Source organism: Escherichia sp. MR, from assembly GCF_005280595.1.
GTDB lineage: Bacteria > Pseudomonadota > Gammaproteobacteria > Enterobacterales > Enterobacteriaceae > Escherichia > Escherichia ruysiae.
Window position 1 is genome coordinate 1 of sequence record NZ_SZVK01000036.1, and the last position, 47,055, is coordinate 47,055.

General features: G+C 49.3%; 37 protein-coding genes and 2 pseudogenes. 14 read left to right on the forward strand and 25 right to left on the reverse strand.

What is annotated here, in order from left to right; all coding sequences use genetic code 11:
* On the forward strand, positions 1 to 61 hold a 61-nt coding region (locus FC814_RS23555; RefSeq protein WP_071528444.1), incomplete at its 5' end, for an IS1 family transposase.
* Between the two features lie 290 nt (positions 62 to 351).
* Here the strand turns inward: FC814_RS23555 and tehB are convergent.
* Together tehB and tehA are read right to left on the reverse strand one after the other, a co-directional pair.
* Positions 352 to 945 carry a tellurite resistance methyltransferase TehB gene (gene tehB / locus FC814_RS15200; RefSeq protein WP_000586748.1) on the reverse strand — a complete coding sequence of 198 codons (594 nt, stop codon included), beginning with the start codon at positions 943 to 945 and terminating at the stop codon, positions 352 to 354.
* Positions 942 to 1,934, reverse strand: coding sequence for a dicarboxylate transporter/tellurite-resistance protein TehA (tehA, locus tag FC814_RS15205; RefSeq protein ID WP_105280927.1), 993 nt, complete (start codon positions 1,932 to 1,934; stop codon positions 942 to 944). The genes tehB and tehA overlap by 4 nt, the downstream gene beginning before the upstream one ends.
* Positions 1,935 to 2,057: 123 nt before the next feature.
* On the opposite strand from tehA, the gene ydcK reads away from it, so the two are divergent.
* A complete protein-coding gene (gene ydcK, locus FC814_RS15210; RefSeq protein WP_085460739.1) occupies positions 2,058 to 3,038 on the forward strand; it encodes a YdcK family protein in 981 nt (326 codons plus the stop codon).
* On the opposite strand, the gene rimL is transcribed toward ydcK, so the two are convergent.
* The 4 genes from rimL to FC814_RS15230 form a co-directional block, all read right to left on the reverse strand.
* On the reverse strand, positions 3,030 to 3,569 hold the full coding sequence (gene rimL, locus FC814_RS15215; RefSeq protein ID WP_000140870.1) for a 50S ribosomal protein L7/L12-serine acetyltransferase: 540 nt from the start codon (positions 3,567 to 3,569) through the stop codon (positions 3,030 to 3,032). The genes ydcK and rimL overlap by 9 nt on opposite strands.
* A 61-nt stretch (positions 3,570 to 3,630) precedes the next feature.
* A complete protein-coding gene (locus FC814_RS15220) occupies positions 3,631 to 3,855 on the reverse strand; it encodes a YdcH family protein (protein WP_010351400.1) in 225 nt (74 codons plus the stop codon).
* Between the two features lie 141 nt (positions 3,856 to 3,996).
* Positions 3,997 to 5,652, reverse strand: coding sequence for a glucan biosynthesis protein OpgD (gene opgD, locus FC814_RS15225; RefSeq protein WP_000375980.1), 1,656 nt, complete (start codon positions 5,650 to 5,652; stop codon positions 3,997 to 3,999).
* Positions 5,653 to 5,876: 224 nt separating this feature from the next.
* Entirely contained in the window at positions 5,877 to 7,220 is a 1,344-nt protein-coding gene (locus tag FC814_RS15230) for a VOC family protein (RefSeq protein WP_137326143.1), read from the reverse strand.
* A gap of 216 nt (positions 7,221 to 7,436) precedes the next feature.
* Here FC814_RS15230 and FC814_RS15235 point away from each other — a divergent pair, with 216 nt between their 5' ends.
* The gene (locus FC814_RS15235; protein ID WP_000414570.1) at positions 7,437 to 8,360 is read left to right on the forward strand and encodes a LysR substrate-binding domain-containing protein; all 924 of its coding nucleotides are present in this window, start codon (positions 7,437 to 7,439) and stop codon (positions 8,358 to 8,360) included.
* Between the two features lie 37 nt (positions 8,361 to 8,397).
* Here the strand turns inward: FC814_RS15235 and FC814_RS15240 are convergent, their stop codons facing one another.
* A complete protein-coding gene (locus FC814_RS15240) occupies positions 8,398 to 10,038 on the reverse strand; it encodes a methyl-accepting chemotaxis protein (RefSeq protein WP_000557617.1) in 1,641 nt (546 codons plus the stop codon).
* A gap of 400 nt (positions 10,039 to 10,438) precedes the next feature.
* Here FC814_RS15240 and FC814_RS15245 point away from each other — a divergent pair, with 400 nt between their 5' ends.
* Both FC814_RS15245 and FC814_RS15250 read left to right on the forward strand, forming a co-directional pair.
* Positions 10,439 to 10,588, forward strand: coding sequence for a type I toxin-antitoxin system Hok family toxin (locus tag FC814_RS15245; protein ID WP_024165206.1), 150 nt, complete (start codon positions 10,439 to 10,441; stop codon positions 10,586 to 10,588).
* A 346-nt stretch (positions 10,589 to 10,934) separates the two neighbouring features.
* The gene (locus FC814_RS15250) at positions 10,935 to 11,084 is read left to right on the forward strand and encodes a type I toxin-antitoxin system Hok family toxin (protein WP_024165206.1); all 150 of its coding nucleotides are present in this window, start codon (positions 10,935 to 10,937) and stop codon (positions 11,082 to 11,084) included.
* Positions 11,085 to 11,157: 73 nt separating this feature from the next.
* On the opposite strand, the gene FC814_RS15255 is transcribed toward FC814_RS15250, so the two are convergent.
* Both FC814_RS15255 and cybB read right to left on the reverse strand, forming a co-directional pair.
* Positions 11,158 to 11,331 carry a hypothetical protein gene (locus FC814_RS15255; protein WP_000717309.1) on the reverse strand — a complete coding sequence of 58 codons (174 nt, stop codon included), beginning with the start codon at positions 11,329 to 11,331 and terminating at the stop codon, positions 11,158 to 11,160.
* 273 nt (positions 11,332 to 11,604) lie between these two features.
* The gene (gene cybB / locus FC814_RS15260; RefSeq protein ID WP_010347364.1) at positions 11,605 to 12,135 is read right to left on the reverse strand and encodes a cytochrome b561; all 531 of its coding nucleotides are present in this window, start codon (positions 12,133 to 12,135) and stop codon (positions 11,605 to 11,607) included.
* A 188-nt stretch (positions 12,136 to 12,323) separates the two neighbouring features.
* Between cybB and gap the strand changes: the two genes are divergently transcribed.
* Positions 12,324 to 13,325: a type I glyceraldehyde-3-phosphate dehydrogenase gene (gap, locus tag FC814_RS15265; protein WP_000048677.1), complete on the forward strand. Its 1,002-nt coding sequence runs from the start codon at positions 12,324 to 12,326 to the stop codon at positions 13,323 to 13,325.
* Between the two features lie 95 nt (positions 13,326 to 13,420).
* Here the strand turns inward: gap and FC814_RS15270 are convergent.
* The 5 genes and pseudogenes from FC814_RS15270 to hrpA form a co-directional block, all read right to left on the reverse strand.
* Positions 13,421 to 13,642, reverse strand: a pseudogene (locus FC814_RS15270) (aldehyde dehydrogenase family protein); the annotation flags it as partial.
* An 87-nt stretch (positions 13,643 to 13,729) separates the two neighbouring features.
* Positions 13,730 to 14,416, reverse strand: a complete 687-nt coding sequence (locus tag FC814_RS15275; RefSeq protein WP_001253647.1) for a DUF2931 family protein — start codon at positions 14,414 to 14,416, stop codon at positions 13,730 to 13,732.
* A 10-nt stretch (positions 14,417 to 14,426) separates the two neighbouring features.
* Positions 14,427 to 16,121 carry a DUF2235 domain-containing protein gene (locus FC814_RS15280; RefSeq protein WP_137326144.1) on the reverse strand — a complete coding sequence of 565 codons (1,695 nt, stop codon included), beginning with the start codon at positions 16,119 to 16,121 and terminating at the stop codon, positions 14,427 to 14,429.
* A gap of 526 nt (positions 16,122 to 16,647) precedes the next feature.
* Entirely contained in the window at positions 16,648 to 17,448 is an 801-nt protein-coding gene (gene ydcF, locus FC814_RS15285; RefSeq protein WP_137326145.1) for a DUF218 domain-containing protein YdcF, read from the reverse strand.
* 271 nt (positions 17,449 to 17,719) lie between these two features.
* Positions 17,720 to 21,622 carry an ATP-dependent RNA helicase HrpA gene (gene hrpA, locus FC814_RS15290; protein WP_137326146.1) on the reverse strand — a complete coding sequence of 1,301 codons (3,903 nt, stop codon included), beginning with the start codon at positions 21,620 to 21,622 and terminating at the stop codon, positions 17,720 to 17,722.
* 200 nt (positions 21,623 to 21,822) lie between these two features.
* Between hrpA and azoR the strand changes: the two genes are divergently transcribed.
* Positions 21,823 to 22,428, forward strand: a complete 606-nt coding sequence (gene azoR / locus FC814_RS15295; protein WP_032225131.1) for an FMN-dependent NADH-azoreductase — start codon at positions 21,823 to 21,825, stop codon at positions 22,426 to 22,428.
* A gap of 139 nt (positions 22,429 to 22,567) precedes the next feature.
* On the opposite strand, the gene FC814_RS22965 is transcribed toward azoR, so the two are convergent.
* The 4 genes from FC814_RS22965 to FC814_RS15315 all read right to left on the reverse strand — a co-directional run bounded on the left by FC814_RS22965 (position 22,568) and on the right by FC814_RS15315 (position 32,011).
* Positions 22,568 to 28,453, reverse strand: coding sequence for an autotransporter outer membrane beta-barrel domain-containing protein (locus FC814_RS22965; RefSeq protein ID WP_205713603.1), 5,886 nt, complete (start codon positions 28,451 to 28,453; stop codon positions 22,568 to 22,570).
* Positions 28,454 to 28,858: 405 nt separating this feature from the next.
* The gene (locus tag FC814_RS15305) at positions 28,859 to 29,182 is read right to left on the reverse strand and encodes a YdbL family protein (protein ID WP_000831643.1); all 324 of its coding nucleotides are present in this window, start codon (positions 29,180 to 29,182) and stop codon (positions 28,859 to 28,861) included.
* A gap of 7 nt (positions 29,183 to 29,189) precedes the next feature.
* Positions 29,190 to 29,375, reverse strand: coding sequence for a YnbE family lipoprotein (locus FC814_RS15310; protein WP_000706311.1), 186 nt, complete (start codon positions 29,373 to 29,375; stop codon positions 29,190 to 29,192).
* Positions 29,372 to 32,011: a YdbH family protein gene (locus tag FC814_RS15315; RefSeq protein ID WP_137326147.1), complete on the reverse strand. Its 2,640-nt coding sequence runs from the start codon at positions 32,009 to 32,011 to the stop codon at positions 29,372 to 29,374. The genes FC814_RS15310 and FC814_RS15315 overlap by 4 nt, the downstream gene beginning before the upstream one ends.
* 207 nt (positions 32,012 to 32,218) lie before the next feature.
* On the opposite strand from FC814_RS15315, the gene ldhA reads away from it, so the two are divergent.
* Both ldhA and hslJ read left to right on the forward strand, forming a co-directional pair.
* Positions 32,219 to 33,208: a D-lactate dehydrogenase gene (gene ldhA / locus FC814_RS15320; protein WP_000762235.1), complete on the forward strand. Its 990-nt coding sequence runs from the start codon at positions 32,219 to 32,221 to the stop codon at positions 33,206 to 33,208.
* A gap of 156 nt (positions 33,209 to 33,364) precedes the next feature.
* The gene (gene hslJ / locus FC814_RS15325; RefSeq protein ID WP_010348254.1) at positions 33,365 to 33,787 is read left to right on the forward strand and encodes a heat shock protein HslJ; all 423 of its coding nucleotides are present in this window, start codon (positions 33,365 to 33,367) and stop codon (positions 33,785 to 33,787) included.
* Here the strand turns inward: hslJ and FC814_RS15330 are convergent.
* Positions 33,784 to 34,050, reverse strand: a complete 267-nt coding sequence (locus FC814_RS15330) for a DUF333 domain-containing protein (RefSeq protein ID WP_001203005.1) — start codon at positions 34,048 to 34,050, stop codon at positions 33,784 to 33,786. The genes hslJ and FC814_RS15330 overlap by 4 nt on opposite strands.
* 273 nt (positions 34,051 to 34,323) lie before the next feature.
* Here FC814_RS15330 and nifJ point away from each other — a divergent pair, with 273 nt between their 5' ends.
* From nifJ to ttcA, 4 genes are all read left to right on the forward strand, one after another.
* A complete protein-coding gene (gene nifJ / locus FC814_RS15335) occupies positions 34,324 to 37,848 on the forward strand; it encodes a pyruvate:ferredoxin (flavodoxin) oxidoreductase (RefSeq protein ID WP_137326148.1) in 3,525 nt (1,174 codons plus the stop codon).
* Between the two features lie 366 nt (positions 37,849 to 38,214).
* Entirely contained in the window at positions 38,215 to 39,348 is a 1,134-nt protein-coding gene (gene ompN / locus FC814_RS15340) for a porin OmpN (RefSeq protein WP_000836969.1), read from the forward strand.
* A 140-nt stretch (positions 39,349 to 39,488) separates the two neighbouring features.
* Positions 39,489 to 39,923: a universal stress protein UspF gene (uspF, locus tag FC814_RS15345; protein ID WP_001082294.1), complete on the forward strand. Its 435-nt coding sequence runs from the start codon at positions 39,489 to 39,491 to the stop codon at positions 39,921 to 39,923.
* A gap of 176 nt (positions 39,924 to 40,099) precedes the next feature.
* Positions 40,100 to 41,035, forward strand: coding sequence for a tRNA 2-thiocytidine(32) synthetase TtcA (gene ttcA / locus FC814_RS15350; RefSeq protein ID WP_032225108.1), 936 nt, complete (start codon positions 40,100 to 40,102; stop codon positions 41,033 to 41,035).
* Positions 41,036 to 41,129: 94 nt separating this feature from the next.
* Here ttcA and dbpA read toward each other — a convergent pair whose 3' ends face one another.
* The 4 genes from dbpA to FC814_RS23225 form a co-directional block, all read right to left on the reverse strand.
* Complete coding sequence (gene dbpA, locus FC814_RS15355; RefSeq protein ID WP_000123765.1) at positions 41,130 to 42,503, reverse strand: ATP-dependent RNA helicase DbpA; 1,374 nt, start codon at positions 42,501 to 42,503, stop codon at positions 41,130 to 41,132.
* A 29-nt stretch (positions 42,504 to 42,532) separates the two neighbouring features.
* A complete protein-coding gene (ynaL, locus tag FC814_RS23220) occupies positions 42,533 to 42,706 on the reverse strand; it encodes a protein YnaL (RefSeq protein WP_032225105.1) in 174 nt (57 codons plus the stop codon).
* A gap of 274 nt (positions 42,707 to 42,980) precedes the next feature.
* Positions 42,981 to 43,964 (reverse strand): zinc transporter ZntB, encoded by a 984-nt coding sequence (gene zntB, locus FC814_RS15360; protein ID WP_016158374.1) that lies wholly within the window; start codon positions 43,962 to 43,964, stop codon positions 42,981 to 42,983.
* A gap of 14 nt (positions 43,965 to 43,978) precedes the next feature.
* The gene (locus tag FC814_RS23225) at positions 43,979 to 44,026 is read right to left on the reverse strand and encodes a hypothetical protein (protein WP_212741833.1); all 48 of its coding nucleotides are present in this window, start codon (positions 44,024 to 44,026) and stop codon (positions 43,979 to 43,981) included.
* 195 nt (positions 44,027 to 44,221) lie between these two features.
* Here FC814_RS23225 and FC814_RS15365 point away from each other — a divergent pair, with 195 nt between their 5' ends.
* On the forward strand, positions 44,222 to 45,454 hold the full coding sequence (locus tag FC814_RS15365; RefSeq protein ID WP_137326149.1) for a sensor domain-containing diguanylate cyclase: 1,233 nt from the start codon (positions 44,222 to 44,224) through the stop codon (positions 45,452 to 45,454).
* Positions 45,455 to 45,474: 20 nt separating this feature from the next.
* On the opposite strand, the gene smrA is transcribed toward FC814_RS15365, so the two are convergent.
* Both smrA and FC814_RS15375 read right to left on the reverse strand, forming a co-directional pair.
* A complete protein-coding gene (gene smrA, locus FC814_RS15370) occupies positions 45,475 to 46,038 on the reverse strand; it encodes a DNA endonuclease SmrA (protein ID WP_001046841.1) in 564 nt (187 codons plus the stop codon).
* 173 nt (positions 46,039 to 46,211) lie between these two features.
* Positions 46,212 to 46,982: pseudogene (locus tag FC814_RS15375) on the reverse strand (MFS transporter); the annotation flags it as partial.
* Between the last annotated feature and the right edge of the window lie 73 nt (positions 46,983 to 47,055).

A 47,055-nucleotide genomic window follows, 5' to 3' on the forward strand; every position in this document is an offset into this window, starting at 1 on the left:
ATCGGTGGAGCTGCATGACAAAGTCATCGGGCATTATCTGAACATAAAACACTATCAATAAGTTAGAGTCATTACCTCCTGAGATGATTATATTACTTTTTAAGTTATAGCAAAAAGCACCGCTTCGTGTTGTGGCAAAAAAAGTGTTGGCAGAAATAAATTTATCGGCCCCTTTTTCGACAATATAGTCAATGCTGAAAAAGGAGCTGAGTCAATCATCATTGATTTATTTTCAGAGACTTGAGGCGATAAAAAAGCACATCCGCTGTGACTTATTTCACATCATCCTGCTAAAAAATATGCTTACCGAATAGATCAACAGGCAAACTTCTTACGTTGATCCTTTTCAGGTCATTTTTTACGTGCCAGCATAGTAGCGAAACGCAGTTTAATACGATTACCGTTGGCATCGGTGCGGTGTAATTCACCGACATCTTCATTGTATTTCAATAAATCCCAGCCTTCATAATAACGACGTAGCTCTCCCTCTTTGAAGGCAAACGGAAAGCCGACGGTACATGGAAAATCAGTAGTATCCATCGCAGCCACAATCAGGTTGTAACCGCCAGGTTTAGTGCAACGTTGCATATTGCCAATCAGCCCTGGGATGGTTTTCGCCTCCAGGAACATCAGCACCACAGTAGAAAGAATAAAATCGTACTGTCCATCAAACGTGAGGCTATTCAGATCGACAACCTGAGTACGTAAATTTTCCAGATTTTCAATGGCTTTAATGCGCTCAACGTTGGCAATACTCATGGCATTTTTATCCCATGCGTCAACATCATAACCATTGGCTGCAAGGTAAAGACTGTTACGACCATTGCCACAGCCCAAGTCCAGCGTTTTCCCCGGTTTAACGATTTTCACCGCTTCCAGAACTTCGGAGTGTGTGCGGGTGAGTTCGTATTTGTTAGTAAAGTAGTTTTCGTCACGAATGATCATTCTTTGTCCTCGGATTTCATTAAAACGGCGCGCTCAGTTCTGATTAACAATTTTCCCTGCATCAGAAGCGCGAAAGTACGGATGAGCAGTAATGCAATAATAAAATTGGTAAAGATAAACAACGGCACCGCCAGCGTATGGAAAAAACCATTATCGCTACCGCTTCCCAGATGCAAACCGGTGGTAGCCAGCGCGGAAACACCGAACGAAAAACTCCAGAATGAGGCATTAAACGGCTGTGAGAGATACCACGGCATCAGGCGCAGCATAAACAGTAATTGCAGCAGCCCATAGCCAAAGAGCATTTTCGCCAGCGTGTCCCCCTCGCCGCCGTTGACGCTTAACCAGGCACTACAGGCCACCAGAGCCGGAGCGAGTTGAATGCCAAGCGATGTCCGCAGCGCCGTGGGTAATTCTCCCGAGCTGCGCAGTCGTTGAAGGATCACCGGTTCAAGGCTTAACCAGGAGAAGACGCCAGCGCCTAAAAATACCAGTCCGGCATCGGTATAACCCAGCGCACCGCAGGCCATCGCGCTGATAAAGTTATTGGCAACCGTCGGCAAATAAAGCCCTGGTGTCGTCGCTTCTTCTGGGTGAGAACCACGCCATAATCCGGCAGTTTGCCAGGCAGCGTAAACCAGTTGAATCACTACCCCAACGCTGAACAGACACACCGCCAGCGTGCGAAACCACGGGACAAAACCAATCGCCACCAGCATCGTCGTTGCCGGAAACAAACTCACAAAACTGCTCATCACCGGATGGCGAACTTCCGCCAGCACGCTTTGCGGAAAGCGCATCAGTCGGGTAATGAATGCGGTGGTCAATAATCCCCAGATGATCATCGCCAGAATCACCAGCCCATCCCCCAACCAGTGACTAACCTGCCAAACCTGGCTGGCATAGCGCCAGGCAAATCCCATCCCTATCGTCCCCAACACAATGCCAAAATAACCTGCCGGTAAATTGAGCACTTTATCGCTCTGCATCTTGTTACTCATTTTGTTTAATTTATAAAGTATATTTGAAATGCATTTTATGGAAATTTCTCAAACATAGCCAGAGTCGCAGAATTTGCTACGGTTATAGTAAGTCACCTGCGGGAAAACGCTATGCGCAAATATCGTCTAAGTGAAGAGCAACGAGCCTTTAGTTATCAGGAAGATGGCTTCAAAAAAAGTGTGCTATTACGGCAGATTATTGCCATAGCCGATTTTAATGATGTGATAGCAGGGACGGCTGGTGGTTGGATCGATAGCGAAACTGTGCTGGCGCAGGAAGGTAATTGCTGGATTTACGACCAGAATGCTCTTGCGTTCGGCGGAACGGTGATTTCCGGTAATACGCGTATTACCGGCGCCAGCGTGCTATGGGGAGAGGTTTGCACGACGGATAACACCTGGATCGATAACAGTGAAATCAGCCAGGGCGTCCATGTAAGTGACAGTGTCACCATTCGTGATTCAATAGTTTGCGGTCAGTGCAGAATTTTTGGTCAGGTCTGTATCGATCAACATTCAATGATCGTCGCCACACAAGGCTTAACGCCCGACCACCATCTTCTGCTACAAATTTATGACCGCGCCAGCGTCAGCGCCTCACGCGTTGTCCATCAGGCGCAAATTTATGGCGATGCCGTCGTCCGCCATGCTTTTATTGAGCATCGTGCCGAAGTTTTTGATTTTGCGCGTATTGAAGGTAATGAAGAAAACAACGTCTGGCTGTGCGACTGTGCGAAAGTCTACGGTCACGCACGTGTGATTGCCGGAACTGAAGAAGATGCGATTCCAACAATTCATTACAGCTCACAGGTGGCGGAATATGCCATTGTAGAAGGCAATTGCGTGTTAAAACATCATGTCCTGATTGGCGGAAATGCCGTTGTGCATGGCGGTCCGGTTCTACTTGACGATCACGTTATAATACAAGGAAAGAGCCGTATTTCAGGTGCGGTAATGATTGAAAACCATGTGGAGATAACCGACCACGCCGTCGTTGAAGCCTTTGGTGGCGACACCATTCATGTCCGTGGTCCAAAAGTCATTAACAGTGAGGAACGTATTACGCGAACGCCGCTGGCTGGGTTATTGTGAATCGATAATGCGCGCGTATAAATTCACATCATCATAGACATCATTCAGGAACTCAGCCTGTTTCAGGCAACCTTCCAGGCTAAAACCATTGCGCAAGGCAACCTGGTTGCTTTGCGGGTTGTCCACCCGACATTTGATCACAAAGCGTCTAAGTTCACCAGACTGGGCGTAATGGTGAATCAATGCCTGTAGCGCCTGAGAAATGATCCCCTGTCCCTGATGGGATTCGTCCAGCCAGTAGCCGATTTCGGCGGTTTTATTTAGCGGTTCAATTCGATTAAAAGAGATAACGCCGACGAGTTCATTTTCTTTGAAGATCATGAACATTTTGGCGTAACCGCGTTGATGCAACATCATATTACCCTGCACCGTTTTTCGCGTGTCCTCTTCGCTGTGAACAAACTGCGGCCAGTTTAGCGACTGCTGTAACCAGTTTTTATTTTTGCAGGTTAACTGATAAAGAGGTGTGACGTGACTTTCTGCAACGGCATGTAATTCAAGTGAGTCGCTTACTTTTATCGTTTCAGTCATCTTATCTCCTGTTACTCTTTGCAGTCGTTAAAAAGCCGCCTGGCAGGCGGCTTAGGAAAGTTTACACCTCTTTGACGCTCTCCTGTTGCAGGATTTTAAGCATCTCATCCTTCATTTGTAATTTCTGTTTTTTCATGCGAGCGACTTCCGCATTGTATCCTCGACCGTCAGAGCCTTCCTTTCTGGCAATTTCATGATCAAGTTTATTATGTTTATCAAACAAGGACATAAAGCGAGGATTTTCGTTTTTCAGACGGGATATTAAATCTCGATATTCTGGAAACATACGCACTCCCTGTTAGTGGCTGACAACGTGTATATGGAATATACAACATCAGATTACCCATTTAACTTGAGGAAAAATGCGAGCGGGATCGTGTTTAACCAGACGGCACCCTCCCGGAAGAAGGTGCCTAAAAAATGAAGATTAGTTCATCACGCGATCGTCAACATACTGGCGCTTATCCGGTGCTGGAGGGAAATACTGATACAGCCATGTTTCACTGATGGCATCGCCCTGGCAGCGCAAATACATACGCATATCGACCGGATCAGTTGAGTCCGAAGTCGGATACCAGTCAAACTGAATACGGTAACCATCAATCGGCTCAATGTAGAGAATTTCTATTTGTTTCGCTTCACCACTGGAAAGTGTGATAACAGGCTCAATCCCTTTCGGCGCAGCCGCTTTCAGATCACCACCGACAAAATCGACGGCAAAACGACGAGCCCATTTTTCCGGATAATGTTCACCTGGCGCCCAGCCTTCCGGGAAGCCTCCCATGCCGGTACGCGTCGCCATAACTCGTGCTAATGGACAATGAACGGGAGGCTGTGCACTCCAGTAAAGACGATACTGAAACGCCAGTTCGTCGCCCGCTTTGATTGCTTTCTCTGGTTGCCAGAAACAGACAATATTATCCAGCGTTTCTCCCGTCGTCGGGATCTCCATCAAACCGATAGTGCCCTTACCCCACTTGTTACGCGGTTCCACCCACAGACTTGGGCGTTTGTTATACCAGCCCATAATGTCCTGATAATGGGAGAAATCACGATCCAGCTGCAACAAGCCAAACCCTTTTGGATTGTTATCGGTATAGGCATTGAACTGCAATTTCTGCGGATTATTCAGCGGACGGCAGATCCACTCGCCATTGCCCCGCCACATGGAAAGACGGTCGGAATCATGGATTTGCGGATGAATGGTGTCGCACATACGACGTTCGTTAGTCCCGCAACTGAACATACTGGTCATCGGCGCGATGCCCAGTTGTTTAATGTCTTTACGCGCATACAGGTGATTTTCGACATCCATAATCACCTGGTTCTTCTCACAGTGGATGGTGAACTTGTAAGCACCAGTAATGCTGGCGCTATCGAGCAACGCATAAACGGTAAAAGTGGTCGCGCCAGGTTTTACCGTATCGAACCAGAAGGCGGTAAAGTCGGGGAACTCTTCTTTGCTGTCGGTGTAAGTGTCGATCGCCAGACCACGCGCCGACAAACCGTATTGATAAGTGTCATCAACGGCACGGAAATAACTGGCACCGAGGAAAGAAACCACGTCGCGGCGCGCCAATTCCGGTGCTTTAAATACACGGAATCCCGCAAAACCGAGATCGCTTTGCCCTTCTAATTGTTTGGTATCAACACCCGCATCGTTGTATTTAAACAATTCCGGACGGAAGTGTATTTCGCGCGCCAGATGTGTTGCTGGATCAACAGAGAACATGCGAACGCGGCGGCGAAACCCCATTCCCATATGGAAGAACTGAGCGTCCAGTTGGCGGTTCTCAACGTTATGCCAGAGTGATTTTTCGGCGTCATACTGAATGCTGTTATAAGCCTGCGGCGTCATCGTCGCCAGCGTATCGGGTAACGGGCGCGGCGCACCACGCCACGCTGTTTGCGCTAAGTCGTGCGCCATTGACTGTAAAATAGAGAAGTCAAAACGCTGGGTTTGCCCGTCGGCAATATCAGATTCTGCTGCGAACGCAGCCTGAGAAAAAAGAGAAGCAATGCCGCTAGTCCCGCACACGGCGGCCATAGCCATTGAACCTTTAATAAATCGTCTACGATCCATACCTGAAAGTGAGTCCTTCTGGTGTAGTGAATGGTCCCGCGCTGGTCGTATTCAGCGGCAAGAAAATGCTTATTAATGACCGCTCACTCTAGACAATATTTATTAATAATCCAATTGTTGAACTCAGAGAATATGCATAAATCGGCAATTTTTTTCTGTCGATGGGATGAGCCTGATTCGTTTGTAAAATCAGGCAAATTTTTGCAAAGTCGGTTGGACAGAATTTAAAGCAAACCACAGCGGCGTTTACTGCGTTCTTCCGCTTCCTGGTACAACTGAAACTCATCAAATACCGGACACCCCAGCGCCAGTTCAAAAGCCTCCCGGCTGGCATTACCGTGACTGCGCATTTGCGTTTCATTACCCAGATTCGACTGGAAGATCCCCGCAGCACTAACCGGCAGGAAATCCTCATAGGTAATAGGTTGCGCCACTACCCAACCACGTTCGATCAAAGGTTGTGGATCGTCTCCGGGATGGATCGCCTGACGATGCGCCTCACCCGATGGCGTCAGGCGATAGCGAAACCATGCCAATCCCTGCTGGCGCATCAGAAATTCACTGTCCGGAAAGGCGCTGAAGGTTTCCTGCAAATGCAGTTGGTGAGTGAGATTATCCTGTCCGATTCCGGCGTTACGCAGAAGCTCATCATACAGTTGCCGTCCTTTCGGCGTTAATGCCACACCACGTTGCTCTATCTCACCAAAGCGTGCGGTATGCGTTCCCTGCTTTTGCCCTGCAAACAACACGGTCTCTTCCAGCGCCTTAAAACTGGTCTGGCGCAGTAAAATCGGCACCTCGCGGCGCGGCGGCCCTTCGATCAGAATTTTGGGTTCAATACCGCATTCGGGCATCATCGACTGCACCCGGTCAATGTCGAGCGTGCGTGGCGTCAGGTGGTTAATATGGCAGCCAGGAAAACAGACCACATCAGCAATCAGTCGATGTTCGTTGTGCAACGCGCGATAGGTTTCTTCATCTACTGTTGCTGACTGATGCCAGCGAAACGTCTCCAGGACTTCCTGCACAAACTCCCGCGCCTGAGCTTTGCTAAAGCCGCCCTCCCGATCATATACATCTAACAGTTGCCGACAACGCGGGGTAAAGATATCGCGCTGATGTAAAATCTCCGCCGCCTTCTGGCGCAAGGTTTCGTTTTCGATGAGTTCAAGGCGAAGTAATGAGGTAAAAATCCGGAAAGGATTACGCGCCAGCGAGGCATCATCGATAGGACGAAATGCTGTGGAATGTACCGGCACGCCCGCCTGCGAGAGATCGTAATAACTGACCGGATACATCCCCATAATGGCAAATATCCGCCGTAGAGTGGCAAGCTCTTGTGCGGTGCCGACGCGAATCGCCCCATGACGTTCAACGTTAAGTCGCGCCAGTTCGTCCGCATTTACCATTTTTTCATGCAATTGGGGATTGTTTTCCAGCACAGACAGATTGACGTCAGCCACCAGTTCCAGCAGCGTACCGTACTGTGGAACTTCTTGCTGATACATGGCTGACATAGCCTGCGAAAACTGTTCCCGAATCTCATCCGCCGTGATGCTGTTCGCCATAATCTCTGCCTCCAGTGGTCAGTAATCTGGAGTGTAGGTAACCACATTTACTCTGGTGGGAAGAATTTACAAACTGTGATCTCCCCACGAAATCAGTAAAACCACGCCTGAAAACGTAACAAAATTGCTTTATATGTTAATAATATTTTGCAATCAAGTTATCATAATCAAACAACTTCACTTGTCAGCGGCACCGCTTCGTTTTTAACATCGCTTATGGAAAAAAATAGTCTGTTTAGTCAGCGCATCCGTTTGCGCCACCTTCATACTTTCGTAGCTGTCGCACAACAAGGAACTTTGGGGCGCGCGGCTGAAACCCTTAATTTGAGTCAACCTGCGCTCTCTAAGACATTGAATGAACTTGAACAATTGACAGGCACCCGCTTATTTGACCGTGGACGTCAGGGCGCGCAGCTCACCTTACCTGGCGAGCAATTTTTAACCCATGCAGTCAGAGTACTTGACGCCATCAACACCGCAGGTCAGGCGCTTAATCGTAAAGAAGGGCTTAACAATGATGTTGTAAGGGTTGGTGCGTTACCCACTGCTGCACTGGGGATCTTGCCTTCCGTTATTGGTCAGTTTCATCAGCAACAAAAAGAGACCACTCTGCAAGTTGCCACCATGAGTAACACCATGATTCTGGCAGGCTTAAAAACGGGAGAAATTGATATCGGTGTTGGCCGGATGTCAGATCCTGAACTGATGACCGGGCTTAATTACGAATTGCTGTTTCTCGAATCGCTGAAACTGGTTGTCCGGCCTAACCACCCGCTTCTTCAGGAAAACGTGACGCTAAGCCGGGTACTGGAATGGCCGGTTGTCGTATCGCCGGAAGGCACTGCGCCCCGCCAACATTCAGATGCGTTAGTACAAAGCCAGGGCTGCAAAATTCCTTCGGGTTGTATTGAAACGCTTTCAGCATCGCTTTCGCGTCAGCTTACGGTTGAATATGACTATGTGTGGTTTGTCCCTTCTGGCGCAGTAAAAGACGACCTGCGTCATGCCTCGCTGGTGGCGCTGCCTGTTCCGGGACATGGCGCAGGCGAACCGATTGGAATACTGACCCGCGTAGATGCAACGCTCTCTTCCGGCTGTCAGCTAATGATTAACGCAATTCGGAAATCAATGCCATTCTGAAAGGTGAAGGGATCTTGCGATCCCTTCTTTGACATTATCACGCCGTTGCCAAACTAACCGAGTTGCCTGCCCCTCGTTGATCCACAGGTAACGATTGTTTCTTCAGGCGGAATACATCCACAGCCTCAGTTAATCGTGTCGCCTGCTCTTCAAGCGACACCGCCGCTGCAGACGCCTCCTCCACCAGAGAGGCATTCTGTTGTGTTACTTTATCCATTTCAGAAATCGCCTGGCTAACCTGCGTTATTCCCCTGCTTTGCTCATCCGAAGCAGCGGCAATTTCCTGCATGATATGTGTGACGCTCGCCACTGCATCCACAATGGCACTCATCGTTTTACCTGCTGTTGCCACTTCATCAGCCCCTTGTCCAATCAACTCAACTGATTCGCTGATTAAGCCTTCAATTTCTTTCGCTGCCTGGGCGCTGCGACTGGCAAGTGTACGCACTTCGCTGGCAACAACCGCAAATCCGCGACCTTGCTCACCAGCTCGCGCGGCTTCAACGGCGGCATTGAGCGCCAGAATATTTGTCTGGAAAGCAATACTGTTGATCACGGCGGTGATTTCGGAAATTTTTTTCGAGCTACTGGAGATATCGCCCATCGTTTTCACCACGCCGGAAACTGTCTTCCCGCCATCGCTGGCTTTAACGGAAGCCTCTTGTGCCAGACGGCTCGCGTGGTGTGCATTATCCGCATTCTGTTTCACCGTCGCGGTGAGTTGCTCCATGCTGGCAGCGGTTTGTTCAATCGCCGCCGCCTGTTCTTCAGTGCGTGAAGAAAGGTCAGCATTGCCAGCGGAAATTTCGCTGGTGCCGCGATAAATCTCCTCCGCCCCCTGGCGTACCGTCCCGACGGTCATCACCAGCGAATGCTGCATTTTCTGTAGATGGCGGCTCAAACGTCCAATTTCACTGCGCCCCGTCGGTTCGTCGTTCATTGTCAGATCGCCACTGGCGATTTGTTCAATACGGTGCGCGGCATGTTGCAGAGGTCGAATCACAATCCGACGCAAAACAATGAAGGTCATCAGCGTCATGACCAAGGCAAGCATAAACGCACCTATCATAAACATCACACCCAGTCGAGTGCGCTGATGCGCCTGCTCCGCCAGGTGGTTCGCTCTGGCGCTACGTATTTCAACGGCTTTGTTTAATATATGGGTATAAGCATTATCCAGCGTTCGGATATGCTCACTTTCATGATTAATAATCGCTTCAAACATGCCATTTTTGGCATATTTCAGCATAGGCTGGAGGCCAGTTATATAAGCCTGAAAACGTTGATTTAATTCAGCGTTCAGAGCTTCATCTGCAGCCGTTTTCACCTGGCGATTCTGGTAAGTACGATAACCTTGCTGCGATTGTTTAATCTGCAATTCCGCTTGTGCGATATTTCGCTTCATCTCTTCCATTTCTGCGATACGGCTCGCCGCCCCGGCCTGAATCATATTGATCCGGGCTGAACGCAGATAATCAGAGCTATTTGCCAGACCGGTGCGAGTCTGGATCTCCGCAGTAGCGTCACGCTGATCGCGGTCAGCCTGCCAGAGAAAATACCCAGCCAGAGCTGAACTCAGGGCAAAAAGAAGTAATATGCCGCCCAGAATACAGGCAAATAGCGGAACCAGCCTGATGTGATATAAAAAACCTAAGCGGTGTGAGGGTGTTGTATGCATGGTCGTTGTCTCTCTTCCAGATTTACTCCCGAGAGAGAATCATCGGCAATCGGTGGTAATTACTTACGACCAAAAACGTTTTCACTTCACATTTTTACAACATGTTATGCGTTAAGAGATCATCGGGCGCTGCAATGAATAAACTGGCGAATAAGAATGCTTTGTGAGGTGTATTGCGTGAAATTCTGGAAAGCGTTACGCAATTCCGTAAAGTGATTATTTCCCTGCTAAGAGAAACCACATAGGATGCTCGCGGGTGCCTGAGACTTTCTGTTTTCAGGCTAACCGGGAATCAGAAAGACGAAGGCCCCGACCGATATTTCTATCAACCGAGGCCGACGAATGAACCCAACAATTCAGATGTTAGCCTCTTACCCGCCATCCGGCAAGGAGAAAGGCTATGAAGCGCAACCCTCTGGTGGTGTGTCTGCTCATTATTTGTTTCACAATACTGGCATTCACACTTCTGACCCGACAAACGCTCTACGAACTGCGGTTCCGGGACGGTAATAAGGAGGTGGCGGCTCTCATGGCCTGTAAGTCCAGGTAAGGGCCAGCGCGGGGAGTTTTCCCCGCGCATCTGGCTGGCAGGTTCATTTTCTCATGGCACCCCTTTTCATACTGCAATCGGAACCTGGCTCGCATTTAATCCTGTCGTTTATGTTATCTGATTAAAATTTGCCGGAAATCGTCACGCAATTCCGTAAAGTGATTATTTCTCTGCTAAGGGAAACCACATAGGATGCTCGCGGGTGCCTGAGACTTTCTGTTTTCAGGCTAACCGGGAATCAGAAAGACGAAGGCCCCGACCGATATTTCTATCAACCGAGGCCGACGAATGAACCCAACAATTCAGATGTTAGCCTCTTACCCGCCATCCGGCAAGGAGAAAGGCTATGAAGCGCAACCCTCTGGTGGTGTGTCTGCTCATTATTTGTTTCACAATACTGGCATTCACACTTCTGACCCGACAAACGCTCTACGAACTGCGGTTCCGGGACGGTAATAAGGAGGTGGCAGCTCTCATGGCCTGTAAGTCCAGGTAAGGGCCAGCGCGGGGAGTTTTCCCCGCGCATCTGGCTGGCAGGTTCATTTTCTCATGGCACCCCTTTTTTCCTTTCAGTTAGTACATGTCTTTTTCGATGCGCTGATAGATCCATCGTTACAAACAAATTTGCCACCAGCAGTACAGTGGGATATCCCACCTTTCGAACCAGAACACGGCTTGCGCCCGGCATCGGCATAAAACGAAACAAGCATTCCCACAAACAAGATAAGTGCAATTTTTTTCATATAACCTCCATTGTTTACCAAATTTTATGTTCGGTATAAAAGTTATACGCTGGGTGGATTTGATTTCACTTAGAGAGATCAAAAATTGAGGAAATTGGATTTCAATCTTAACTGAAAGATAAATTGGTTAAATATAATCCAGATAAACACATAAAGGCTAATTATGGTTTTATTTGTCATACAAATAAATATAATAGATGCTTCCGATGTAGACCCGTATTCTTCGCCTGTACCACGGGTCTGGTTTAGTACAGGCGCTTTCTTTTATTGTCGTCAGGAACGCTTACGCGGCATCATGCGCAGAAGCGTGTTGTCCTTCCAGAAATAGTGGTGTGCCAATGCAGCAGCAGCATGTAGCCCGATAACGAAATATCCCAAATTTGCCAGCGTTTCATGCCACGACTTTAAAATATCCACCAGATCGAAATTTGGCTCTGATGTGTAAGGCATCGTTACACCGAACGCAAACCAGGGATTGCCACGGTTATACATCATCACGATACCAATCAGTGGCAACGCGATAAACAGCAGGTAAATGACCAGATGCCCAAGATGCGCAAGCCCCGTCATCATCGGTTTCGGTTTAGGCACAATTGGCGGGGTTGGGTATTTCAGTCTTAGCACAAGACGAAGCACCATTAGTACGAGAATCGAAATGCCGCAGGAAACATGGATCATGTTGATGAGCGGCCGATCGGCTCGCGGGAAAAAGCCACGAAACTCCATTGCGCAATACGCTGCAATAACCAGCAAAAAGACCAGCCAGTGAATGCCAATTTGTAACCTTGAATATTTCTTTTCCATAACATTTCCTGCTTTAAAACAATTTTCCGTTAACATAACCAGCTTTTCTTAAAATTTCATTAAATATTGTTCGCCCTTTTTCAGTACGTTACGTTTCGCTGCACGAATGTAGATTGCTCATCCCGCCATCCTGGTCTAAGCCTGGAAAGGATCAATTTTCACCCAAGAGTTCCTTACAGGAGAAAACCATGAGTAAAGTTGGCATTAACGGTTTTGGTCGTATCGGTCGACTGGTGTTGCGTCGATTACTTGAGGTCAAAAGCAACATAGACGTTGTCGCTATTAATGATCTCACATCACCGAAAATTCTCGCCTATCTACTGAAACACGATTCAAACTACGGCCCGTTCCCCTGGAGCGTTGATTTCACAGAAGACTCACTTATCGTCGATGGGAAAAGCATTGCGGTTTACGCCGAAAAAGAGGCAAAAAATATTCCGTGGAAAGCAAAAGGTGCAGAAATCATTGTCGAATGTACAGGCTTTTATACCTCTGCAGAAAAATCACAGGCGCATCTGGATGCTGGCGCCAGGAAGGTACTGATTTCCGCCCCTGCCGGTGAGATGAAAACTATCGTTTATAACGTCAATGACGACACTCTGGATGGCAACGACACCATTGTTTCCGTGGCGTCATGCACCACCAACTGTCTTGCGCCGATGGCCAAAGCCTTGCACGACAGTTTCGGAATAGAAGTCGGCACGATGACGACTATTCATGCCTATACCGGCACCCAGTCACTGGTGGATGGTCCGCGTGGTAAAGATCTACGCGCTTCACGTGCGGCGGCAGAAAATATCATTCCTCACACCACTGGCGCGGCAAAAGCCATTGGCCTGGTGATCCCGGAACTGAGCGGCAAACTGAAAGGCCATGCGCAGCGTGTACCCGTGAAAACAGGTTCGGTCACCGAACTGGTGTCTATTCTCGGGAAAAAAGTCACTGCCGAAGAGGTGAACAACGCGCTTAAAAAAGCGACAAACAATAACGAGTCATTTGGTTATACCGATGAAGAAATAGTCTCTTCCGATATCATTGGTAGCCATTTCGGTTCGGTGTTTGATGCCACGCAAACGGAGATTACCGCCGTGGGCGATCTACAACTGGTGAAAACAGTCGCCTGGTACGATAACGAATATGGGTTTGTTACCCAGCTTATTCGCACTCTCGAAAAATTCGCCAAACTCTGACAGATACAGGCGGAGAAAAATGCCTCCGCCTGTTTTACACATTATGACTGTAAATAGACTACCTGGGTTTGAAGGTACTCATGCAAGCCATGTTTACCGGTCACTAGAGCAGGCGACATTTTGTGGGCAATAGGAAGAACGGGAAGTTCCACGGCAGAATACCGGTGGTCACGCCAAGAGCACGTTTAAACAGAATAATATGATCGCTTTGAATAATTTTTCCCTCATAACGCCACGCCCACTTCGATTTCAGCCAATTGCTGGCTCTTGCCCCCTTACTCGACAATCAGCGTACTGATTTCTCTGGCGCGTTCGCGGTATTGAAGTTTAACCCGTTAAAACAATCAGATTGATGCTCAAAAGGATCTCAAGAAGATCCTTTTGAGTTTTCTAATCGTTATGCCCTACCAGTTACCATACGGATAGGTTTTCCCTTTGATGAAATCTGGTGTCTTTCCGTAATAAACATACCCGTTAGGATGTTTCGTTACCCCTTTGCATATCAGCATATCATCCCCCGTCAGGGTAAGCTGCCGTGCTGGTTGCTGGAGTACGGATGGGTTCCCGTTATCCTCAAGCCAGATCCGTACAGTACCGCCTGGAGCAAGACCAACAGCCATTCGCTTCCGGTAGTAAGGTTTACCAGGATGATACGGGTCAGGATATGCCGTAGCCATCTGCTGCCACGTCTCCCGGCTGAACCAGATCTCCGTTTCATACGCTTTCTTGTCGATAACCGAGTCCCAGCACACCGTCATTCGTACCGGCAGTGCTTTTCCCCGGTTAAAATACCCGCCATACCCCCCTATCAAATCATGCCAGCGCCCGACACTCAGATCACTGATGTCCATAGGATCTAACCGACGGAAGATACTTTCCCGAATATCCCCGTCCTCCAGGTACACCATCGTCACTAGTGCAGGCAGATTTTTCGGGTATATAAAGCTAAAATTCCAGTTATCGTAAGGCAGCTTCTTTCCCCACTGCTCCACGCCGTCTCCCAGCAGCGTCTTTACGCCTGCCCGGCGGTCATGGCAGCCTGAAAGCAGAATGCCCCCCAGCACGGCCACCATCAGCGGTAATCGTCTCATCCCTTCCTCCTCAGAACAGTTCGTCCAGCACGTCCACGTTCGCCCGCGCCCGGTCTTCCCACTGCTGCTGGTCATCCATCCTCCACATCGTCCGCACCCACCCTTTGCCCGGAGCCATCGGCCACACGAACGAGCGATCGTCAGTCGGCGCATAGTGGTTTCGCAGAAAAACCTCTCCCGAGGACGGACTCACCCACAGGCTCAGGTCCGAGTCGATGTTCCAGTTCGCCGAACAGTGCAGATAACGCCCGATGGTTCGCATCTCCTCCGCCGTGAAGCCCTCCGGCTCTGCGCCACGCCGGATCGCACGCCCCTGGGCTGTTGCTTTGTCACACAGGGGAACCAGCTCAGCAGGAAGAGCTGTGTCAGGGTTTTGCGGGTCAATATCTCTAAATATTACCCCGGCGTCCTGTGCCGCATCGAGCATCACCCGCATACACACCTTTTCCCAGTCGTTCGGCACCGCCCTGCGCGTCATAAACACCGCCGCGCCGGCTTTCTTCTCAAAAATAAACGCCCGAGCCTTGTCAAGGTTAACCAGCGGCCACGAAATCATTTTTGTCTCCACCTTACCGTGTGGCATCAGGTACTTCAGCGCCGGCAGTGAAAACAGCGCCTGACGCATCTTCTCCGCCTGACGGTACACCGCAGTCTGCGTCTCGTCCGCGCTCTCCGGTATCACGTCAAAGTCCGGCATCGTCAGCAGGGAAATCTCATCCTCGCCCGCGTTGTAGCCACCGCCAATGTCCGAATGCGCCCCCGGCAGTGCCAGCTCCGGCCACATCCCCGCGATGCTGTTCAGGCTGAAGTTATAACGGCACTCGTGCATTGCGCTTATCTGAAACACCTTCTGCGCCACGGAAGGACGCAGCTCAAGGTTGACACCAGGATTACTGCGTCCGTTAATATCGTAGAAATTCAGCAGGCTCCCGATGGCTGCCACTGTGTCAAAAAGCCCCAGAAAGCGCACCTCTCCCGCAGGTTTTCCATGGTATCTGGACATATCCAGCCCGTTCTCTATTGCAGCCATTATCGCCGTATCCTGGTTCATCACCCGGTTGGCAAAGTGCCGTGCCGCTGCCGCGCCGCGACTGAACCCGAACACATCAAACTGCACCTTCGCGATCGCCGCTTTATCGCGGTTACGACTGATAAATATATTCAGTGCGGAAGCAATTTTCTCAAGAGCTTCATCGGTCTTGGTCACCACTCCCTCAAACCGCCGGATAAGGCTGCTGCCCAGCCCCAGCCCCATCCCCAGCAACGAGTCGCTTTTCCCATCTGCCGTCCCGATGCCGCTGACGTAGGCTTTCACCTGCGCCTCCATCTCATCTTCACCAAGGGCAGTATCAGATTTGTAAAGGTCATTGAGCCGGGAAATATTGGTGATGCCGCCCTGCCAGCTGGCGTTGCCTGCCCCCTCTCTGGCGTGTTCTTCATACTTCGCGCACGCCCTGGCTCGTTCCTCACCGACCAAACCGGCGCAGTGGGCATACGCCAGCCGCAGATCGTCTGCGTTTGCCCGGTTATTCCCGGTACCATCAAAGAACACCCCCACCGTCAGCGTGATCCCTCTGACCGGCACCCGCCGGCACCGGATGACTTTTCCACTGCATAAAACATCGGTGTAGTGCGTGTTCTCCCCGGTAGTTTCATACCGGTGATAGCCGGTATTACCCGGCTCAGTATTCTCGCCTGCTGCCATAAAAAATCCATTTTGTCTGAAAGGTTAAATCAGGCACATCATACTCCCCCCTTCAGTTCTTAAATAAAATCAACGCTCTATCTTCTGCACAAGATGCAGTTGCCATATTCAAATGTATGGATTCCTGGTGTTCACCGACAACAACGGAGCCACTGATATGCTCTGTCACCCGGATTTAACGGGAGGATACAAGGTGCGGAGCCTGCCGTCCCTGAAGCGAAAGAGATACCGGAGTGCATCCGATCTGCTGAGCAATAGCATTCACAACAACTGAAGGTGTATTCAGGATAATGGCCCTGTATTGGTCATTCCAGCTAGCAGGGAAAGCTCGTCAGTAAGCAAACGCGACTCGTCCCGGTCAAAAAAGTCTGTTCCTGTGTAAACATCAATCATCGTAGATGACGGCATCGTGGAAAAACGATTCTGTGAAGGGCTTCATAAAAACAAGTGTGAAAGGAATAAAAGGCAGAAGTAAAAGTAAAGAGTCATGCCCGTTTGCCAACGGTATTTCACAAACGGGCAATTTTTAACATAGTGAACGACTTTCCATCGCTTCAATAAGCACAGCGTCGTGTTTCAGCGTCTGCCAGGCCTGGGTGACTTCAGCGGGAAAGTCAACGTGAACGATAAAATCGCGCCCGCGTGGCCCATAGCCATCGCTATCATCACGCAAACGAGGTAGCTCGCCAGTAAGAAGCGATAAATAACGCTCAACTGGCCATAATCCTTCCAGTGGATTAGCAAATGCAACACTGTCTGCGTCATTCACTAATTGTGGTATAAATCCCGGATAACTTAACCAGCGTGGTGCATCGGGGTTGTCCCCGGTCATACGGCGGAACGTCGCCATCGTGCGCCGCTGCATGGTGGGGTCCTGCACGACGATAGCCGTGTGAACCCGCTCTTTGGCCTGATTCAGTAACGCGATACTGAAGCGGGCATTTTCTCCGCAGTTTGTTGACTGGTCTTCAATCAAGATTTTTTCATGTGGAATATGCCAGAACTGATGGGCAATATCCGCCAGGATGGTAGCTTCTGACCTGCCTGTTGTGCGAATGGTGTTGTAATGCGGATGCCGGGCGATGGCACTGTATAAAAACGTTGTCGAGTGACCGATACCACCGCTGATCAGTAAAGGAATTTGCTGATCTCGGGCAATCTTGCAAGCGGCGTCGATAGTAGGGATAACCGCATTACCTGCAAGGATCACGCAATCAGCCTGATACGGAGCAGCACCGGAGAAATCATCCTGCGCCAGCCATCGACCGATAACGTTTATGGCATCTATGGTTGCCGGCGAAAGCGTCGGAAACGGGGTAATGTTCATGGTTCCTCCTTATCGTTCCCTTAAGAATACTGCGTGAGATAATAGTGAGAAGCGGAGCACTCTGAAAGGAGGAAGTCGTATTTCCTTAACCGCCACTCCGCAAGCCTGACATATCTTTTAAGGAAATGCTGTAGATAAACATTATTCATCTTGCAGCAGAGAATTGTATTTTTCTGAACTCCTGAATTTTGCCCTTACCGTTTTTAGAATTAATATAAAACCCGGCGCTAAATGCTTACCGGGTTTTAGATTTATCAACCAGATTGCAGCGTTATCCGCTAATCTGCTCCATCGCCTGCAAAATACGCTTGTCAGAAATAGGATAAGGCGTACCAAGTTGTTGAGCGAAGTAACTGACGCGCAACTCCTCTATCATCCAGCGAATCTCTTTCACGTCTTCATCCTCACGCCGTGCTGGCGGCAGTTTGTTGATCCACTGCTGCCACGCCTGCTGAACGTTTTCGACTTTCAGCATCTGAGCACGGTCACGATGCGGGTCAACCGCCAGTTTTTCCAGTCGTTTTTCAATCGCCTGCAAATAACGCAGCGTGTCACCCAGACGTTTGAAACCGTTACCGGTGACAAAACCGCGATATACCAGCCCGCCCATCTGCGCTTTGATATCTGAAAGTCCCAGCGCCATCGTCATATCAACGCGCCCTTTCAGGCGTTTATTGATATTGAACACCGCTGTGAGGATTTGCTCGACCTGCTTCGCAATATCCACCACCGTATCGTTCAGTTCGGCACGCACTTTTTCATGCAGCGCAGCAAAGCCTTCTTCCGTCCAGACAGGGCCACCGTTGGCATCGATCAATTTATCCACACCGCAGGAGATACAGTCGTCGATCAGATCCAGCACTTTGCCATACGGGTTAAAGTACAGCCCTAACTTGGCTTTGTTTGGTAACTTTTCATGCAAGTACTTGATCGGCGATGGAATATTCAGCAGTAGCAAACGGCGAAGACCGTTCCACATCGCTTGCTTCTGTTCCAGCGGATTATCAAACAGTTTGATCGCCACACTGTCGCGCTCATCCACCAGCGCCGGCCACGCCTTCACTTTGTAGTTGCCGCGCTTCTGCTCGTAGCTTTCCGGCAGTTGCCCAAAGCTCCAGATATGTAAGCCGCTCTGCTCGATACCGTCATCCGCCACCGCAGACAGCGTTTCCTGCACTTTGCCTTTCAGCGCGTCTTTCAGATCTTGTAGCGAGCGCCCTTCTTTTAGCTTCTTGTTTTTGTCATCCACCACGCGGAAGGTGATTTTCAGGTGATCGGGCACCTGATCCCAGTGCCAGTCCTCGCGGTCAACGGTAACGCCGGTCATCCGCCGCAGCTCGCGCTCAAGGCTGTCGAGCAACGGCAGCTCCAGTGGCGTGACGCGGCCTAAGAACGCTTCGGCGTAGTTTGGCGCGGGTACAAAATTACGCCGTACCGGTTTCGGCAACGATTTAATCAGAGCAATCACCAGTTCGCGGCGCAGACCGGGGATCTGCCACTCAAAACCGCTCTCTTCCACCTGGTTAAGTAACGGCAGCGGAATATGTACCGTCACGCCGTCCGCATCCGCCCCCGGCTCAAACTGATAACTTAAACGCAGCTTGAGATTGCCCTGATGCCAGAAGTTCGGGTAATCCAGCTTGCTGATTTTTTCCGCACCTTTTTTGATCAACATGCTCTTTTCAAAGTTGAGCAAATCAGGCGTTTCGCGGCTGACTTTTTTCCACCAGCTGTCGAAGTGACGTGCGGAGATCACATCGTGGCTGATGCGCTGGTCGTAAAACTCAAACAACGTTTCGTCGTCCACCAGAATATCGCGCCGACGTGATTTGTGTTCCAGCTCTTCTACTTCCGCCCGCAGTTTCAGGTTTTCGCGGAAGAATACGTGCCGCGTCTGCCAGTCACCTTCCACCAGCGCGTGGCGAATAAAGAGTTCACGACATAATGCCGGATCAATCTGGCTGTAGTTGACCTTACGCGCAGCAACAATTGGCAACCCGTAAACGGTGACTTTTTCCGTTGCCATCACCGCGCCTTGCGCCCGTTCCCAGTGCGGTTCGCTGTAGGTGCGTTTAATCAAATGCTGAGCGACGGGTTCTACCCATTCCGGATCGATGCGTGCCGCAATACGCCCCCACAGACGGCTGGTTTCTACCAGTTCCGCCACCATTACCCATTTCGGTGGCTTTTTGAATAAACCAGAACCGGGGAAGATGGAGAAACGCGCGTTACGTGCGCCGGTATATTCCTGTTTATCGGCATCTTTCATGCCGATATGCGAAAGCAAACCGGTCAGTAAGGCGATATGAATTTCGCGATACTCCGCCGGTTCGCTGTTAACCGGAATGCCAAGTTCTTTTACTACCTGGCGCAACTGGGTGTAGATATCCTGCCATTCGCGCACCCGCAGATAGTTGAGATAATCGGTACGACACAGGCGACGGAAGGCGTTAGAAGAAAGCGCCTTTTGCTGCTCGCCAAGATAATTCCACAGATTTACAAACGCGAGGAAGTCGGACTCTTTATCGTGGAAACGACGATGTTTCTCATCCGATGCCTGCTGTTTGTCCATCGGACGTTCGCGCGGATCCTGAATGGAGAGCGCGGACGTGATAATCATCGCCTCACGCACGCAGCCATGTTTTTGCGCTTCCAGCACCATCCGCGCCAGACGTGGGTCGACAGGCAACTGCGAGAGCTGACGACCGAGCGGCGTCAGTTTATAGGCGCTGGCCTGTTCATCAGTGGTGATCGCGCCCAGCTCTTCGAGCAGACGCACGCCATCCTGGATATTACGTTTATCCGGTGCTTCGACAAACGGGAACACAGCGATATCGCCCAGCCCCAGCGCGGTCATCTGCAAAATAACCGAGGCCAGGTTGGTACGCAGAATTTCCGGGTCGGTAAACTCCGGGCGCGAGAGAAAATCGTCTTCGGAATAGAGACGAATACAGATCCCTTCTGACACACGTCCGCAGCGACCTTTACGCTGATTAGCAGAAGCCTGCGAAATCGGCTCAATCGGCAAACGCTGCACTTTCGTGCGATAGCTATAGCGGCTGATACGCGCCGTACCGGGATCGATAACGTATTTAATACCCGGTACGGTCAGCGACGTTTCCGCGACGTTGGTCGCCAGCACAATGCGCCGTCCGCTGTGCGACTGGAAGACGCGGTTTTGTTCGCTGTTAGATAGTCGTGCGTAAAGCGGCAATATTTCGGTATGACGCAGATTCAGCTTGTTCAGCGCATCGGCGGTATCGCGAATTTCCCGCTCGCCGCTCATAAAGATCAGGATATCACCAGGACTTTCCTGGCTTAGCTCTTCTACGGCATCGAAAATGGCCTGCAACTGGTCTCGTTCGGTGTCATCCGCTTCTTCAACAATCGGACGATAGCGCACTTCCACCGGATAAGTGCGACCGGAAACTTCGATAATCGGCGCATTATTAAAGTGGCGTGAGAAACGTTCAGGATCGATGGTCGCCGAGGTGATGATCACTTTCAGATCTGGACGACGCGGCAGCAACTCTTTCAGATAACCGAGCAGAAAATCAATGTTCAGGCTACGCTCGTGCGCTTCGTCGATGATGATAGTGTCATACTGCATCAGCAGGCGATCCTGCTGGATTTCCGCCAGCAAGATACCGTCAGTCATCAGTTTGACCATCGTATTGTCGCTTACGTGATCGCTAAAACGAACCTTATAACCGATACAACCACCGGGCTCGGTCTGCAACTCTTCAGCAATACGGTTCGCTACCGTTCGTGCCGCCAGGCGACGCGGCTGGGTATGGCCGATCAACCCTTTAATCCCGCGCCCCAGCTCCATACAGATTTTCGGTAACTGGGTAGTTTTACCGGAACCCGTTTCACCGGCGACAATGACGACCTGGTGATCGCGAATCGCTTCGAGAATGTCCTGTTTTTTCTGACTAACCGGTAAATTTTCCGGATAAGTAATCTCCGGACGCGCCGCTTCACGCAGCAGGACTTTCCCTGCTGTCAGGTCAATCTCTTTTGCCATTTCCTGGAAAATGGCCTGTTGTGCATCAGGATTTTTAACCTTCTTCACACCGTGCAGACGGCGAGAAAAACGCAGTCTGTCGCGCAGCATCAGCGAATCCAGCCGCTGCTGCAAAGCAGTAAAGGTCAATTTTTGTTGTTCTGTCATAACGTTAGTGGGCAGTAGTCTGCCTGATTAATTTTCTTTTAAATGATAGATATAGAGTACCACATCGCGGCTCTCTATGCGTTGTTCAATAAATTCGAACATAGACTTCGATTTATTGCGCTATCTCTGTGGCAGGATTGTGAATAAAGTGTCAACAAGCAACGGGGCATCGCCCATTCAAACATCTATAAGGAAACACCATGAGCAAGGTATTAGTTCTTAAATCCAGCATCCTGGCAGGGTACTCTCAGTCTAATTTGTTGTCCGATTATTTTGTTGAACAATGGCGCGAAAAGCACACTGCTGATGAAATCACCGTGCGTGACCTGGCTGCAAATCCGATTCCGGTGCTGGATGGCGAACTGGTTGGCGCTCTGCGTCCGAGCGATGCGCCGCTGACCCCGCGTCAGCAGGAAGCTCTGGCTCTTTCCGATGAGCTGATTGCCGAGCTGAAAGCCCATGACGTTATCGTAATTGCGGCACCGATGTACAACTTCAACATCTCGACTCAACTGAAAAACTATTTTGACCTAGTTGCGCGTGCAGGCGTTACTTTCCGCTACACCGAGAACGGTCCGGAAGGTCTGGTAACCGGTAAAAAAGCCATCGTGATTACCAGCCGTGGCGGTATCCATAAAGATGGGCCGACGGATCTGGTGACGCCGTATCTGTCTACATTCCTGGGCTTTATCGGTATTACCGATGTGAAATTCGTCTTTGCGGAAGGTATTGCCTACGGTCCGGAAATGGCGGCGAAAGCGCAGGCAGACGCCAAAGCAGCAATTGACGAAGTTGTTACAGCATAAGTTTTAAGAGGCCTCCTGCAACTGTGGGAGGCTTTTTATTGTTATCCCTGAACGACCTCTTGAGGAGGTTGTTTAGGGATAACAATAAAAAAACCGCAACCTGTATCAGCGTTGCGGTTTTTGTGTCGCAGATTAAAAATCAGAACGTTTTCTTAAAGTTCAGCATCACGCCTTTATCGCTGATGCCGTCCTCTTTCCAGTGGTAAGCGTCCAGATGCAGCGAACTTTCTTTGCTGCTGTACTTCACGCCAACGCTTGCCAGGCTATTGATACCGCCGCCCTTCTGCCCGTCGTCAACATTAAAGTACTGACTGCCAGCTCCGGCAAGACTTGCTGTACGCTGGCTCTTCGCATAACTCAGGTTTGGGCCACCTTCCAGCGTCGCGTTCGCGCTCCAGCCGTCTTTACCTGCATAGTCCAGTTTCAGGCCAACGATGCCGTCCACCGCCGTTTCGCTGCCGCTGTTCATATTCAGGTTAAAGTCACCGGCGTTGCGTTCCTGATAACCGCCTTCCAGCGTGTGGCGCAGTTTCACTCCGGCATACGGCGTTATTTTCAACCCTTCGCGTGGTTCAAAGGTTTTCGCCCCTTCGCTGCGGAACTCCAGGTACTGCTGTTTCACGTTGGTATCGGCTGTTTTACTGACGTCGCCGTAGGCTACGGCACGGCTGCTGTCGAGGTTATGAACATCATAACGCAGGGCGTTATTCCAGCTCATCCCGTTTTCGAACGCCATCTGGTGCTTCAGTCCAAAGAACTGGCTGTAGCCGCCGGTTACGCCGTTGTCCCCTGCCGAGTCAGAACCGTTACCATCCAGACGGGCGATCCCATACTCCAGGCTCAGGCTCTGGCTTTCACTCAGGTCGAGAGTTTTACGCAGCGCCAACATGTCATATTGCGTGTCGTTGCCCAGTTCCGCGCGCGGATCGCCTTTTGCCACCACGTTGAACGCCAGACCGTTGCCCACCTTCGGTGCGGCATCCGCCAGCATACTGAAGCGGTTGCTTAACACCCGTGCTTCACGGAATACGGTGGTCGCCTGACTGCCGCTGATTTGCTTAAGCGCACTGTTAAGCTCCGCCGTGGTGCCTACGTTCAGACTGGTGTATAGCTCGTTATTGGTGTAACCCGCGTCCAGCGCCTGCGCAACATCATTCACCGAGGCATCGGTAGCCACATCGGTATAAGCGTTTTTGTTCATGGTGACGTCAACGTTACCGCTGGCATCGGTGCTACCCTGCGCATTCCACACCACAGAGGTGGAGGTGATGGCATCAGCATCCGTCAGGTTACTGCCCTGCACCACGTTATCGAAGGTGACTGTAGTGTCTGCTGTGCCTGCGGCGAAGCCGGTGTTGATTTCCACGCCGCTCATGCTGGCATTGTTTACTTTCAGCTTACCGGCGCTACCATCAGCGTTGGTTCCCACAACGTAGCCGTTGAGGCTGTTGGTGCCGCTCTCTTCGCCCGTTGTATTATCAACAAACGATGTCACCGTGGTATTCGGCACATCCGGCAACGTGTAATCGCCGTAATGGACTTCGGTGGAGTTACCGTTGTTACCGTTAATACCTTCCACGTTCACGCTGTCGCCCTGTTTGATCAGGCCTGACCCGGTTACGCCATCGGCGATCACTACCGTACCGTTGTTGACTACGTGGCCATTCGTCCCCAGCATACTGAACGCATAAGAATCATTGGCATAGATATTAATGGTGCCATTGTTCTCAATAACTGCGTCCGCCGTGGCATTGGCATCCAGTTGCATACCAATCAGGCCGGTATCGGTCGTGCCTTCCGTTCCCAGATTAATAATGCCCTTATTGACCAGTTGCGTGTTATTATTCCCTTCCATCGCCACGGTATTATTGCCGCTGATGTTCATGGTGCCGTCATTCTGCGCGACATAGTTGGTGTGCGTGAATTTCACGGCGCTGGCGTTATCATGATCGAAATTAATCTCACCTTCACTCATGTTCCAGAAGAACGCGTCCGTAGCTGCGGCGTTACTGGCGCTGACAACGACTGATTTGGCGGTTGAATCCACTTTACCATTGTTAATAAAGCGCCCGTTACCCCCCCAAATATTGACTGCGCCGTTGTGGGAGGAGTTCGTCAGTGACATATGCCCGGTGTTGTAGAGTGTGCCAGACTGGTTGATGTGAACGGCGTTTTTGTTGTTATCGAGAATAAATTCGCCGTGGTTGTTAAAAACGGCATTGTTATCGATTTCCAGCATCCCGGCATTACTGTCTTCGCTGCTGTTGCCCAGAATCCAGGTGCCGTCGTTATTCACCACTGCATTATTGGTTAATTTAGAACCATGTTTTACAATGCCGTCTTTTTGGTTATTGAAGATGCCGTTCTGTTGGTCGATGCGACTGGTGACGGTGCCACTGTTGTTAAAGACGCCTGCTTTCTGCACCAGTTTATTAATCGTGCCGTTATTGTTCACCTGCGAAGTATTTTTGCCAGCATACATTGTTATCTGGCCAGAAACCGTGCCATCGTTATTCAGCGTGCCGCCATCAATATCGATATTGCTCAGTGTGCCCGCGTTATCGACCTCGCCACCTTCGTTCAGTTTTATCAGGTTATTGATAATTCCTGTTGCGGTATTTTCCAGTTCACCGTTCAGCACCGTCACCACTGGGCCAGAAATCGTACCGGAGTTGATGACGCTGCCTGGCGTGGTGTTAGTAATCACCACAGACTGAGCGAAATTCGTTGACTGCCCTTCGGTGCTGAGCGTGTCTCCCCCGGTGTAGACCAGGCTAACTGCCGGATCGGTCGGGTTATACTCACTGGAATTTTCACAAACGCCCAGCGTGCAAATGGTACCGTAATTAATAATGGTGCCTGAACCGTCGGTATAAAAAGCCTGGCCGACACCGGTATTAATATTAATCACGCCGGTCTTGTCGTTAATCGCCACGCCACTGCCAATCGCGCCCATCGCAAATAGCTGGTTATCCTGCTGCTTAGTGACGTTTTCATCCGCCGTCAGGTTAATGGTGCCCTGGTTTACCGCTGTACCGCCATTAAGTGCTAGCATACCAAAACCTTCATTCTTGACGTTGATGGTTCCGGTATTTAGCCCGGTAGCATCAGCCCAACCGGCGTCGGTTGAGCCTATCAGCATACCACCGCCCATCAAGTAAACAGTATCAGTTTGCCAATAAGTTTCACTGGTGATATCGCCGTTCTCATCCATAGTCGGAATAAAGCTATCGACGTTTATTTCTCCGTCATTGCTGGCGGTACCTTTTGATGCAGAAACCCCATAGGTTCCTGCGCCGTGCAGATTGATTGTCGCGCCACTTTGGTTTTCGGCTTCCCCATAACCGCTTGCGAGCACCGCGTAGTAGGTTCTGTTAAGCCATCCCAGGGGATAAGCGCCTTCTCCCCCTCCACCAACCGGAGAGAGCGTAGATGTCAGATTAATTACCCCACCTGAGGCATTGGATGCGAAGCTATCTTGCCCGTTAGAGCGCATTACTGCTGTTTTACCATCACTCGAACTGTCTGTTCCGGTTTTAACATTCATTGTTCCAGTATTGACGATCCTGGCACCGCTAACAGCAGTCATGATTTCTTTCGCCGCCGAGGCGTTAATGATTCCTTTATTCTCTGCACTCGAACCAATACCATTCGCCGAAATGATCGAGTTATGACCAAAAAAATTGGAGTCGCGAACCGGACTGAAAATATCCGTAACGGAGTTTTCATCAATTATAACCTGACCGCCTCCCGTAACATAAAAAAGCGACACTGTACTGCGCACTGCGGTAACATCCAGAACAGAATGCCCACTGATATTAACCGTACTCTTACCAGAGACATTAATACCATTAATAACATGACCGCCGGTATCCCCTGTTATATTTATACCGCCATTCAGATTAATGACATTATCATCCCCAATAACAACCACACCATCCAGTTCAGGCTGTTCGCCGTGTGCAGCACCAAATAAAGGAGAGTAGGCTTCAATATTTAAATTACCGCTTAAATTAACCGTGTTATTTTCACCGGTAACAATTAAACCGTTAAGATGTTCATCGGATGTCGTCGGCGATGTGCTCATATCTGAGGCCAGATTGATGTCACCCTCCAGCGTTACCTGGCTATCATTTCCGGCAATACTTATGCCCGTCGCCCCCTGGAAATTACCGCTGTCATCCCGCTCATGCGTGACATTTATATCGCCACGCAGAGACACCAGTTCACGATCGCCAACGAGGGAAACACCAATGGCATTTTGCGAAACATTAAGTTCACCGATGTTACCGAACTGCTCATCATCACCTTCGATCAGTACACCAACAGAATCTTTGTCGATAACGGTGATTTTACCAGTATTGCCAATTTTGGCATTTTTACCTTTTATATCAATGCTATGCGAGGAACCACTGACGTAAAGATCGCCGTTCTGAAGAATGCTTACATCATCACCCATAACTCGCGTTCCGACGGTATTTTTACCATCTACGGACATATCACCGGAAATTTCAAGATTGTTGCCGTTGCCAGATAAATTTACGCCCGTCGCATTTTCGCCCGCAATGCTCAGCTCATACGTTGTCAGCGTGATGCTGTTATCGTTGCCGTTTACTTCCAGACCCGTAGTGGCGTCGTTAACAGACATCTTGCCTGAAAGTGAAACACTACCTTCGTTACCGGCAACTTTAATTCCTGTACCGCTATTGTTAGTGGTGATATCCCCCACGTTGACAAAGGTTGCATTATCGCCATCGATCAGCACACCGAATGGATTACCTTCGTGCCCCTTATCACCAACAGTAATATCACCAATGTTCATGAACGTGGCGTCACTGCCATCCAGCAATACGCCGATGGATTTATCATCCACCACGGTAATATTGCCTTTGTTACTGACAATGGTGCCATTCCCCGTAACGTCAATACCGTGTGCAGCGCCACTGACGTAAAGATCGCCTTCCTGCCTGATAAGTGCGTCATTACCAACAATTTTGGTCGCCGCCGAGTTTTCGCCATCGACGGTCATATTCCCTTTATTATCGATAGCGGCATCGTCACCGTTAATCAGACTACCTGTACCGCCGTTGGTAAATATGGCGTCGCCCTGGGTATTAATCGTCGAGTTGTTGCCGTTAACAATAACGGCTGTACCGCCATCCACTTCGGTTTCGCCATTGTTATTGATGGTGATGTCATCACCAGTCAGGATACCCACCACGGAACCTTCGCCAATCGCAGTGGTTTTCCCGTCATTGTTCAGAACAATATTATCGCCTTCCACGGTCATTACCGTACCGCCATTCAGCGCAGTGTTGCCGCCCAGGTCGGTAATAATGGCGTCACTCACTTTGATATCGTTGCCTGTTGTTCCATCAACCACCACGCCGGCTTCTTTGGTGATGTGGATTTTGCCTTCGTCGTCGTAGCTCCAGATGATTCCGCCCGCTTTGTTAACGCCTTCGAAGACTGCCGTGTTGCTGTCTTCATTTACTTTCCACTGCTTAACGATTGTCTGGCGACCATCTTTTGCCGTCAGGGTATAGCTGCCATCCGCATTCTCGGTGTAGGTAAAGGTTGCATTACGGATCTGCACCGTTTTTTCAGCTTGATCCCAAGTAACGTTGTTGTTGTATTTGATCGGATCCGGTTTGTCATCCGGCGGTACTGGCGTGTCTCCGCCATCATCCGGTGGTACTGGTGTATTACCGCCATCATCCGGCACCGGAGACGGATCGTCGTGATGATTATTATCATCGTGTAGGGCATAGACCGCGACACCAGTTACTACCGCCGCCAGACCAGCGGCGGCCCAGGGTAAAACGGCACTGTCTTTAAGATCTCTACATTCTGCAGGTAAATGTTCAAGCTGTTCTTTATTTAATATTTGAATATTTGCCGGACATGATATTTTGCTGGATTTCCGTGTTTCGTCTGCTGACTCGGTTGTAGTGGTATCCGCAGCCCATGTCTGGCTACTTAACGCCATCGCAACACATACAGACAACAATTTTTTCCTTTGCATATATAACTCCTTAAAAAATAGTTCCCGCGTAACAAACTACGCAAAACGTAAAAACAGAAAGCACTAAATGCCTGCAACGAAACATTCATTAAATAATAGTTATGTTATTTGTATGGTGAATATTAAGTCGAAGCAGTTTAAAAACCACATCAGAGCATTTATTAAATTATATTCTGCGAGCAAGTCATTTCAAACAATAATTAAAAACAGGCGAGAAAAAGACATTAATAATCCATTTACATCATGAATAGATTATTGGCTCACATCCACACAAATGATGAATTGTAATTAACAGACGAGATAATAATAGAATATATAAGCAGATCAGTTAATAAGACTTGCCTGGCTAAAAACACAAAGAATCATATAAACATATATAATAAACATGTTGTTGTGAAATATAATTTATTTTCGCAACCATATACCATTAATCCCCTGTACATATTCACCCGGCTTCGCACGCGCGACAAGTTTTTGCCCTGCCAGTTTCGCTATCTCATCTGTGGATACATTATTCTGTTTTGCCAGTTGCTGGTAACTACGATTACGAGCTTCATTAATATCTCTTACCAATGCCTGTGTTTCAGCATCCGTTTCCAGCGCCACCAGGTAACCATTAAGCGTTTCACCGACCCGCCCCTGACTTCTGGCTTCATTCAGAGTTAATGCCATCGCACTGCTACTCATCAGGCCAATAATCCACACTATTATGAGTAATGTTCTTTTCATCATGACCTCAAAAAAGATCGCTACGAGTTTTAAGCAGGTCTTCAACATCTTTGTCCGCTTTGATGATGATCTCATGCTCAATTTTAACGTTCATATTAATGGTGATTGGCTCCTTCGGCGCAGCCACCTCTATGCGCGGAGTGCAACCAACCAACATAAAAGAGGACGCGAGCGCGGCTATCACTATTTTCATTGTATTTCCTCACATTCTTTTCCTGACGGGCAGTCATTTTCCGGGATACGGGCATTCTGTTCCAGCCACGCCTGGAGATTATCGCCAAAGCGTAAACTGCGCCATAACGTAAAAATATTCTCTTCGTGACTGTAATTAAGATTCACAGTGCCTGTTTTGCCATCAACCCGACTATTACCGCTAATCGTTGCCTGCATGGTTAACACACCGAGATTATCTAAATTAATTTTTGTCGATGATCGATTAATTTCCATATAGCGCAACCAGTTGATGGCGGTTCCAGCGGTCATATTGTCTTTTGCTACTGCATCCGCAGTGTCTTTATCCAGACGTAAGGTCATTGGCCCGCTATTTGCCAGCCAACCGTCTTTCACTATCCATTTTTCATTGTTTAGCCATAACGGCAGTGCACCACTAAATGCCCCGGACATGGCGAATTGTTTCGGATTGACGGCGCTAACCAGTTCGCTGGATGAGAGATTATTCAGGCGCAATAGCGCCTGATCGTGCTGCGGCATACGTAATTGTTTCATCAGCACGTTACCGCCTAACACATCAACGCTAACATCAGTCAACAGCAATGGTTCTTCTTCTGTCCACGGATAGCGCCCTTGCAAATCAGCCGTAATATTTTTCGCTGTCACCAGATTAATCACTTCGGCAATTCGCAACGTAACGGGGCCGCGAGTCCCCAGATGCCAGGCTCCATCGGCAAAACGGAAAGGCAGGACAAAATCGACACCGTTAACCTGATTATCTGGCATCCAGGCACTACCGCCTTTCAACACGCCGTGCCCTCCCGCACGGAAGCCTTGATCAGGCGCAGCGGAAAAGGCTACCTGAGCATACAGCTCGCCATCGCGTAGGTTCATCTTCCAGTCAGGTGGCACCAGCGGCTGAAATACAGTGAGTGATTGTTTAGGCCACCAGGCGTTACCGCGCAGACGAATACCGTCCCAGCGACCATTTACCCGTACCGGACCAATCTCGCCAGCATGTAAATCGCCTTTGAAGAGGAAATAAGTTGGTTCGCACCCTTCAACACTAAATTTTAAGGTTGATGGCGGTAACACGCTGCCCCCCGTGAAAAGCGTTTGCCCTGCATCCAGCGAAAGCGCACCACTAAAAGACGGATTCTGCGTGTCGCGTACCCAGACAACAGGTTTCTCAAGAATTAAGCGCGGCTTTTCTACCGTCATCGTGCCATATTGCAACTGGTCGAAACCGGTCGAAAGATCGGTAAGCGTAATCGTGCTGTCATGCCACTCACCTTTTCCTGCGACATCCCAGGTGGCATTCATCGGGGTAAAACTGCCTTTTCCCCAGTAACGCCACTGCCAGCGTCCTGCATCAGGGAGAAAATCATTCGCCTGACCATCCATATGCAGCACAAAGTCGCCCAGTTCATTTTCATGTGCCTGCAAAATGGCCTGTAAACGCCCGTCAATACCACGTTGGGTGACTTTTACTCCCGCTAAAGGCCAGCGAATTTCATCGATGTCCAGTGAATCGATGACTCTTCCCTTTGAACGTAATAACGCGCCAGGTTCAAAGGCCAGCGTTGGGTCAGCCAGACTTCCGCTTAACTGCGCCGGTAAGCGAGCATATAAAATAAGATCCGCCTGTTTCGCTTCACCGGTCAGTTGCAGTGGCATCTGACTGTTATCCATGCTTAATTTTCCTGGGCCAAAATTAAGCACCGCATTGCCCTTACCTGCTTGCCCCTGGGTCAGCACACTCAGTCGACCACTAACCCATGCGTTCTCAAGCCCGGCCTGCCAGTTATCGACTTTGACACCCAATCGCCCACTAAGGGGAAAACCTTCATATGGCCAGCTCCAGCGACCATCACTGACAGTCAATTGCTGACGGGTAATTTCCCACGGTAAATCGAGCAACGGATCGCCGGTATCTCGTGCCATCACAATCAATTGCCCGCTATTTTCCTGCCACTCGAGTTCAGCATCCACCAGCGACGGTTCCTGCGGCAAATTCAACGTCGCGGTAGCATGACCACTTACAGGAAGCCCATCCGGCACTAGCGGCAGAGTAAATTCCCCCACCAGTTTTACCGGCGGCTGATTTTCAAACGCGGCAACATCCAGTTCGCTGACTGTAAATTGTTGCCCTTTAAGCAGGCCTTGAAATTTAACTTTTTCGCCCTGATAACGCAGTTGCTGGATATCAGAGGTTAATGCGAGAGAGAGTTTTCCCTGCCATTCCTGCCAGGGAGAAAAAATCAGTTTATCGATATTGATCCAGGTGTTAGGCAACATGGCCTGCCACTGCGCGAGGGTTTTCGGGGCGGCTGGAGATTGCTCTGTCTGCGGCAATTTCGCCAGGCAAGCAGAATCAAGTTCTACCGTGCCAACGTTCAATAACCAGCGGCTGGGATGTGAAAGGCTGGCGTTGGTGATATGCGCAAGCTGACAATCTCCCACCAGATAACGGAGATCGGGAATGATTAAACCTTTACGCGTAATGCGTGGGCTTTCATCTAATGCAATACGTGTCCCGAGCGGTAGCCAGATGCCCGCCAGCGTGGGAACCCACAATCCGAGCGTCATTAGCAACGTCAACGGCACAAGAATAATCAGTAATAGCAGCGCGAGAACAGCTTTATATTTACCCAACATGGGTAGTTAATATCCTGATTTAGCGAAAAATTAAGCATTCAATACGGGTATTGTGGCATGTTTAACCGTTCAGTTGAAGGTTGCGCCTACACTAAGCATAGTTGTTGATGAATTTTTCAATATGGTCATGACTTTCAATTATATTTGAAATTTTGTAAAATATTTTTAGTAGCTTAAATGTGATTCAACATCACTGGAGAAAGTCTTATGAAACTCGCCGTTTATAGCACAAAACAGTACGACAAGAAGTACCTGCAACAGGTGAACGAGTCCTTTGGCTTTGAGCTGGAATTTTTTGACTTTCTGCTGACGGAAAAAACCGCCAAAACCGCCAATGGCTGCGAAGCGGTATGTATTTTCGTAAATGATGACGGCAGCCGCCCGGTGCTGGAAGAGCTGAAAAAGCACGGCGTTAAATATATCGCCCTGCGCTGTGCCGGTTTCAATAACGTCGATCTTGATGCGGCAAAAGAACTTGGGCTGAAAGTAGTCCGTGTTCCAGCCTACGATCCGGAAGCCGTCGCTGAACACGCTATCGGTATGATGATGACGCTGAACCGCCGTATTCACCGCGCGTATCAGCGTACCCGTGACGCCAACTTTTCTCTGGAAGGTCTGACTGGCTTTACCATGTATGGCAAAACAGCGGGCGTTATCGGCACCGGTAAGATCGGTGTGGCTATGCTGCGCATTCTGAAAGGTTTTGGTATGCGTCTGCTTGCGTTCGATCCGTACCCAAGTGCGGCGGCGCTGGAACTTGGTGTGGAGTATGTTGATCTGCCGACCCTGTTCTCTGAATCAGACGTTATCTCCCTGCACTGCCCACTGACGCCGGAGAACTACCACCTGCTGAATGAGGCAGCGTTTGAACAGATGAAAAACGGCGTAATGATCGTCAACACCAGTCGTGGCGCATTGATTGATTCTCAGGCGGCAATTGAAGCTCTGAAAAACCAGAAAATTGGCTCGCTGGGGATGGACGTGTATGAAAACGAACGCGATCTGTTCTTTGAAGATAAATCCAACGACGTGATCCAGGATGACGTATTCCGTCGTCTGTCTGCCTGCCATAACGTGCTGTTTACCGGACACCAGGCATTTCTGACGGCAGAAGCTCTGACCAGTATTTCCCAGACCACGCTGCAAAACTTAAGCAATCTGGAAAAAGGCGAACCCTGCCCGAACGAACTGGTTTAATCTTGCTGCTCCCCTGCAAGTCAGGGGAGCTTATTCAGATAATCCCCAAAGATCTTTCATCCTCTATTCTTAAAATATGTTTTGCAGGACGGATAAGACGCGTCGCGTTGCATTCGGCAGTCAGCACCTGATTTATACCTTAAGTTGAGAACCAAAATGAAGAAAGTAGCCGCGCTTGTTGCGTTAAGCCTGCTGATGGCGGGATGTGTAAGTAATGACAAAATTGCTGTGACGCCAGAACAATTACAGCATCACCGCTTTGTGCTGGAAAGTGTCAACGGTCAACCTGTTACCAGCGATAAAAACCCGCCAGAAATCAGCTTTGGTGAAAAGATGATGATTTCCGGCAAAATGTGCAACCGCTTTAGCGGCGAGGGTAAACTTTCTGGCGGTGAACTGAAAGTTAAAGGGCTGGCAATGACCCGCATGATGTGTGCCACTCCTCAGCTTAATGAACTCGATCACACCATCAGCGAAATGCTGAAAGAAGGTGCGCAAGTCGATCTGACTGCGAACCAGTTAACGCTGGCCACCGCGAAACAGACATTAACCTATAAGCTGGCGGATTTAATGAATTAATAGCTGCCACAGCTTCCGGCGGCAAGTGACTGTTCGCTACAGCGTTTGCCGTTGGGTAATGCACACATGCCAATAGCCGTTCCGTCAAGTTGACGGGCAACGGATAGCGAACCACCAATCATCGCGCAATTCGCTTCACCGCTACTGGACATGGACGCTTTTAAACCAGGCGCCACATGCGCCGCAGTTGCCTGCTGAACTGGTTCACTACTACACGCCGATAACAATAAAGCGGCACACCCGACCCACAACACTGCTCGCATCTTTACTTCCTCTAATCTTTAAACCAAACGACACCGCCGTAAATAATAGGCAGCACAGACGACTACGTCGAGAACAACTATGTGTGTTGCAACGCATTGTTACTTTTTTATCGCTATTTTTTTGTCCACTGTTTGATCAAAACATTCATTACGCAGATATGAGGGACACAAAAGCGAAAATGCAACAGAAGGCCATTTGCTAAAATTGAGAGATAACTACTGGGCGCGCAGCTTTTTCGTGTGCCCCTCATTTGCGCAATGTAAGGGTGTCGTATGATCACAATTGACGGTAATGGCGCGGTAGCTTCGGTGGCATTTCGCACCAGTGAAGTTATCGCCATCTACCCTATTACCCCAAGTTCCACGATGGCGGAACAGGCCGATGCCTGGGCCGGAAACGGCTTGAAAAACGTGTGGGGAGATACGCCTCGTGTGGTTGAAATGCAGTCAGAAGCTGGTGCTATCGCGACCGTGCACGGCGCGTTGCAAACGGGTGCTCTCTCGACATCGTTTACATCATCGCAGGGTTTACTGCTGATGATTCCGACGTTGTACAAACTGGCGGGCGAACTGACGCCGTTTGTACTGCATGTAGCAGCGCGTACCGTCGCTACTCATGCACTCTCTATTTTTGGCGATCATTCAGATGTGATGGCCGTGCGCCAAACCGGTTGCGCCATGTTGTGTGCAGCAAACGTTCAGGAAGCGCAGGACTTCGCCCTCATTTCGCATATCGCGACACTAAAAAGCCGTGTGCCGTTTATTCATTTTTTTGATGGTTTCCGCACGTCCCACGAGATCAACAAAATTGTTCCACTGGCTGACGACACGATTCTTGAACTGATGCCGCAGGCAGAAATTGATGCCCACCGCGCCCGCGCGCTGAACCCGGAACATCCGGTGATTCGCGGTACATCCGCCAATCCTGATACTTACTTCCAGTCTCGTGAAGCTACTAACCCGTGGTACAACGCAGTTTACGACCATGTTGAACAGGCGATGAATGATTTCGCCGCCGCTACGGGTCGTCAGTATCAGCCTTTTGAATACTACGGGCATCCACAAGCAGAACGGGTGATTATCCTGATGGGATCTGCCATCGGTACTTGTGAAGAAGTGGTTGATGAGTTACTTACCCGTGGCGAAAAAGTCGGGGTGCTGAAAGTTCGACTATACCGCCCGTTCTCCGCCAAACATTTACTGCAAACATTGCCAGACTCTGTGCGAACTGTCGCGGTGCTGGATCGCACCAAAGAACCGGGCGCCCAGGCAGAACCACTGTATCTGGACGTAATGACCGCGCTGGCGGAAGCCTTTAATAATGGCGAGCGTGAAACACTGCCACGCGTCATTGGCGGGCGCTATGGCTTATCGTCCAAAGAGTTTGGCCCGGATTGCGTGCTGGCAGTATTTGCCGAACTTAACACAGCCAAACCAAAACCCCGTTTTACCGTCGGTATTTACGATGATGTAACCAATCTGTCGCTACCATTGCCAGAAAATACCCTGCCAAACTCCGCGAAGCTGGAAGCCCTGTTTTATGGTCTGGGCAGTGATGGCAGCGTTTCCGCGACCAAAAATAATATCAAGATTATTGGTAACTCCACGCCGTGGTATGCACAGGGTTATTTTGTTTACGACTCCAAAAAAGCCGGTGGTCTGACAGTTTCTCACCTGCGCGTGAGCGAACATCCAATTCGTTCTGCATATCTGATTCCCCAGGCTGATTTTGTTGGCTGCCACCAGTTGCAGTTTATCGACAAATATCAGATGGCAGAACGTCTGAAACCCGGCGGCATTTTCCTGCTTAACACCCCGTACAGTGCCGATGACGTCTGGTCGCGGTTGCCGCAAGAAGTGCAGGCAGTACTGAATCAGAAAAAAGCACGCTTTTATGTCATTAACGCAGCGAAAATCGCGCGTGAATGTGGACTGGCAGCTCGTATTAACACCGTAATGCAGATGGCGTTTTTCCACCTGACGCAAATTCTGCCTGGCGACAGCGCCCTGGCCGAGTTGCAGGGGGCGATTGCCAAAAGCTACAGCAGCAAAGGCCAGGATCTGGTGGAACGTAACTGGCAGGCACTGGCGCTGGCGCGAGAATCCGTAGAAGAAGTTCCGTTGCAGCCGGTCAATCCACATAGTGCGAATCGACCGCCGGTGGTTTCCGATGCTGCCCCTGATTTCGTTAAAACCGTTACCGCAGCAATGCTCGCCGGACTTGGCGATGCCCTCCCCGTTTCGGCGCTGCCGCCAGACGGCACATGGCCGATGGGAACCACGCGCTGGGAAAAACGCAATATCGCCGAAGAGATCCCTATCTGGAAAGAGGAACTCTGTACCCAATGTAACCATTGCGTCGCCGCTTGCCCACATTCAGCTATTCGCGCAAAAGTGGTGCCGCCCGAAGCAATGGAAAACGCCCCTGCCAGCCTGCATTCACTGGATGTAAAATCGCGCGATATGCGCGGGCAGAAATATGTGTTGCAGGTCGCACCGGAAGATTGCACCGGCTGTAATTTGTGTGTTGAAGTTTGCCCGGCGAAAGACCGCCAGAATCCAGAGATCAAAGCCATCAATATGATGTCGCGTCTGGAACATGTGGAAGAAGAGAAAATCAATTACGACTTCTTCCTCAACTTACCAGAAATCGACCGCAGCAAACTGGAACGTATTGATATTCGGACTTCGCAGTTAATCACACCGCTGTTTGAATATTCTGGTGCTTGTTCCGGTTGTGGCGAAACGCCATATATCAAATTGCTGACTCAACTCTATGGCGACCGGATGTTAATCGCTAACGCCACGGGCTGTTCGTCAATTTACGGCGGTAATCTGCCGTCCACACCGTATACCACTGATGCCAACGGTCGAGGCCCAGCATGGGCGAATTCACTGTTTGAAGATAACGCCGAATTTGGCCTGGGCTTCCGCCTGACGGTCGATCAGCATCGTGTCCGCGTATTGCGTCTGCTGGATCAGTTTGCTGATAAAATTCCTGCGGAGTTACTGGCAGCGTTGAAATCAGATGCCACGCCAGACGTTCGTCGCGAACAGGTTGCCACGCTGCGCCAGCATCTCAAAGATGTGAGTGAAGCTCATGAACTACTACGCGACGCTGATGCGCTGGTGGAAAAATCAATCTGGCTGATAGGTGGCGATGGCTGGGCTTACGATATCGGCTTCGGAGGTCTGGATCATGTATTAAGCCTGACGGAAAACGTCAACATTCTGGTGCTGGACACGCAATGCTATTCCAATACCGGTGGTCAGGCGTCAAAAGCCACGCCGCTCGGCGCGGTGACTAAGTTTGGCGAACACGGTAAACGCAAAGCGCGTAAAGACCTCGGCGTCAGTATGATGATGTACGGTCATGTTTATGTGGCGCAGATTTCTCTCGGCGCGCAGTTGAACCAGACGGTAAAAGCAATTCAGGAAGCGGAAGCCTATCCTGGGCCGTCGCTGATCATTGCTTACAGTCCATGTGAAGAGCACGGTTATGACCTGGCATTGAGTCACGACCAGATGCGCCAACTCACCGCAACCGGCTTCTGGCCGCTGTATCGCTTTGATCCACGTCGTGCTGATGAAAGCAAACTGCCACTGGCGCTGGATTCACGTCCGCCATCAGAGGCTCTGGAAGAGACATTGCTCCATGAGCAACGTTTCCGCCGTCTGAATTCGCAACAGCCAGAAGTGGCGGAACAGTTATGGAAAGATGCCGCAGCCGATCTGCAAAAACGCTATGACTTCCTCGCGCAAATGGCAGGAAAAACGGATAAAAGTGGCACCGAGTAGCGTCGTCGGATAAGGATTATCCAGAACGAAAAAAAAGCCCGAATGAAAGTTCGGGCTTGTCTTTTTATTTGTTGGGAAAGAAATAACTATAGCAATGACCCAACAACAAATAATATCTGTGACAATAAAGGCATATAACCCACGCAGAATAACGCATCATTTTTTAAAAGTATAATTTTTATTTTGTATGTATAACCATCAAATCATTCACCAAACCAATCATCATTTCTCAGGAATTATTTGATTAAGGTTTTACTTAAGGCGTAATAAATGACATTTATCGGCTAATGGAACTTTTCCTTTAGGATGTTTTCACTTCCCAAACGGGGAGAAAAAGGCAAATAAAATAACTAAAGGATTTTTTCAATGAAAAGCAAAATACTGGCACTCTTAATCCCTGCCCTGCTCGCCGCAGGTGCTGTACATGCAGCAGAAATTTATAATAAAGACGGCAATAAATTAGATCTTTATGGCAAAGTTGATGGCCTGCATTATTTTTCTGATAGTTCTGCAAAAGATGGCGATCAGAGCTATGCACGTCTTGGATTTAAAGGCGAAACACAAATTAACGATCAACTCACTGGCTATGGTCAGTGGGAATACAATATTCAGGCAAACAATACTGAATCCTCAAAAAACCAGTCCTGGACTCGTCTGGCATTCGCCGGATTGAAGTTTGCAAATTACGGTTCTTTCGATTACGGACGTAATTACGGTGTAATGTACGACGTAGAGGGCTGGACCGATATGCTGCCAGAATTTGGCGGTGACTCCTACACCAATGCAGACAACTTTATGACCGGTCGTGCTAATGGCGTAGCGACATATCGTAATACTGATTTCTTCGACCTGGTTAATGGTCTGAACTTCGCAGTGCAGTATCAGGGTAATAACGAAGGTGCAAACAACGGTCAGGAAGGCACCAACAACGGACGTGATGTTCGTCATGAAAACGGCGACGGCTGGGGGCTTTCCACAACCTACGATTTAGGTATGGGCTTTAGCGCGGGCGCGGCATACACCTCCTCAGACCGCACCAATGATCAGGTCAACCATACTGCGGCAGGTGGCGATAAAGCCGATGCCTGGACTGCCGGATTAAAATATGATGCTAACAACATTTATCTGGCAACCATGTATTCCGAAACGCGTAATATGACACCATTTGGCAACAGCGATTACGCCGTTGCGAACAAGACCCAGAACTTTGAAGTCACTGCCCAATATCAGTTTGACTTTGGTCTGCGACCGGCAGTGTCTTTCCTGATGTCTAAAGGGCGTGACCTGAATGCTGCCGGTGGTACTGATAATCCGGCCGGTGTTGACGATAAAGATCTGGTCAAATACGCCGACGTTGGCGCGACATATTATTTCAACAAAAATATGTCTACCTATGTTGATTATAAAATTAACTTGTTGGATGAAGATGACAGCTTCTACGCTGCCAACGGTATCTCTACCGATGATATTGTCGCTTTAGGTCTGGTTTATCAGTTCTAATCCTGCCTGCCCGCCTCTCTGGCGGGCTTTTTCTACTTATTGAATCCTGCTTAATCTAAATTAAAAATGTGAACTCCGTCATTATACAAAAGACCTCATCTGGCGTTACACTTTATGCGGATACTAAAACAGGAGGTTTTATGAACAGAACGATTCTTGTCCCTATCGATATTTCCGATTCAGAATTAACTCAACGCGTGATTAGTCACGTTGAAGCCGAGGCAAAGATTGATGATGCAGAGGTTCATTTCCTGACGGTAATACCTTCGCTGCCCTACTATGCCTCTCTGGGTTTAGCGTATTCCGCAGAATTGCCGGCAATGGATGACCTGAAAGCGGAAGCTAAATCGCAACTGGAAGAGATAATTAAAAAATTCAAACTGCCGACTGACAGAGTGCATGTTCATGTTGAAGAAGGTTCGCCAAAAGACCGCATTCTGGAAATGGCGAAAAAGATCCCTGCTCATATGATCATCATTGCCTCCCATCGACCGGATATCACCACCTACCTGCTCGGCTCTAACGCCGCCGCCGTCGTGCGTCATGCAGAGTGCTCCGTGCTGGTCGTGCGCTAAAAACTAACGCCCGCACGTCGCTGCGGGCTTTTTGATTCATTTCGCAAATGTGCTGACATTTTCCCCTCTAATCCGTACCATACACGCCACAGTTTTTATATCAGATTTCTTATGCTGGACATTCCGGCATGACGCATACTCTTCTGATGCCATATAACGAATTGAGTCGCTTTTAAATGTCGCAAAATCAAGAAATTAGTAAGAAAGAACAATACAACCTGAACAAATTGCAAAAACGTCTGCGTCGTAACGTAGGCGAAGCCATTGCTGACTTCAATATGATTGAAGATGGCGATCGCATTATGGTTTGCCTCTCCGGTGGTAAGGACAGCTATACCATGCTGGAGATTTTGCGTAATTTGCAGCAAAGTGCGCCAATCAGTTTTTCGCTGGTTGCCGTTAACCTCGACCAGAAACAACCTGGCTTCCCGGAACACGTCCTGCCGGAGTATCTTGAAAAGCTGGGCGTTGAGTACAAGATTGTTGAAGAGAACACTTACGGTATCGTGAAAGAGAAGATCCCGGAGGGCAAAACTACCTGCTCACTGTGCTCTCGTCTGCGTCGCGGCATCCTCTATCGCACCGCAACGGAACTGGGAGCAACGAAGATCGCACTGGGTCACCATCGTGACGATATCCTGCAAACGTTGTTCCTGAATATGTTCTACGGCGGCAAGATGAAAGGTATGCCGCCGAAACTGATGAGCGATGATGGCAAACATATCGTGATTCGTCCGCTGGCCTACTGCCGCGAAAAAGATATTCAACGTTTTGCCGATGCGAAAGCGTTTCCGATTATTCCGTGCAACCTTTGCGGTTCACAGCCTAACCTGCAACGTCAGGTGATTGCCGATATGCTGCGTGACTGGGATAAGCGTTATCCGGGGCGAATTGAGACGATGTTCAGCGCGATGCAGAATGTTGTGCCGTCTCATTTGTGCGATACCACTCTTTTCGATTTCAAAGGCATTACCCACGGTTCCGAAGTGGTTAACGGCGGTGATCTGGCGTTTGATCGCGAAGATATCCCACTACAGCCTGCGGGCTGGCAGCCTGAAGAAGATGAGAATCAGCTGGATGAATTACGGCTGAATGTGGTTGAAGTGAAATAACCAGGATAGCGCCCGATGCGCAAGATTATCGGGCAACTGTTGTTTAGGCCGGATAAGACGCAACCAGCGTCGCATCCGGCATTACAACGTTTCATTATTTTAATAACCGCACCCGGCACGTTTTTCCTTTAATCTTCCCGCCCTGTAACTGTTTCCATGCTTTATGAGCAACAGCCTGACGCACCGCGACATAGACATGCGCCGGATGCACGGCGATTTTGCCAATATCTGCGCCATCAAGCCCGATATCTCCTGTCAGCGCACCTAATACATCACCCGGGCGCATTTTGGCTTTTTTCCCACCATCGATACACAACGTTGCCATTTCTGCTTCCAGCGGCACAATGGAACTATTAGATGGCGGCGTTTGCCAGTTAAGTTTTATCTGCAACATGTCAGAAATGATATTGGCCCGCTGTGCTTCTTCCGGAGCACAGAAACTGATCGCCAGACCGCTATTTCCTGCACGAGCTGTACGACCGATGCGATGTACATGAACTTCGGGATCCCACGCCAGCTCAAAGTTCACTACCAGCTCAAGAGATTTGATATCCAGACCGCGCGCTGCGACATCGGTCGCTACCAGCACGCGGGCGCTACCGTTAGCAAAACGTACCAGGGTCTGATCGCGATCACGTTGCTCCAGGTCGCCATGTAACGACAATGCACTTTGCCCTACTTCATTAAGCGCGTCACACACAGCCTGACAATCTTTTTTGGTATTGCAAAACACCACGCAAGAGGATGGCTGATGCAAACTTAATAACCGTTGCAACAGCGGAATTTTGCCTTTGCTGGATGTCTCATAAAATTGTTGTTCAATGGGTGGCAGAGCATCTGTTGAGTCAATTTCAATCGCCAAAGGATCGCGTTGAACACGACCGCTAATCGCGGCAATTGCATCTGGCCAGGTCGCCGAAAACAAAAGCGTCTGACGAGAAACCGGTGCAAAACGGATCACCTCATCAATGGCATCACTAAATCCCATATCCAACATGCGGTCGGCTTCATCCATCACCAGCGTATTCAACGCATCCAACGATACCGTGCCTTTTTGCAGGTGATCCAGCAAACGACCCGGCGTTGCCACGATAATATGCGGCGCATGTTGCAGCGAATCACGCTGCATACCGAACGGTTGACCACCGCACAAGGTCAAAATTTTGGTATTCGGCAGAAAACGCGCCAACCGACGTAACTCCCCGGCAACCTGATCCGCCAGCTCACGCGTAGGACACAGTACTAAAGCCTGGGTCTGAAACAGCGACGCATCAATTTGCTGTAACAACCCGAGGCCAAATGCCGCCGTTTTGCCGCTGCCGGTTTTCGCCTGCACGCGAACGTCTTTTCCGGCAAGGATCGCCGGAAGCGCGGCGGCCTGTACCGGTGTCATGGTTAAATAACCCAACTCATTAAGGTTAGTGAGCTGGGCGGGAGGCAAAACGTTCAGGGTAGAAAAAGCGGTCACAATCTATTCTCGTGGTCATCGACGCAAAATTAGCAGGCGCGTATCCTCGCAGATCTACGCTCACGATGCGACAATTTAATCGGTTCTTCATCTGGCGGCGGGTCGGGCATAGGTTGCGGACGAGGAATCGGATCAGGCACAGGAATGGGATCGCCAGGAATCGGTTCAGGGACAGGAATTTGCAAATAAATGAGTGTCGTCATATTTCCCTCCGGTCATTGGGTGGACTCTTAAAGGGTAGACGCTGACAAATAACAGGCAAAAAAAAGCCGACTCATCTAAGTCGGCGTCGTACGAATCAATTGTGCTATGCAGTAATTCAAAAAAGGAAGTAAGACAATATGGAGCGCAACGCCCATCGCTTGACGTTGCATTCACCTGCGAGGAAGATATTGCCCTGAATGGGTAGAGAGTTTATTGACTTCGCTCAAACTTTACGGCGTTTTTGTATACAGGAAGTAGACAAATTTTCTTTTGTTACAACCATTTACTACGATGCAACCATAAAGCAACACCACCAATAAGAACAACTAACAGAATACAAAAAAGCGAAAAACCGAATTGCCATCCCCCGCCAGGAATACCACCAAGGTTGACACCAAATAATCCCGTTAAAAACGTACTGGGTAAAAAGACCATTGCCATCAAGGACATCGTATACGTGCGACGCGCTAAGTTTTCCTGCATGACCTGGGCGATTTCATCCGCCATCACGCCAGTTCGGGCAATACAAGCGTCAATCTCATCCAGACCACGTCCGAGACGATCGGCAATATCCTGCATTCGGCGGCGCTGGTCGTCATTCATCCACGGCAGGCGCTCACTGGCAAGACGAGCATAAACATCACGTTGAGGCGCCATATAGCGACGCATAACAATTAATTGTTTACGCAGTAGCGCCAGGAAACCGCGCGGAGGAATTTGTTGATCGAGTAGATTATCTTCCAGGTCGATAATTTTATCGTGCAGTTGTTCTATAAACTCACTGGAATGATCGGTCAACGCATCACAAACATCCACCAACCAGCCGCCGCAATCGGTCGGACCAGTGCCCTCTTCCAGATCGCTAACCACATCATCCAACGCCAACACTTTACGTTGTCGGGTCGAGACAATTAACCGTCCGTCCATATAAACACGCATGGCCACCAACTGGTCGGGACGTTCATCAGTACTGCCATTAATGCAGCGCAAAGTAATCAGCGTCCCTTCGCCAAGACGACTGACTCTGGGCCGTGTACTTTCTCCCGCCAGCGCATCGCGCACATTATTTGGCAGCAGTGGTGTCGTCGCCAGCCACTGGGCGCTGTCATGGTGCACATAATTGAGGTGGAGCCAGCAAGGATGCGCTTCATCTATCTCATCTGTATTTTCCAGCGGTTTAACGCCACCTTTGCCATCCAGAATCCAGGCAAATACTGCATCCGGGACATTTACGTCCGCTCCCTTAATCACTTCCACAGTTGCCTCCATCATCAACGGATTATTTTGTAGTCTAGTCTTCTGGTCATGTTACGCAAAATCTCATCACCCCATTACCCTGAAATGATTAATAAAATCCTGTCAAAATTAAATACAGAAAGCAAAATACTTTTCCTGATTTGAAAACGTGTAAAGCGTTAAATAGCGTCTATCATTATCAGAATTATCTGATCATTTGTCGTGGCATTTTTGCGATCAGGTAGTAACAAAAGATTGATAAAAATAACGGGATTTCAATGACTACGCACAACTTCAATACTCTGGACTTATTAACAAGTCCTGTCTGGATCGTTTCCCCTTTCGAGGAAAAATTAATTTATGCCAATAGTGCTGCGCGACTGTTGATGCAAGAACGCACTTTTAGTCAACTACGTACCGGGCTCTATTCCATCTCCTCGCAAAACGAACTGCCAAAATACCTGACAGACCTGCATAACCAGCTTGATATTGTAGAAATCCTCACTGTCCAGCGTAATGGTGAAGATACAGCATTAAGCTGTCGGTTGACCCTCAACGAGATTAGTGACACTGGAAAAGTCATTATATTTGAAGGAATGGAAACACCCGCAACTCTGGGTTTAAAGGCCAGCCGTTCAGCGAATTATCAACGTAAAAAACAAGGGTTTTATGCTCGTTTTTTTCTGACTAACTCCGCGCCAATGTTGTTGATAGATCCCTCGCGTGATGGCCAAATCGTCGATGCTAATCTGGCCGCGCTTAATTTCTATGGCTATAACCATGAAACAATGTGTCAGAAACACACCTGGGAAATTAATATGCTTGGGCGTCGCGTTATGCCTGTCATGCATGAAATTTCACGTTTGCCCGGCGGGCATAAACCCCTCAATTTTGTCCATAAACTGGCAGATGGTTCCGTTCGACACGTACAAACTTATGCTGGGCCAATTGAGATTTACGGTGACAGGTTAATGTTATGTATCGTACATGATATTACTGAGCAAAAACGGCTGGAGGAACAGCTGGAACATGCTGCCCACCATGATGCGCTAACGGGGTTACTTAACCGTCGACAGTTTTACCACATAACTGACCCAGGACAGATGCAGCACCTGGCAATCGCTCAGGACTACAGTTTGTTGCTCATCGACACCGATCGTTTTAAACATATCAATGACTTATACGGTCATCAGAAAGGGGATGAAGTGTTATGCACGCTTGCCCGTACACTCGAAAGCAGCGCCCGCAAAGGCGATTTGGTGTTTCGCTGGGGTGGTGAAGAGTTCGTCTTATTATTGCCCAGAGCCCCTCTGGATACTGCACTTTCCTTGGCTGAAACGATCCGCTTGAGCGTGGCAAAAGTGAGCATTTCGGGCTTGCCGCGCTTCACCGTCAGTATTGGCGTGGCGCATCACGAAGGAAATGAAAGTATCGATGAACTGTTTAAACGGGTCGATGATGCGTTGTATCGGGCAAAAAATGATGGACGCAACCGCGTGCTGGCAGCATAAGCCACGGAAGCGTCCCGTGATCAACGGCTGCGTTTAGCGTGGCGCTCCCAGTTTTCCTGCTTCGCCTGCGCCGTTTTACGGAGTGCGACGTAACACGCCCCGCTGCCGCCATGATGCGGTAGCGCGGTACAATATGCCTGGACATCATCAAATTCAGTCAGCCAGCGCGCCACATAGCTGCGAACAATGTTGGCGTGCGATTTATCGTCCCGCCCTTTGCCATGAATAATCAGCACGTTACGTAAACCATCCGCCAATGCCTGTTGAATAAAAATGAACACCATTTTGCGGCACTCTTCCACCGGCTGACGTAGAAGATTCAGGCTGGCCTGCTGCGGATATTTACCGCTGCGTAACTTATCCAGCACCCCATGTTGCAGCCCTTCTCGCCGAAACTCCAGCGGCTGGCTTCGCGGGATGATGTCGAGAAATCCAGTAGTAAGGAAATTATCAAGTTGCAGCGTGTCGATACGCTGCGGCGCACGTTGGTTACGCGTTGGATGCCAGTGGACATCTGTAGCGCGCTTCAGTGGCTGGACATCTTCCATGGCGTCAAGAAACAGCGATTTGTCGTCAAGGTTCATGTAACCTCCTATGCACCTTCACACATCTGATATTTGCGGCATCGTTCACTTCACAGATTGAAACAATACTTTGCTCCATACCTGCTGGTGTCTGCACTGGCGGGGCATTTTATACTAGCCTGGTGACAGTATCGAACAGTTTAGACCGGGTTTAATTCAGCACAGGCATCCGATCAGGGTGATTTGTTCATCGCAGGAGTCAACATAAATGCGATGAGTAACAGGCCACTGATTAGCAGAAAGGTATCCGAAAATGCCATAGTTTGTGCCTCCCGCAACATCAATTGACTCAACAATTTGGTTGAAGCCAGTATTTCCGATGTCTGGTCACTTCCACTGCGATTAAAAAATAAAGCACTTCTGGAAATGAAGTCATTCACCGTATGGGGAACAGAAACCATTTTTTCACCCATTCTCAAAAAATGAAAATTAGTTCGGTTATTGAGAATAGTGCCACACAGGGCAATACCAATCGCGCCCCCAAGATTACGTGTTAAATTAAATACACCTGAGGCTAACTTCAGCCGTTCTTTGGGAATTCTTCCCAGCGTTAATGTTACGATGGGAGCCATCGCAAACTGCTGCGAAATCCCTCTGATGGCCTGTGGAAACAGTAACTCCTGCCATCCCCATTCGTGGGTTATAGGGGTAAAAAGATACATTGAAAACACAAATCCCCCCAGCCCCGCCATCAACAGCCATCGCAGATTTATTTTTTTAGTTAACCAGAAGTAAAAGGGAACAGAAAGTAACTGGAAGATACCTGTTGTGCAAACGGCAAAACCTATCTCTTCGGCATTTAATCCGCGAACCCGCCCCAAAAATACAGGTATTAAATATACAGTAGAGAATATCCCAACTCCTCCAGAAAAAGAAAAAAAACATCCCAGCGTAAAATTTTTATCCTTAAAAGCATGAAGATCCATGATCGGATTGGATAGGCTTTGTTGAATAAATCAGATTTCGGGTAAGTCTCCCCCGTAGCGGGTTGTGTTTTCAGGCAATACGCACGCTTTC

Bases quoted from the DNA above. Each gene is read 5' to 3' on its own strand.
- tehB (WP_000586748.1), bottom strand. From the start codon at position 945: ATGATCATTCGTGACGAAAACTACTTTACTAACAAATACGAACTCACC.
- tehA (WP_105280927.1), bottom strand. From the start codon at position 1,934: ATGCAGAGCGATAAAGTGCTCAATTTACCGGCAGGTTATTTTGGCATT.
- ydcK (WP_085460739.1), top strand. From the start codon at position 2,058: ATGCGCAAATATCGTCTAAGTGAAGAGCAACGAGCCTTTAGTTATCAG.
- rimL (WP_000140870.1), bottom strand. From the start codon at position 3,569: ATGACTGAAACGATAAAAGTAAGCGACTCACTTGAATTACATGCCGTT.
- FC814_RS15220 (WP_010351400.1), bottom strand. From the start codon at position 3,855: ATGTTTCCAGAATATCGAGATTTAATATCCCGTCTGAAAAACGAAAAT.
- opgD (WP_000375980.1), bottom strand. From the start codon at position 5,652: ATGGATCGTAGACGATTTATTAAAGGTTCAATGGCTATGGCCGCCGTG.
- FC814_RS15230 (WP_137326143.1), bottom strand. From the start codon at position 7,220: ATGGCGAACAGCATCACGGCGGATGAGATTCGGGAACAGTTTTCGCAG.
- FC814_RS15235 (WP_000414570.1), top strand. From the start codon at position 7,437: ATGGAAAAAAATAGTCTGTTTAGTCAGCGCATCCGTTTGCGCCACCTT.
- FC814_RS15240 (WP_000557617.1), bottom strand. From the start codon at position 10,038: ATGCATACAACACCCTCACACCGCTTAGGTTTTTTATATCACATCAGG.
- FC814_RS15245 (WP_024165206.1), top strand. From the start codon at position 10,439: ATGAAGCGCAACCCTCTGGTGGTGTGTCTGCTCATTATTTGTTTCACA.
- FC814_RS15250 (WP_024165206.1), top strand. From the start codon at position 10,935: ATGAAGCGCAACCCTCTGGTGGTGTGTCTGCTCATTATTTGTTTCACA.
- FC814_RS15255 (WP_000717309.1), bottom strand. From the start codon at position 11,331: ATGAAAAAAATTGCACTTATCTTGTTTGTGGGAATGCTTGTTTCGTTT.
- cybB (WP_010347364.1), bottom strand. From the start codon at position 12,135: ATGGAAAAGAAATATTCAAGGTTACAAATTGGCATTCACTGGCTGGTC.
- gap (WP_000048677.1), top strand. From the start codon at position 12,324: ATGAGTAAAGTTGGCATTAACGGTTTTGGTCGTATCGGTCGACTGGTG.
- FC814_RS15275 (WP_001253647.1), bottom strand. From the start codon at position 14,416: ATGAGACGATTACCGCTGATGGTGGCCGTGCTGGGGGGCATTCTGCTT.
- FC814_RS15280 (WP_137326144.1), bottom strand. From the start codon at position 16,121: ATGGCAGCAGGCGAGAATACTGAGCCGGGTAATACCGGCTATCACCGG.
- ydcF (WP_137326145.1), bottom strand. From the start codon at position 17,448: ATGAACATTACCCCGTTTCCGACGCTTTCGCCGGCAACCATAGATGCC.
- hrpA (WP_137326146.1), bottom strand. From the start codon at position 21,622: ATGACAGAACAACAAAAATTGACCTTTACTGCTTTGCAGCAGCGGCTG.
- azoR (WP_032225131.1), top strand. From the start codon at position 21,823: ATGAGCAAGGTATTAGTTCTTAAATCCAGCATCCTGGCAGGGTACTCT.
- FC814_RS22965 (WP_205713603.1), bottom strand. From the start codon at position 28,453: ATGCAAAGGAAAAAATTGTTGTCTGTATGTGTTGCGATGGCGTTAAGT.
- FC814_RS15305 (WP_000831643.1), bottom strand. From the start codon at position 29,182: ATGAAAAGAACATTACTCATAATAGTGTGGATTATTGGCCTGATGAGT.
- FC814_RS15310 (WP_000706311.1), bottom strand. From the start codon at position 29,375: ATGAAAATAGTGATAGCCGCGCTCGCGTCCTCTTTTATGTTGGTTGGT.
- FC814_RS15315 (WP_137326147.1), bottom strand. From the start codon at position 32,011: ATGTTGGGTAAATATAAAGCTGTTCTCGCGCTGCTATTACTGATTATT.
- ldhA (WP_000762235.1), top strand. From the start codon at position 32,219: ATGAAACTCGCCGTTTATAGCACAAAACAGTACGACAAGAAGTACCTG.
- hslJ (WP_010348254.1), top strand. From the start codon at position 33,365: ATGAAGAAAGTAGCCGCGCTTGTTGCGTTAAGCCTGCTGATGGCGGGA.
- FC814_RS15330 (WP_001203005.1), bottom strand. From the start codon at position 34,050: ATGCGAGCAGTGTTGTGGGTCGGGTGTGCCGCTTTATTGTTATCGGCG.
- nifJ (WP_137326148.1), top strand. From the start codon at position 34,324: ATGATCACAATTGACGGTAATGGCGCGGTAGCTTCGGTGGCATTTCGC.
- ompN (WP_000836969.1), top strand. From the start codon at position 38,215: ATGAAAAGCAAAATACTGGCACTCTTAATCCCTGCCCTGCTCGCCGCA.
- uspF (WP_001082294.1), top strand. From the start codon at position 39,489: ATGAACAGAACGATTCTTGTCCCTATCGATATTTCCGATTCAGAATTA.
- ttcA (WP_032225108.1), top strand. From the start codon at position 40,100: ATGTCGCAAAATCAAGAAATTAGTAAGAAAGAACAATACAACCTGAAC.
- ynaL (WP_032225105.1), bottom strand. From the start codon at position 42,706: ATGACGACACTCATTTATTTGCAAATTCCTGTCCCTGAACCGATTCCT.
- FC814_RS15365 (WP_137326149.1), top strand. From the start codon at position 44,222: ATGACTACGCACAACTTCAATACTCTGGACTTATTAACAAGTCCTGTC.
- smrA (WP_001046841.1), bottom strand. From the start codon at position 46,038: ATGAACCTTGACGACAAATCGCTGTTTCTTGACGCCATGGAAGATGTC.